At 67.4% G+C, this 57042-nt stretch carries 53 protein-coding genes, 1 tRNA gene, 1 other RNA gene and 2 pseudogenes (1 of these 57 only partly in view); 38 read left to right on the top strand and 19 right to left on the bottom strand.

The window, feature by feature from the left end; all coding sequences use genetic code 11:
* Positions 1–125 precede the first annotated feature (125 nt).
* Together A5759_RS07540 and A5759_RS07545 are read left to right on the top strand one after the other, a co-directional pair.
* Positions 126–1331 (top strand): saccharopine dehydrogenase family protein, encoded by a 1206-nt coding sequence (locus tag A5759_RS07540; protein ID WP_068195859.1) that lies wholly within the window; start codon positions 126–128, stop codon positions 1329–1331.
* Between the two features lie 78 nt (positions 1332–1409).
* Positions 1410–2726 (top strand): acetyl-CoA hydrolase/transferase family protein, encoded by a 1317-nt coding sequence (locus A5759_RS07545; RefSeq protein WP_068195862.1) that lies wholly within the window; start codon positions 1410–1412, stop codon positions 2724–2726.
* An 85-nt stretch (positions 2727–2811) separates the two neighbouring features.
* Here the strand turns inward: A5759_RS07545 and gluQRS are convergent, their stop codons facing one another.
* Positions 2812–3681, bottom strand: a complete 870-nt coding sequence (gluQRS, locus tag A5759_RS07550) for a tRNA glutamyl-Q(34) synthetase GluQRS (RefSeq protein ID WP_068195864.1) — start codon at positions 3679–3681, stop codon at positions 2812–2814.
* A gap of 269 nt (positions 3682–3950) precedes the next feature.
* Between gluQRS and A5759_RS07555 the strand changes: the two genes are divergently transcribed.
* Complete coding sequence (locus tag A5759_RS07555) at positions 3951–5273, top strand: MFS transporter (RefSeq protein WP_231984590.1); 1323 nt, start codon at positions 3951–3953, stop codon at positions 5271–5273.
* A gap of 2 nt (positions 5274–5275) precedes the next feature.
* Here A5759_RS07555 and A5759_RS07560 read toward each other — a convergent pair whose 3' ends face one another.
* Positions 5276–6556, bottom strand: coding sequence for an aspartate aminotransferase family protein (locus A5759_RS07560; RefSeq protein WP_068196089.1), 1281 nt, complete (start codon positions 6554–6556; stop codon positions 5276–5278).
* Positions 6557–6613: 57 nt separating this feature from the next.
* On the opposite strand from A5759_RS07560, the gene A5759_RS07565 reads away from it, so the two are divergent.
* Entirely contained in the window at positions 6614–8074 is a 1461-nt protein-coding gene (locus A5759_RS07565; protein WP_231984581.1) for an NAD-dependent succinate-semialdehyde dehydrogenase, read from the top strand.
* Positions 8075–8077: 3 nt separating this feature from the next.
* Here A5759_RS07565 and A5759_RS07570 read toward each other — a convergent pair whose 3' ends face one another.
* The 3 genes from A5759_RS07570 to A5759_RS07580 are packed head-to-tail and all read right to left on the bottom strand — an operon-like array spanning position 8078 to position 10246.
* Positions 8078–8737, bottom strand: coding sequence for a GntR family transcriptional regulator (locus A5759_RS07570; protein ID WP_068195871.1), 660 nt, complete (start codon positions 8735–8737; stop codon positions 8078–8080).
* A complete protein-coding gene (locus tag A5759_RS07575) occupies positions 8734–9453 on the bottom strand; it encodes an aspartate/glutamate racemase family protein (protein ID WP_197505991.1) in 720 nt (239 codons plus the stop codon). Before A5759_RS07575 ends, A5759_RS07570 begins: the two co-directional genes overlap by 4 nt.
* Positions 9454–9508: 55 nt before the next feature.
* Positions 9509–10246 (bottom strand): Asp/Glu racemase, encoded by a 738-nt coding sequence (locus A5759_RS07580; RefSeq protein ID WP_197505992.1) that lies wholly within the window; start codon positions 10244–10246, stop codon positions 9509–9511.
* Positions 10247–10344: 98 nt separating this feature from the next.
* Here A5759_RS07580 and A5759_RS07585 point away from each other — a divergent pair, with 98 nt between their 5' ends.
* Genes A5759_RS07585 through A5759_RS07595 form a run of 3 tightly spaced genes read left to right on the top strand, consistent with a single transcriptional unit; the run spans position 10345 to position 13291 of the window.
* Positions 10345–11376: a D-2-hydroxyacid dehydrogenase gene (locus tag A5759_RS07585; RefSeq protein WP_068196098.1), complete on the top strand. Its 1032-nt coding sequence runs from the start codon at positions 10345–10347 to the stop codon at positions 11374–11376.
* Positions 11373–12776, top strand: a complete 1404-nt coding sequence (locus A5759_RS07590) for an amidase (protein ID WP_068195873.1) — start codon at positions 11373–11375, stop codon at positions 12774–12776. Before A5759_RS07585 ends, A5759_RS07590 begins: the two co-directional genes overlap by 4 nt.
* Positions 12773–13291, top strand: coding sequence for a DUF3830 family protein (locus A5759_RS07595; protein ID WP_066846851.1), 519 nt, complete (start codon positions 12773–12775; stop codon positions 13289–13291). The genes A5759_RS07590 and A5759_RS07595 overlap by 4 nt, the downstream gene beginning before the upstream one ends.
* A gap of 12 nt (positions 13292–13303) precedes the next feature.
* On the opposite strand, the gene A5759_RS07600 is transcribed toward A5759_RS07595, so the two are convergent.
* Together A5759_RS07600 and A5759_RS07605 are read right to left on the bottom strand one after the other, a co-directional pair.
* Positions 13304–13729 carry a hypothetical protein gene (locus tag A5759_RS07600; protein WP_066846854.1) on the bottom strand — a complete coding sequence of 142 codons (426 nt, stop codon included), beginning with the start codon at positions 13727–13729 and terminating at the stop codon, positions 13304–13306.
* Positions 13730–13786: 57 nt separating this feature from the next.
* Positions 13787–14851: an ATP-dependent DNA ligase gene (locus A5759_RS07605; protein WP_068196101.1), complete on the bottom strand. Its 1065-nt coding sequence runs from the start codon at positions 14849–14851 to the stop codon at positions 13787–13789.
* Positions 14852–15013: 162 nt separating this feature from the next.
* On the opposite strand from A5759_RS07605, the gene A5759_RS07610 reads away from it, so the two are divergent.
* From A5759_RS07610 to A5759_RS07630, 5 genes are all read left to right on the top strand, one after another.
* Positions 15014–15676: a DUF899 family protein gene (locus A5759_RS07610; protein ID WP_231984582.1), complete on the top strand. Its 663-nt coding sequence runs from the start codon at positions 15014–15016 to the stop codon at positions 15674–15676.
* A gap of 37 nt (positions 15677–15713) precedes the next feature.
* A complete protein-coding gene (locus A5759_RS07615) occupies positions 15714–16766 on the top strand; it encodes an ATP-dependent DNA ligase (protein WP_068195876.1) in 1053 nt (350 codons plus the stop codon).
* 1 nt (position 16767) lies between these two features.
* Positions 16768–17817 (top strand): non-homologous end-joining DNA ligase, encoded by a 1050-nt coding sequence (gene ligD / locus A5759_RS07620; protein WP_068195880.1) that lies wholly within the window; start codon positions 16768–16770, stop codon positions 17815–17817.
* A 42-nt stretch (positions 17818–17859) separates the two neighbouring features.
* Positions 17860–18621 carry a superoxide dismutase family protein gene (locus A5759_RS07625; RefSeq protein ID WP_197505993.1) on the top strand — a complete coding sequence of 254 codons (762 nt, stop codon included), beginning with the start codon at positions 17860–17862 and terminating at the stop codon, positions 18619–18621.
* A gap of 62 nt (positions 18622–18683) precedes the next feature.
* Entirely contained in the window at positions 18684–19139 is a 456-nt protein-coding gene (locus A5759_RS07630; protein WP_068195883.1) for a hypothetical protein, read from the top strand.
* 4 nt (positions 19140–19143) lie between these two features.
* On the opposite strand, the gene A5759_RS07635 is transcribed toward A5759_RS07630, so the two are convergent.
* Positions 19144–20211: a dihydrodipicolinate reductase gene (locus A5759_RS07635; RefSeq protein WP_068196107.1), complete on the bottom strand. Its 1068-nt coding sequence runs from the start codon at positions 20209–20211 to the stop codon at positions 19144–19146.
* Between the two features lie 88 nt (positions 20212–20299).
* On the opposite strand from A5759_RS07635, the gene A5759_RS07640 reads away from it, so the two are divergent.
* Positions 20300–20953 (top strand): TetR/AcrR family transcriptional regulator C-terminal domain-containing protein, encoded by a 654-nt coding sequence (locus tag A5759_RS07640; protein WP_068195886.1) that lies wholly within the window; start codon positions 20300–20302, stop codon positions 20951–20953.
* Here the strand turns inward: A5759_RS07640 and A5759_RS07645 are convergent.
* The 3 genes from A5759_RS07645 to A5759_RS07655 form a co-directional block, all read right to left on the bottom strand.
* Positions 20950–21966 carry a S1C family serine protease gene (locus tag A5759_RS07645; protein ID WP_066846872.1) on the bottom strand — a complete coding sequence of 339 codons (1017 nt, stop codon included), beginning with the start codon at positions 21964–21966 and terminating at the stop codon, positions 20950–20952. The two genes, A5759_RS07640 and A5759_RS07645, sit on opposite strands and share 4 nt — an antisense overlap.
* A 28-nt stretch (positions 21967–21994) precedes the next feature.
* The gene (locus tag A5759_RS07650; protein ID WP_068195889.1) at positions 21995–22777 is read right to left on the bottom strand and encodes a hypothetical protein; all 783 of its coding nucleotides are present in this window, start codon (positions 22775–22777) and stop codon (positions 21995–21997) included.
* 85 nt (positions 22778–22862) lie between these two features.
* Positions 22863–22948, bottom strand: a tRNA-Ser gene (locus tag A5759_RS07655).
* Positions 22949–23015: 67 nt separating this feature from the next.
* On the opposite strand from A5759_RS07655, the gene ffs reads away from it, so the two are divergent.
* From ffs to A5759_RS07670, 3 genes are all read left to right on the top strand, one after another.
* An RNA gene (gene ffs, locus A5759_RS07660) (signal recognition particle sRNA small type) lies at positions 23016–23110 on the top strand.
* Between the two features lie 30 nt (positions 23111–23140).
* Entirely contained in the window at positions 23141–24421 is a 1281-nt protein-coding gene (locus A5759_RS07665) for an aminotransferase class I/II-fold pyridoxal phosphate-dependent enzyme (protein WP_068195893.1), read from the top strand.
* Positions 24422–24711: 290 nt separating this feature from the next.
* The gene (locus A5759_RS07670) at positions 24712–26592 is read left to right on the top strand and encodes a DNA polymerase III subunits gamma/tau (protein WP_068196110.1); all 1881 of its coding nucleotides are present in this window, start codon (positions 24712–24714) and stop codon (positions 26590–26592) included.
* Between the two features lie 14 nt (positions 26593–26606).
* Here A5759_RS07670 and A5759_RS07675 read toward each other — a convergent pair whose 3' ends face one another.
* Together A5759_RS07675 and A5759_RS07680 are read right to left on the bottom strand one after the other, a co-directional pair.
* The gene (locus tag A5759_RS07675) at positions 26607–27920 is read right to left on the bottom strand and encodes a class I SAM-dependent methyltransferase (RefSeq protein WP_068195897.1); all 1314 of its coding nucleotides are present in this window, start codon (positions 27918–27920) and stop codon (positions 26607–26609) included.
* Positions 27917–29308, bottom strand: coding sequence for an FAD-binding oxidoreductase (locus A5759_RS07680; RefSeq protein WP_068195900.1), 1392 nt, complete (start codon positions 29306–29308; stop codon positions 27917–27919). The genes A5759_RS07675 and A5759_RS07680 overlap by 4 nt, the downstream gene beginning before the upstream one ends.
* Positions 29309–29377: 69 nt before the next feature.
* Here A5759_RS07680 and A5759_RS07685 point away from each other — a divergent pair, with 69 nt between their 5' ends.
* Positions 29378–29815 carry an SRPBCC family protein gene (locus A5759_RS07685; protein ID WP_068195903.1) on the top strand — a complete coding sequence of 146 codons (438 nt, stop codon included), beginning with the start codon at positions 29378–29380 and terminating at the stop codon, positions 29813–29815.
* A 69-nt stretch (positions 29816–29884) separates the two neighbouring features.
* Here A5759_RS07685 and A5759_RS07690 read toward each other — a convergent pair whose 3' ends face one another.
* Complete coding sequence (locus tag A5759_RS07690) at positions 29885–30658, bottom strand: Rv3717 family N-acetylmuramoyl-L-alanine amidase (RefSeq protein WP_068196112.1); 774 nt, start codon at positions 30656–30658, stop codon at positions 29885–29887.
* A gap of 111 nt (positions 30659–30769) precedes the next feature.
* Between A5759_RS07690 and A5759_RS07695 the strand changes: the two genes are divergently transcribed.
* Genes A5759_RS07695 through A5759_RS07705 form a run of 3 tightly spaced genes read left to right on the top strand, consistent with a single transcriptional unit; the run spans position 30770 to position 32129 of the window.
* The gene (locus A5759_RS07695) at positions 30770–31102 is read left to right on the top strand and encodes a YbaB/EbfC family nucleoid-associated protein (protein WP_064419215.1); all 333 of its coding nucleotides are present in this window, start codon (positions 30770–30772) and stop codon (positions 31100–31102) included.
* Entirely contained in the window at positions 31103–31714 is a 612-nt protein-coding gene (recR, locus tag A5759_RS07700) for a recombination mediator RecR (protein WP_064397861.1), read from the top strand.
* Between the two features lie 16 nt (positions 31715–31730).
* Positions 31731–32129, top strand: a complete 399-nt coding sequence (locus A5759_RS07705; protein WP_068195906.1) for a hypothetical protein — start codon at positions 31731–31733, stop codon at positions 32127–32129.
* A 101-nt stretch (positions 32130–32230) separates the two neighbouring features.
* Here A5759_RS07705 and A5759_RS07710 read toward each other — a convergent pair whose 3' ends face one another.
* Both A5759_RS07710 and A5759_RS07715 read right to left on the bottom strand, forming a co-directional pair.
* Positions 32231–32947 carry a type 1 glutamine amidotransferase gene (locus tag A5759_RS07710; protein WP_068195910.1) on the bottom strand — a complete coding sequence of 239 codons (717 nt, stop codon included), beginning with the start codon at positions 32945–32947 and terminating at the stop codon, positions 32231–32233.
* Positions 32940–34211: a Mur ligase family protein gene (locus tag A5759_RS07715; RefSeq protein ID WP_068195913.1), complete on the bottom strand. Its 1272-nt coding sequence runs from the start codon at positions 34209–34211 to the stop codon at positions 32940–32942. The genes A5759_RS07710 and A5759_RS07715 overlap by 8 nt, the downstream gene beginning before the upstream one ends.
* An 83-nt stretch (positions 34212–34294) precedes the next feature.
* Between A5759_RS07715 and A5759_RS07720 the strand changes: the two genes are divergently transcribed.
* Positions 34295–35338 (top strand): DEDDh family exonuclease, encoded by a 1044-nt coding sequence (locus A5759_RS07720; RefSeq protein WP_068195916.1) that lies wholly within the window; start codon positions 34295–34297, stop codon positions 35336–35338.
* On the top strand, positions 35339–35644 hold the full coding sequence (locus A5759_RS07725) for a hypothetical protein (RefSeq protein WP_068195919.1): 306 nt from the start codon (positions 35339–35341) through the stop codon (positions 35642–35644). It begins immediately after the preceding gene.
* An 84-nt stretch (positions 35645–35728) separates the two neighbouring features.
* Here the strand turns inward: A5759_RS07725 and leuA are convergent, their stop codons facing one another.
* Positions 35729–37588, bottom strand: a complete 1860-nt coding sequence (gene leuA, locus A5759_RS07730; RefSeq protein WP_231984583.1) for a 2-isopropylmalate synthase — start codon at positions 37586–37588, stop codon at positions 35729–35731.
* Between the two features lie 176 nt (positions 37589–37764).
* Between leuA and A5759_RS07735 the strand changes: the two genes are divergently transcribed.
* The 5 genes from A5759_RS07735 to A5759_RS07755 all read left to right on the top strand — a co-directional run bounded on the left by A5759_RS07735 (position 37765) and on the right by A5759_RS07755 (position 42775).
* Entirely contained in the window at positions 37765–38214 is a 450-nt protein-coding gene (locus A5759_RS07735) for a hypothetical protein (RefSeq protein ID WP_068195925.1), read from the top strand.
* 21 nt (positions 38215–38235) lie between these two features.
* A complete protein-coding gene (locus A5759_RS07740) occupies positions 38236–39219 on the top strand; it encodes a linear amide C-N hydrolase (RefSeq protein WP_068195928.1) in 984 nt (327 codons plus the stop codon).
* A 102-nt stretch (positions 39220–39321) separates the two neighbouring features.
* The gene (locus A5759_RS07745; RefSeq protein WP_064416014.1) at positions 39322–40587 is read left to right on the top strand and encodes an aspartate kinase; all 1266 of its coding nucleotides are present in this window, start codon (positions 39322–39324) and stop codon (positions 40585–40587) included.
* Complete coding sequence (locus A5759_RS07750; protein WP_068195930.1) at positions 40587–41627, top strand: aspartate-semialdehyde dehydrogenase; 1041 nt, start codon at positions 40587–40589, stop codon at positions 41625–41627. Before A5759_RS07745 ends, A5759_RS07750 begins: the two co-directional genes overlap by 1 nt.
* 50 nt (positions 41628–41677) lie before the next feature.
* Positions 41678–42775: a DUF4185 domain-containing protein gene (locus A5759_RS07755; protein ID WP_068195932.1), complete on the top strand. Its 1098-nt coding sequence runs from the start codon at positions 41678–41680 to the stop codon at positions 42773–42775.
* Between the two features lie 401 nt (positions 42776–43176).
* Here A5759_RS07755 and A5759_RS26310 read toward each other — a convergent pair whose 3' ends face one another.
* Positions 43177–43515, bottom strand: a complete 339-nt coding sequence (locus A5759_RS26310; protein WP_231984584.1) for a hypothetical protein — start codon at positions 43513–43515, stop codon at positions 43177–43179.
* A gap of 424 nt (positions 43516–43939) precedes the next feature.
* Here A5759_RS26310 and A5759_RS07770 point away from each other — a divergent pair, with 424 nt between their 5' ends.
* From A5759_RS07770 to A5759_RS07785, 4 genes and pseudogenes are all read left to right on the top strand, one after another.
* On the top strand, positions 43940–47989 hold the full coding sequence (locus A5759_RS07770; RefSeq protein ID WP_082962042.1) for an Ig-like domain-containing protein: 4050 nt from the start codon (positions 43940–43942) through the stop codon (positions 47987–47989).
* Between the two features lie 431 nt (positions 47990–48420).
* Positions 48421–48938 (top strand): annotated as a pseudogene (locus A5759_RS07775) (YkgB family protein).
* Positions 48935–49511: pseudogene (locus A5759_RS07780) on the top strand (RNA polymerase sigma factor). Before A5759_RS07775 ends, A5759_RS07780 begins: the two co-directional pseudogenes overlap by 4 nt.
* Entirely contained in the window at positions 49508–49744 is a 237-nt protein-coding gene (locus A5759_RS07785; RefSeq protein ID WP_197505994.1) for an anti-sigma factor, read from the top strand. Before A5759_RS07780 ends, A5759_RS07785 begins: the two are co-directional and overlap by 4 nt.
* An 11-nt stretch (positions 49745–49755) precedes the next feature.
* On the opposite strand, the gene A5759_RS07790 is transcribed toward A5759_RS07785, so the two are convergent.
* Positions 49756–50973, bottom strand: coding sequence for an oxygenase MpaB family protein (locus A5759_RS07790; protein WP_068196116.1), 1218 nt, complete (start codon positions 50971–50973; stop codon positions 49756–49758).
* Between the two features lie 158 nt (positions 50974–51131).
* On the opposite strand from A5759_RS07790, the gene A5759_RS07795 reads away from it, so the two are divergent.
* The 7 genes from A5759_RS07795 to egtD all read left to right on the top strand — a co-directional run.
* Positions 51132–51527 (top strand): hypothetical protein, encoded by a 396-nt coding sequence (locus A5759_RS07795; RefSeq protein ID WP_369816177.1) that lies wholly within the window; start codon positions 51132–51134, stop codon positions 51525–51527.
* 233 nt (positions 51528–51760) lie between these two features.
* The gene (locus A5759_RS07800) at positions 51761–52189 is read left to right on the top strand and encodes an organic hydroperoxide resistance protein (protein WP_174523486.1); all 429 of its coding nucleotides are present in this window, start codon (positions 51761–51763) and stop codon (positions 52187–52189) included.
* Positions 52190–52243: 54 nt separating this feature from the next.
* Positions 52244–52843 (top strand): sensor domain-containing protein, encoded by a 600-nt coding sequence (locus tag A5759_RS07805; RefSeq protein ID WP_068196118.1) that lies wholly within the window; start codon positions 52244–52246, stop codon positions 52841–52843.
* Positions 52844–52964: 121 nt separating this feature from the next.
* On the top strand, positions 52965–54257 hold the full coding sequence (egtA, locus tag A5759_RS07810; RefSeq protein ID WP_068195953.1) for an ergothioneine biosynthesis glutamate--cysteine ligase EgtA: 1293 nt from the start codon (positions 52965–52967) through the stop codon (positions 54255–54257).
* Complete coding sequence (gene egtB, locus A5759_RS07815) at positions 54254–55561, top strand: ergothioneine biosynthesis protein EgtB (protein ID WP_068195956.1); 1308 nt, start codon at positions 54254–54256, stop codon at positions 55559–55561. Before egtA ends, egtB begins: the two co-directional genes overlap by 4 nt.
* Positions 55561–56250, top strand: coding sequence for an ergothioneine biosynthesis protein EgtC (gene egtC, locus A5759_RS07820; RefSeq protein WP_068195958.1), 690 nt, complete (start codon positions 55561–55563; stop codon positions 56248–56250). Before egtB ends, egtC begins: the two co-directional genes overlap by 1 nt.
* Positions 56250–57042 carry the 5' portion of an L-histidine N(alpha)-methyltransferase gene (gene egtD, locus A5759_RS07825; protein WP_068195960.1) on the top strand. 197 nt of this gene lie beyond the right edge of the window, so the window shows 793 of its 990 coding nt (coding positions 1–793); it begins with the start codon at positions 56250–56252; the stop codon falls past the right edge of the window. The genes egtC and egtD overlap by 1 nt, the downstream gene beginning before the upstream one ends.

Here is a 57042-nt window from a genome sequence, read left to right on the forward strand (position 1 = left end):
GCCGACCGACTCAACGCACTCATCACCCAAGCAGCAGCATGAACCCCGAATGTTGCACCAACCACTTGACTTCGAAGTGTCGGAGCGTGCATCAACGCCACACTCGGCGGGATAGCGTCTAGCGCATGCGCATTCTGCTGATCGGCGCCGGCGGTGTGGGCGCGGCGTTCTGCTCGATCGCGACGCGGCGCGACTTCTTCGACACGGTCGTGGTCGCCGACTTCGACGAGGACCGGGCCAAGCACGCCGCCGACGCGGCGGGCGATGCGAGGTTCGTCTCCGCGCGGGTCGACGCCACCTCCGCCGACGCCGTCGCCGACCTGGTCCGCACCCACGGGATCACCCATGTGATGAACGCGGTCGACCCGCGATTCGTGATGCCGATCTTCGACGGCGCGCTGACCGGCGGCGCCGATTACCTCGACATGGCGATGAGCCTGTCGCGGCGCCACCCCGAACAGCCCTATGCGCTCACCGGGGTCAAGCTGGGCGACGAGCAGTTCGCCGCCGAGGAGCGCTGGCGCGACGCAGGTCGGCTGGCATTGGTGGGCATCGGTGTCGAGCCCGGGCTGTCGGACGTGTTCGCGCGCTACGCCGCCGACCACCTGTTCACCGAGATCGACGAGCTCGGTACCCGCGACGGGTCGAACCTGACCGTCGAGGGTTACGACTTCGCGCCGTCGTTCTCGATCTGGACCACCATCGAGGAGTGTCTCAACCCCCCGGTGATCTGGGAGGCCGACCGGGGTTGGTTCACCACCGAACCCTTCAGCGAGCCAGAGGTTTTCGACTTTCCCGACGGTATCGGCCCGGTCGAGTGCGTGAACGTCGAACACGAAGAGGTGCTGCTGATGCCGCGCTGGGTCAAATGCAAACGCGCGACGTTCAAGTACGGGCTCGGAAACGAATTCATCGACGTCCTCAAGACGCTGCACAAGCTCGGGCTCGACCGCACCGAGAAGGTGACGGTCGGCGGCGTCGAGGTCAGCCCCCGCGACGTGGTGGCCGCATGCCTGCCCAATCCCGCCGCCCTTGGGCCGAAGATGCGTGGAAAGACCTGCGCCGGGCTGTGGGTGACGGGAACCGGCAAGGACGGTAACCCCCGCTCGACCTACCTGTACCACGTCGTCGACAACGAATGGTCGATGACCGAATACGGGCATCAGTGCGTGGTCTGGCAGACGGCGATCAATCCGGTTGTCGCGCTTGAACTTCTGGCCAACGGCACCTGGAGCGGCAGCGGTGTTCTCGGCCCCGAGGCCTTCGATGCGGCGCCGTTCCTGGATCTGTTGACGGCCTACGGCTCAGCGTGGGGCCAGCACGAGCTGTAGCGCGAACGTGGATTACCCGCACGCGTCGAGGCCGGTGGGCGTGTGCCGATCCCACACTCGGCGCGGTAGGTTCTCGCCATGCCGATCGAGCTGACCGCCGAGCAGGCCGCCGCGCGACTCGCCACCGACGACACATTGGGCATACCGCTCGGTCCGGGTCAACCGCCGGCGTTCCTGCGCGCGCTGGGCGAACGCGACGACTGGACGAACCTTCGCGTCTACGGGGCGCTGCTGGCGGTCGGCACCGAACTGTTCGCCCGCCCCGGCGTGCGCTATCTGTCGGGTTTCTACGGTCCGCTCGAACGAGCCCTGCGGGACTCAGACGCCGATGTCGAGTTCGCGCCGGCGGACTTTCGCCGCTTCGGCCCGCTGCTCGAACGCCAGTCTCCGCGTGTGATGACGACTGTCGCCACACCGCCGGACGCCGACGGCTGGTGCTCGCTGGCCCTGCACGCCGGTGGCACGGTCAACGAATTGCACCGCGCCGGAGCCGATCCCGATCGCATGCTGATCGTGGAGGCATCCGAGGCCTACCCGCGCACGTTCGGGCTCGGCGACGAGCACCGGCACGCGTTGCACGTCGACGAGATCGACATCTTCGTGCACTCGGCCGACGCGCCGCTCGCACTTCCGGGCGCGGCCCCCACCGAGGCCGATGTCGCGATCGCGCGGCACGCCGTCGCCTTCATCCGGCCCGGCGCGACGTTGCAGACCGGAATCGGTTCGATCCCCAGCCAGATCGCGGCGTTGCTGGCCGAAGGCGACGGCGGCGAATACGGTTTGCACAGCGAGATGTTCACCGACGGCTGTATGCAACTGCATCGTGCGGGCAAGGTCACCAACACCGGCAAGGGCATCTACGACGGTGTGAGCGTGACGACGTTCGCGTTCGGCTCGGCGGAGCTGTACACCTGGCTCGACGGCAACCACGACGTCGCATTCCTGCCGGTGGAGATCGTCAACGCACCCGAGGTGATCGCCGCCAACCACGAGATGGTGTCCATCAACGGCGCGCTCGCGATCGACATCGGCGGCCAGGTCGTCGCCGACACCATCGACGGTAACCAGTTCAGCGGCGTCGGCGGCGCGGAAGATTTCGTCGCAGGCGCCGGTCTCGAGTTGTCGGACCGCTCGCTGATCTGTCTGCCCTCGACGTATGAGAAGAACGGGCAACTGCATTCGCGGATTGTGCCGTGGTTCGGGCCTGGCGCGGTGATCACCACGCCGCGACACCATGTCGACGTGATCGTCACCGAGTACGGCGCCGCGGAGCTGGAGGGCGCGACCGTCCGCGAACGCGGTGAGGCGCTCGCCGCGATCGCGCATCCGCAATTCCGCGACGGCCTTCTCGCTGCTGCCGAACGTGCGTCCAAGGGACGCTCGCCAGTCGTTTGATGCCCTTCCCCCCTCCCGCGAGCGACCGTGTCTGCCCCCGAAACGCCGCGCAGCGGCGTACCAAAAGCGGTCGCTCACACAGGATCTAGTCGGGCCGATAGATCCACGGTGCGCGCGGAAGCGCGGCCGGATCGAACTCAGCGAGCATGCCCTCGACGTCGCGAGCCCGCCAGCCCAGTGACTCGCTGATCTGGGCGAGCGCGCGCGGTACGCCGATCTCGGCCAGCGTCACCGCCCCGTCGCGTTTGGCCAACCGGGCGCCGTCCTCGTTGAGCACCAGTGCAACGTGGGCGTACACCGGCTCGGCGTAACCGAGCATCCGCGCCAGATACGCCTGCCGAGGCGACGAGGGCAGCAGGTCGTCCCCCCGCACCACCTGGTCGACACCCTGGGCCGCGTCGTCGACCACGACCGCGAGGTTGTAGGCCGGCACCCCGTCACCGCGGCGCACCACGAAGTCGTCGACGATGCCGGTGTAGGCGCCGTGCAGCACATCGTGGACGGTGTGCACGATCGCGTCGGTGCGCAACCGGAGCGCGGGCGGGCGCCCTGTCTCGGCGCGTCGCGTCGCGCGCTCGGCGTCGGTGAGGTCGCGGCATGTGCCCGGGTAGGCCCCCTGCGGCGCGTGCGGCGCGCGCGGAGCTTGCGCGATATCCTTTCGGCTGCAATAGCATTCGTAGAGCAGGCCACCGCCTTCCAATCCTGCGATCGCGGCGTCGTAACGCGAGCGGTGTTCGGACTGCCACTCCAGGACATCCCACGTCAACCCGATCGCCGCCAAATCGGAAAGTTGGCGCCGCCCTACCTCGTCGAACGTGCGGTCGTCGAGGTCGTCGACGCGCATGACGAAGCGACGGCCGGTCGAGCGGGCGAACAACCACGCCAGGATCGCGGTGCGCAGGTTTCCGATGTGCAGGTCCGCCGAGGGGCTCGGGGCGAACCTGCCTGCGGTCATGATCGCAATCTAACCGGCGGGCGTCCGCCGCTGCGGTGTGCTCACCCTCGGACTCCCTTCACACCGGTCATCTTTCGTGCAAAGCGGGTATCCCCCGGCGTGCGCTGGTAGTTTGCCTGTGCACCGAGAAACACGGCCCCATCGCCGGCGCTCGCCGTGCAGGCGTTCCAGGGTCGTGCCCGACGGACGCTAGGAGGCCGCACGTGGACCCCGATGGTTCCGCCAGCCCGCAGGACGAAACCGACAAGGACGCACCCTCCTCGGGTGAAGTGAAGAAAGCGATCGCGGCCTCGGCCGTCGGCAACTACACCGAATGGTTCGACTACGGGCTCTACGCCTATGGGGTCTCCTACATCTCGACGGCCATCTTCCCGGGTGACGGGGCGACCGCGACGCTGTTGGCACTGATGACGTTCGCCGTGTCCTTCCTGGTCCGCCCGCTCGGCGGTTTCGTCTGGGGACCACTGGGCGACCGCCTCGGGCGGCGTCGCATCCTGGCCATCACGATCCTGGTGATGGCCGGCGCGACGCTGTGCGTGGGTCTTGTGCCGACCTACGCCACGATCGGGATCTGGGCGCCGGTGCTGATGGTGATCCTGCGGATGATCCAGGGCTTCTCGACGGGCGGAGAGTACGGCGGCGCCGCCACGTTCATGGCCGAATACGCTCCGGCCCGCCGTCGCGGCGTGATGGGCAGCTTCCTCGAGTTCGGCACCCTGGCCGGCTTCTCGACGGGCGCGCTGCTGATGCTCGGGTTCTCGCTGATCCTGTCCGACGACCAGATGAATGTGTGGGGGTGGCGGCTGCCGTTCCTGATCGCCGCTCCCCTCGGTCTGATCGGGTTGTACCTGCGCACCCGGCTCGACGAGACGCCGGTGTTCAAGGAACTGGAGCAAACCGGCAGACAGGAAAAAAACGTCGGCGCCGAATTCAAGGACCTCCTCGCCCAGTACGGGGGACCGATCCTGCGCCTCGGCGGTCTGGTCGTCGCGCTCAATGTCGTCAACTACACGCTGCTCACCTACATGCCCACCTATCTCGAGCAGTCGATCGGCCTGTCCACCGACATGTCGTTGGTCGTGCCGATCATCGGGATGCTGTCGATGATGATCTTCCTGCCTTTCGCGGGCCTGGCGTCGGACCGGTTCGGGCGCAAGCCCGTCTGGTGGATCTCCTTGATCGGGTTGTTCATCGCGGGCATTCCGATGTTCATGCTGATGTCGACCGGGGTGATCGGCGCCGTCATCGGCTTTGCCGTGTTGGGGTTGCTCTACGTCCCGCAGTTGGCGACCATCTCGGCGACGTTCCCGGCGATGTTCCCGACACAGGTGCGGTACGCCGGTTTCGCGATCGCCTACAACGTGTCGACGGCGCTCTTCGGCGGCACGGCCCCGGCGGTCAACGACTGGTTGATCGGTGTGACGGGCGACAACCTCGTGCCTGCGTACTACATGATGGGTGCCTGCATTGTCGGCGCGATCGCCCTGACAAAGCTTCCCGAGACGGCGCGATGCCCGATCAACGGCACCGAGATACCCGGCACGCCGGAAGCGCCGCCGCAACTGGACTACGAGCTCGAGCCCAGTCGCTGAGTTCACAGGACGGCGTTGACCGCGTCGGACCAGACGCCCGCCGCCTCGTCGATCTGCCCGGCGGTCACGACGAGCGCGGGGATGAACCTGACGACCTGTCCCCAGGCGCCGCAGGTCAACAGCAGCAGGCCGCGCCTAGCGGCCTCCTGCTGCACGGCCAGTGCCGTCGCACCGTCGGGTCTTCCTGCGGCGTCACGGAATTCGGCACCGAGCATCAGCCCGAGACCGCGCACGTCGGTGATCGCGTCGAACTTGTCGCCAACCGTTTGCAAGGCCTCGCGCAACTGCGCCCCGCGTTCGGCGGCGTTGTCGACCAGTCGCTCGTCGGCGATCACGTCGAGCGTGGCCACGGCCGCCGCGCACGCCACCGCGTTGGCGCCGTAGGTACCGCCTTGGGAACCCGGCCACGCCCGCTCCATCAACGCGGCCGGCGCCGCGATGCCCGACAGCGGGAAGCCCGACGCGAGGCCCTTCGCGGTGATCAGGATGTCCGCGCGCACTTCAGAATCGCCGAAGAAGTGCTGACTGCCCCAGAACCGGCCGGTGCGCCCGAAGCCGGTCTGCACCTCGTCGACGACCAGCAGGATGCCGTGAGCGTCGGCGCGCTCGCGCAACCCGGCGAAGAAGCGCTCATTGGCGGGCACGTAGCCGCCCTCGCCGAGCACGGGTTCGACGAAGAACGCGGCGGTATCGGCGGGTGCGCTGATCGTCTGCAGCAGGTAATCCAGTTGTGCCAGAGCGAAATCGGTGGCCTGCTCGACCGGCCAGCCGAAGTGGCCGGGGTCCGGAAACGGCGAGACATGAACTCCGGCCATCAACGGCGCGAAGCCGGAGCGGAACTTGGTGCCGGAGGTGGTCATCGAGGCCGCCGCGACGGTGCGACCGTGGAACCCGCCGTGGAAGACGATGACGTTCGGCCGGCCGGTGGCCTGACGGGACAGTCGCAGGGCGGCTTCCACCGCCTCGCTTCCGGAGTTGGCGAAGAACAACCGGTCGAGCCCGGGCGGCAGCACCTCTCCCAGCCGTTCCACCAAGGTGAGCAGCGGGCGGTGCATGACCGTCGTGTACTGACCGTGGATCAGCGTGGCGACCTGGCGCTGGGCGGCCTCCACCACCCGCGGATGACAATGTCCGGTGCTGGTCACCCCGATGCCGGCGGTGAAGTCGAGGTAGGAGCGGTCGTGTTCGTCGTAGAGCAGCACCCCTTCGCCGCGGGCGGCGACGACGCCGGTCGCCTGTCGAAGGATCGAGGAGAGCTGCGGGGCTTCGGAGGCCGATTTCATGCCATGATCGTCAGCGGTGCACTGTAGATTGTCAACAATCCGACGCAGGGAGGCGTGGTGGATCGCGAACGGCACGTGATCGAGACGGTGGACAAGCGACTTTTCGTCGACGGCAAGTGGATCGATTCGAGCGGAGGGCGCACCTTCGACGTCGTGGACCCGGCGACGGGACACCTGCTGTGCGCGGTCGCCGACGCCACGCCCGCCGATGCGCGTGCGGCACTCGATGCGGCCGTCGCGGCCCAGCGCGAGTTCGCCGCGACCCCGCCGCGGGCCCGCGCCGACATGTTGATGGCCGCCTTCGAGTTACTGCACACCCGCGTCGACGACCTGGCGTTGTTGATGACGCTGGAGATGGGCAAACCCCTCGCCGAGGCCCGAGGTGAAATCGCCTACGCCGCCGAGTTCTTCCGCCACTTCGCCGAAGAGGCCACCCGGATCGACGGCGGCTATCAGACCGCACCCGCGGGTGGTGCGCGTTTCCTCATCGCCCGTCAGCCCGTCGGGCCCTGCCTGCTGATCACCCCGTGGAACTTCCCGATGGCGATGGGCACCCGCAAGCTGGGACCGGCGATCGCCGCCGGTTGCACCAGCGTGATCAAGCCGGCACACCAGACGCCGCTGACGATGTTGGCCCTGATGGGCATCCTCGACGAAGCGGGTGTGCCTGCCGGCGCCGTCAACTGCATCACCGCGATGGACGCGAACGCGGTGACCGAACCGCTGATCCGCTCGGGGCTGGCGCGCAAGCTGTCGTTCACCGGGTCGACCCGGGTGGGCCGGATTCTGCTCGAGCAGTGCGCAGAGAAGGTGTTGCGGACCTCGATGGAACTCGGTGGCAACGCTCCGTTCATCGTGTTCGCCGACGCCGATCTCGACGAGGCGGTCGACGGGGCGATGGCGGCCAAGATGCGCAACATGGGAGAGGCGTGCACGGCGGCGAACCGAATGTTCGTGCACGCGTCGGTGATCGACGAGTTCGGGCGCCGGTTGGCTGAGCGGATGGCGGCATTGCGCGTGGGCCGGGGCACCGAGGAGGGGGTCAACGTCGGCCCGCTGGTCGACGACGCCGCACTGCACAAGGTGCAGGACCTGGTCGACGACGCGGTGGGTCGCGGTGCCCGTGTGTTGACCGGCGGCACAACGGTTTCGGGTGACGGCTACTTCTACTCGCCGACCGTGCTGACCGGCGTCCCGCGCGACGCGAGGATGTCCGGTGAGGAGATCTTCGGCCCGGTCGCGCCGTTGACGCCGTTCGAAACCGAGGACGACGTCGTCGCCGCCGCCAACGACACCGAATACGGCTTGGTGGCCTACGTTTTCACCAACGATCTGCGCCGGGCGCTGCGGGTCGCCGAGGCATTGGAGACCGGCATGGTCGGCCTGAATCAGGGCGTGGTGTCCAACCCCGCCGCTCCGTTCGGCGGCGTCAAGCAGTCCGGCCTGGGCCGCGAAGGCGGTTCGGTGGGCATCGACGAGTTCCTGGAGACCAAGTACGTCGGCATCGCCCTGGCGTGAGGCTCAGGCGCCGCGCGAGACCCGCACGACCAGCCGGTCGACCGCATCCTCCATGTGCGCGATCAGCAGCTTGTCGGACAGCTGCACGTCGCCGGCCCGGATAGCGCTGGCCAGCGCATGGTGCTCGGCAATCCGATCATTGGGGTTGTCGTAGGTGTCCGCCAGCGCGTGCACACACATCCGGGTCTCCACGAGATACGTCTGGTGCATCCGCGACAGCCGCTCGCTGCCCGCGAGTTCGACAAGGCGCTCGTGGAACCGGATGTCGGCCTCGCTGCCCTCCTCGACGTCGGCGGCCGCGGCCATCTCCTCGACGATCGCCAGCAGCTCGTCGCCGGCAGACGCGTAGTCGCCCTGCAGGATTCGGCGGGTCGCGGCGCGTTCGATGGCCTCGCGCGCGAGGTACATGTCGGAGGCCACCTCGGGCGTCATGTCGATCACGAACACCCCGCGGTTGCGGATGGCGATCAGCAGACCCTCCTGCGTCAGCCGCTGCATCCCCTCGCGCAGCGGTCCGCGGCTGACGCCGAGCCTGCGGGCCAGGTCGGCTTCGATCAGCTGGGTGCCCGGGGCGAGCTCACCGTGCGCGATGGCCTGCCGAAGCTTGTCGGCGACGATGCTCGGCGTCGATTCCTGCTCCACCGGCGCCAGGAACTCGGTCACAGCCGCTCCTCGAACAGCCGGCCCAGGCCCGCGATCGCAGGCACTGCGCCGGCGAGTTGCAGGCCCTTCCACACCGTCACCTGGTTGGCGGTCAGCACTGGTTTGCCGACCGCGGCCTCGAGGCGGTCGATGATCGCCAGCGTGTGCATCGCGGTGTCGGGAACCAACACCGCTTGCGCGTCCGGGTGATCGGCAGCGGTGACCATCTGCTCCACCCGCTGCGGCTCCAGGGTGCCGACTTCGGCGGCGGTGATGATGCCGTGGCTGCCCATCGCCACCACCTCGATGCCGTCGGCGGCCAGGAACCGCACGAAGTGCTCGGCGACGTCGTGCGGGTACGACGCGGCGATCGCGACGCGTTCGATGCCGAGGTGGCGCAGCGCGTCGACGAACGCGATCGAGGTGGACGACGCCGGAACACCCGCAGCCGCAGCGACTTTCGCGGCTTGTTGGCGGGCCCCATCGGGACCGAACACGAAGCTGCCCGACGTGCACGCCCACATCACCGCCTGCGGGTGTGCGTCGGCGAGCTGGCGCACACCATCGGCCAGGCGCTCGTCGCCTCCGAGATCCAGCAGCGCGTCGACGCGGTGGGCGTCCTCACCGACGGAGGTGATGACCACGGGCAGGCGCAGTGCACCGTCGACCCTGCCCTCGAGCGCGGGGAAGTCGTCCTCGGCGCTGTGCCCCGGATAGAGCAGTCCTACGGTCGCCATGACGCCCTTTCGATCGGCAGATTGTCGACAATGTTAACAACCGGCACATCGGCAACTACGCCTCGAACAGGCGCTGACCCGCTCCCACGCCTTTGCGTCCGGCCACGCGCAGCGCCGCCCACATCGTCACCTGGTTGGCCGTGACCACCGGTTTCTGCAATTCCGCCTCGAGATCGGCGATCAGGTCGTAGGTCGGCAGGTTCGTGCAACTGATGACGATGGCCTCGGCGTCCGCGACGTCTGTGGCGCGGACCAAGTCGGCGGTCCGCGCATACGGCACCGACCAGATCTGCGAGGTCAGACCCAGTCCCGAGGTGGCCACGACCTCGATACCGGCCTCCATGAGATAGCTCGTCAACCCGATCGTCAGGTCCGAGGTGTACGGGGTGACGGTCGCGACACGCCCGACGCCGAGGTGTCGCAGCGCCTCGAGCATCGAGCCGCTGGTGGTCACCGCGGCCGGGGCGCCGGCCGCCCGCATCGCCGCGACCAGCGCGGCTTCTCCGGCCATCCCCTTGACGAAGCTGCCAGCGGTACACGCGTACGCGGTGACGATCGGAGAGACCGCCAGCACGTTCGCCGCGCCCGCGATCACGTGTTCGGGGTCGGAGATGTGCACCGCCATGTCCACGGTCACCGGCAGGGGGGCGTATCTGAGCCGGGTCACGTACAGGCTGACGTCGTCGGGCACCCAACGCCAGAGCTCCCGGTCGAGCGCGAAGTCATATGGTGTTACGACGCCTATGCCTACCTGCTGCAATGGTGGGGGCGGCACCAATTCCCCGATCCTCATTTGCACAGTGTGAGGCCAGATGACCAAACCAGCAACAGATTGTTGACAATCCTACGGCGTGTCCCTAGCCTCGGGTCGTGCCAGGCCCCCGCGAGAGCGTGCAAAATGTGCCGTCGTCGCAGGTCAGAGGTGATTTCACCCGACCAGTCGTCGCTGTCCTGTGCAAGAAGCCCACTGACCGCCCACCGGGCCTCGACGGGCTCGATGTCGACTTGCGCTACTGCACCGCCGACGACCTCGCCGACGCGGTTCGCGGCGCCCGCGCGTTGCTGCTCTGGGACTTCTTCTCGACCGCGGTGCGCGACGTGTGGCACGACGCCGGCGAGTTGGAGTGGATCCACGTCACCGCGGCGGGCGTCGACACGCTGCTGTTCGACGAACTGCGCGACTCCGACGTGGTGGTGACCAACGCCCGCGGCGTGTTCGACCGCCCGATCGCCGAGTACGTGCTCGGCGCGGTGCTCGCCCACGCCAAGGACAGCCGCACCAGCTTCGCCCTGCAGAGCGAGCACCGGTGGCAACACCGCGAGACCCGTGCCATCGCGCGGGCCCGCGCGCTCGTCGTCGGCACCGGAAGCATCGGGCGCGAGATCGCGCGGCTCCTGCGCGCGGTGGGCATGCAGGTGCGCGGGGCGGGCCGCGTCGCAACGACGGACGACCCCGACTTCGGTGTCGTGGTGGCCAGTGCGAGCTTGGCCGACGAGGTCGGCTGGTGCGATCACCTGGTGCTCGCCGCGCCGCTGACGAACGCGACGCGCGGCATGGTGGACGCCTCGGTGCTGTCGGCGATGAAGCCCGACGCGCATCTTGTCAACATCGGCCGCGGTCCGTTGGTGGCGGAGTCGGCGTTGCTTTCGGCGTTGCGCGACAACCGGATTGGCGGTGCGACGCTGGACGTGTTCGACACCGAACCGCTGCCGCCCGACCATCCGCTGTGGGACGCTCCTAACGTGACGATCACCGCACACATGGCCGGGGATGTGGTGGGTTGGCGCGAAGCCCTGGCCGAGCAATTCGTGGACAACGCGCAGCGCTGGCTGGCCGGCGAGCCATTGGTGAACGTGGTGGACAAAAAACTCGGCTACGTACCGGGCGGAGCCGCAAGCGCGGCGACGCGGGGCCCGCGATGATCCCGACCGCCGCCGAACTGGTCCAGGGCTACCGCGCCAAAACCGTCTCCCCGGTCGAGGCCACGCAGGAGGCGCTGGCCGCGATCGACGCGTACGACGGCGCGGTCAACGCCTTCGTGCTCGTCGACCCCGAGGGGGCGTTGGCCGCGGCACGGGCCTCGGAGGCACGCTGGCACGCCGGGCAGCCGCTCGGGCCCGGGGACGGCGTGCCGACGTCGATCAAGGACGCGCTGTGGACCAGGGGATGGCCGACGCTTCGGGGTAGCTGGCTCATCGACGAGCCGGGACCGTGGAACGAGGACGCGCCCTGCACGGCGCGACTTCGGGAGACCGGAGCCGTCCTGCTCGGCAAGACCACGACCCCGGAGTACTCGTGGAAGGGCGTGACCGACTCGCCCCGATACGGTGTGACCGGCAATCCGTGGGATCCCACCAAGACGGCGGGCGGTTCGAGCGGCGGCAGCGCCGCGGCGGTCGGCCTCGGCATGGGGGTGTGGTCGGTCGGCACCGATGCGGGGGGATCGGTGCGGATTCCGGCGGCGTTCACCGGAACCGTCGCGCTCAAGCCGACCTACGGCCTGATACCCCACTATCCGCCGAGCCCGTTCGGCACGCTGGCGCACCCGGGCCCGATGACGCGGACGGTCGTCGACACCGCCGCGCTGATGGATGTGATCACCGGATTCGATGCCCGGGACTGGTCGGCGATGCCGACGCCACGTGAGTCGTTCCTGACCGGGCTCGACGACGGCGTCGCGGGCCTGCGGGTGGCGTTCTCGCCGCGGCTCGGCTACGTGCGCAACGATCCGGAGGTCGAAGCCGCCGTGCGGGCCGCGGCGGCGGTGCTGGCCGATGCGGGTGCCCGGGTCGAGGAGGTCGACCCCGGGTTCCGCGACCCGATCGAGGCCTTCCACGTGCTGTGGTTCGCCGGCGCGGCAAAGGTGTTGGAGGCGTACGGCGAAGCGGTCGACGACCGGGTGGATGCGGGGTTGCGCCGGATAGCTGCGGTGGGTGCGTCGTTCTCGGCGTCGGACTACCTCGACGCGACGGCCGTGCGCATGCAACTGGGACAGACGATGGGCCGGTTCCACGAAACCTACGACGTGCTGGTCACGCCGACGCTTCCGCTGCCTGCGTTCAGCGTCGGTCGCGACGTGCCCGATGGCTGGCGGTCTCACTACTGGGCGAGTTGGACGCCATACACCTACCCGTTCAACATGACTCAGCAACCGGCGTTGAGCGTGCCGTGCGGATTCACTGCGGCGGGCCTGCCGATCGGGTTGCAGATCGTCGGCCCCCGGCACGCGGATGCGTTGGTGCTGCGGGTGGGCCGCGCCCACGAGATGGCCACCGACTGGCACCGGCGCACGCCGGCGTTGACGACACAAGGAGTTCGATGAGCAGGCTGATCACCGTGTCCCTCGACAAGCGCGGCGTCAGCTGCGTTGCCCGCATGCTCGACGACGCGGCGCCACGCACCTGCGCGGCGGTGTGGGACGCCTTATCTGACGGGCGCGTGCTTTCGTCACAGGTGTTCCACGGCAAGTATGCCCGCAACGAGATCTACACGCTGCTACCGGGATTCGCGGCCAAGGACCCGGGCAGGGAGAACACCACAGTCACGCCGATCCCCGGTGACCTGTGCTGGTTCTCCTTCGACTCCGATCAACTGGGCAACCCCGCCTACGGCTACGAGAACACCACCGGCACCGGCACCACCGGCGCGATCGTCGACCTGGCGCTGTTCTACGGCCGCAACAACCTGCTGATCAACGGCGACCAGGGCTGGGTCCCGGGCAACGTGTTCGGGGCGGTCATCGAAGGGCTCGACGAGATGGCCGAGGCCTGCCAGGACCTGTGGATGGGTGGCGTGCGCGGCGAAACCCTCAGTTTCCAACGCGCGGCGCAGGATTGACGCGCCGACTGGCTAGATCGGTTGAAGGCTAATCGGTTGTTCGCTCTGACCGGGATTGGGGTCGTTGCACGTCCCGGATTTCCAGCTGTAGCGAAGGTTGCCCGCCAAGGTCGCCGGATCGAACTCATAGGTCACATCGGCCGGGCCGGTGCTGCCGTCGGCGCACGGACGTGCGTTGAAGACGTCGTGGCGTTCGACGGTCCACGGGCCGTCGCCCTGCCTGCTGATCTGCGCGATCAGCCCGGTCGAGCTCGAAATCGTTCCACCGCAGTAACCTTCGGAGTTGCACTGCGTGGTGATCGACCACGTATTCGAGGTCGCCCCGTTGACCAGTCGGTACTCACCTTCGAGCCGCCCGTCCGCCCATGCCGGTCCCGCCGATCCGATCGCGGCACCGATGAGCATCGCCGCCGCCGCCGTCGCGCGTGTGATCGCCATCCAGGCAGCATCACACGTCAGGCGCACGGGCATCGCCGAGATGGCGAAAGTTTCCGGTCAGTCGAGGCCGGGGACGATGTCGCCCAGCAAGAAGGTGACCGGCTGCTCGAGTTGGTCGTACGTGCACGACCGTGGATCGCGGTCGGGGCGCCAGCGGTTGAACTGCGCGGTGTGGCGGAACCGTTCACCTTCCATGTGGTCGTAGCGCACCTCGACCACCCGCTCGGGCCGCAGCGGTACGAACGAGAGGTCCTTGCCGGCATTCCAGCGTGATCCCTCGTTGCGGCGTGGGGTCCGCTCACCGACCATGTGCGCCGCCCAATTCCACGGATGGTTGTCGAACGTGGTTACCAGCGGCTGCAATTCGGTGAAGAGTTCGCGACGGCGGGCCATCGGGAACGCGCCGATCACGCCGACGGACGCCAACATGCCGTCGTCCTTGTACAGCCCGAGAAGCAGCGACCCGATGGCATCGTCACCGGACTTGTGGAGGCGGTAGCCGGCGACGACGCAGTCCGCGGTCCGTTGATGCTTGATCTTGAACATCACGCGCTTGTCCGGTTGATAGGTCAGCGACAACGGCTTCGCGATGACGCCGTCGAGGCCGGCACCCTCGAACTCGTCGAACCAGCGTTGCGCCGTCGCGAGGTCCGTCGTCACCGGAGTGACGTGGAATTTCGGACCGGCGTTGGCGAGAGCGCCCACGAGCGCGGCGCGGCGTTCGCCGAAAGGCCGCTGCGTGTAATCGATGTTGTCGAGTGCGAGCAGGTCGAAGGCGATGAAGGACGCAGGCGTCTTTTGCGCCAGCATCCGGACCCGTGAGTCGGCGGGGTGGATGCGCTGCTGCAGCGCTTCGAAGTCGAGCCCACCGTCGGAGGCGACGATGATCTCGCCGTCGATGACGCACCGTTCGGGTAGCTCAGCTGTGGCGGCCTTCACCAGTTCGGGAAAGTAGCGGGTCATCGGCCGCTCGTTACGGCTGCCGAGTTCCACCTCGTCGCCGTCGCGGAAGCAGATCGACCGGAAGCCGTCCCATTTCGGTTCGTACGACGCGTCCGGCGGGATCGACACCACCGATTTCGCCAGCATCGGCGACACCGGCGGTATCACGGGCAACTGCATGAGGCCATTGTCGCAGGCCATGACCTTGCGATGACATTGCCGAGTACGGGCGGTCTACATGGGTATGGACCCCGATATAGCGAAGCAGGAAGGCCCGGCTATCCCGGCACCATCGATGGAGCAGTCCGATATCGCGGTGCCCGACATCGTCTCGCACGACGAATGGCAGGCGGCCCGTCAAGTCTGCTGGCCGAAGAGAAGGCGTTGATGAAGGAGCGGGACCGGCTCGCCGCACAGCGCCGGCGGATGCCCATGACTGAGGTGCGCGCGGACTACCGCTTCGCGGGAACCGACGGCGAAGTCGACCTCTTGGGCTTGTTCGCCGGACGGCGGCAGCTGATCGTATACCGCTTCTTCTACGCCCCCGATGTCGAGAACTGGCCCGATGGCGCATGCTCGGGCTGCTCGCTGTTCGCAGACACCGTGGTGCACCCGGCGCACCTCGCCGCACGTGACACCACCCTGGTGTTTGTCACGGCCGCTCCGCTGGAGCGCATCGCCGAGCTCAAAGCGCGGATGGGCTGGCAACGGCTCTCGTTCTTCACTCTCGTCGGAGACGAATTCTCTCGGGACTTCGGCGTCGAGGAGATGTTCGGCCTCAACGTCTTCATCCGCGACGGCGACCGTGCCTACCGCACGTACTTCGTCAACGGACGCGGCATCGAGGAGATAGGGCCGGTCTGGTCGTTCCTGGACATCACGCCTCTTGGACGACAAGAACACTGGCAGGATGTCCCGCCCGGGCGACCGCAGGGTCCCCCGTACGACTGGTGGCGCCTCCACGATGCCTACGGTCGAATAGCAGCGCGGCGGCCCGCCAATTAATCCGCCACCACCCGTGGATCTTGCCGTGGACGCAATAATGGGCCAGGTGGACCTCCCCGTGCTGCCGCCGCTGGAGCCGATGCTTGCCAAGGCCCAGGCGAAGGTCCCGCCCGAAGCCGGGATGTGGTCGTACGAGCCGAAGTGGGACGGTTTCCGTGCCCTGGTCTTCCGCGACGGTGACAAGGTCGTATTGCTCTCCCGTAGCGGTAAGGACCTCGGCCGGTATTTCCCCGACGTCGTCGAGGCCGTCCGTGACGAGCTGGCACCGCGGTGTGTGCTGGACGGCGAGATCGTCGTCCCCCGCGAGTTCGGTGGCCGCACCCGCCTCGACTGGGAGTCGCTGAGCCAGCGCATCCACCCCGCCGCCAGCCGCATCAAAATGCTGTCGGAGCAGACGCCCGCCCACTTCATCGGCTTCGACGCGCTGGCCGCCGGTGGTGACTCGCTGATGAAGCAACCCTTCCGGGTTCGCCGCGAAGCACTGCGCGACGCGGTGAACGAGAAGCAGTGGTGTCACGTCACCCGCACCACCGAAGACCCCGAACTCGGCCTGCAGTGGCTCCAGGAGTTCGAGGGAGCCGGGCTCGACGGCGTGATCGCCAAACGGCTCGACGGGCCGTATCTACCGGGCAAGCGGGAGATGGTGAAGGTCAAACACGCCCGCGACGCCGATTGTGTGGCGATGGGTTATCGCATCCACAAAAGCGGCGAAGGTATCGGCTCCATCCTGCTCGGCTTGTACCGCGACGACGGAGAACTGCAGATGGTCGGTGGCGCTGCGGCTTTCACGGCCAAGGACCGGATCAAGCTGTTGGCGGAGCTGGAGCCACTCCGTGAGGGCGACGAGATGCGCGAAGGCGACCCAAGCCGCTGGAACTCGGCCGCCGACAAGCGCTGGGTCCCCATCCGGCCGGAGAAGGTCTGCGAGGTCGCCTACGACCAGATGGAAGGAAACGGCGGTGCCGCCCAACGCTTCCGGCACGCGGTGAAGTTCCGGCGCTGGAGGCCCGACCGCGACCCGAAGAGCTGCACCTTCGACCAGCTCGACGTTCCGCTCACCTTCGATCTCTACGACGTACTGGAGTCCTGAGATGCCCAAAACCGCGGAGGAAGTCGATGTCGACGGCACGAAGGTGCGGCTGACCAACCGCGACAAGGTGTACTTCCCGAAGCTGGGCAAGGACGGCACCAAGGGCAAGCTCTTCGACTACTACCTGTCGGTCGCCGAACCGATGGTGGCGCTGCTGCGTGACCGGCCGGTGCACCTGCAACGCTTTCCCGACGGCATCGACGGCGAGGAGATCTACCAGAAGCGGGTACCGCAAAAGCATCCCGACTACCTCGAAACCTGCACCGTCACCTTTCCATCCGGCCGCACCGCCGACGCGCTGAAGGTCACCCACGCGTCGGCGATCGCATGGGCGGCCCAGATGGGCTCGATCACCCTGCACCCGTGGCAGGTGAGGTGCCCCGACACCGAGCATCCCGACGAACTGCGCATCGACTTGGACCCGCAGCCGGGAACGGGGTTCGCCGACGCCAGCTCCGTCGCGGTCGATGTGCTCAAACCGTTGCTCGACGAGTTGGGTTTGATCGGTTATCCGAAGACGTCGGGCGGGCGCGGTGTGCATGTCTTCCTCCGGATCAAGACCGATTGGGACTTCATCGACGTCCGTCGTGCGGGAATCGCGCTGGCCCGCGAGGTCGAACGCCGGGCGCCCGACGCGGTGACCACCTCGTGGTGGAAGGAAGAGCGAGGTAAGCGCATCTTCATCGACTACAACCAGAATGCGAGGGACCGAACGTTCGCTTCGCCGTACTCGGCGCGCAAGACCCCCATCGCCACCGTGTCCACTCCATTGACCTGGGACGAGCTTCGCGACGCCGACCCCGACGACTACACGATCTCATCCGTGCCCGATTTCGTTGCGGGACGGCCGGATCCGTGGGCCGACATCGATCGCAAACCGCAGTCGATCAAGAAGCTGCTGGACATGGTCAAGGCCGACGAGGAGCGCGGGCTGGGCGATCTGCCGTACCCGCCGAGTTACCCGAAGATGCCGGGGGAACCGCCGCGCGTGCAGCCGAGCAAAATGGTCGCGGCCAACTGGGACGAAGACGGAAATCCGGTCAATAGCTGAGTGTGCGGTTTGTGTGGCGCGTCACACGGGTACGGGGTGTTCATGATCAAACAAGTCAGTGTTGCCTTGGGTGTCCTCGCGGTTGCGGTCGGCTGTGCCAATCAAGCGTCCGACGATTCCGCCACCACCACGACCACCACGACGACGGACTCGGCCAGCGCCCAGGGGTTGACCACCCAGATCAACACGGTTGACGGCAGGCATGTCGCCGATGCCACCATCGACTTCTCCGGCGGGTACGCCACGGTGACCGTCGAAACCGTCGAGGACGGCATCCTGTCGCCGGGCTTCCACAGCATGCACATTCACCAGATCGGTGTCTGCGAGGCCGGCGACGGCTTCGCATCCGCGGGCGAGCACTTCCAGGCGCCCGGCCACACGGGAATGCCCGCCAGTGGCGATCTGCCGCCCCTGCTGGTGCGGTCCAACGGCGCGGGCAAGCTGGTCGCGACCAGCGACGCGTTCACCGAGGAACAGCTCACGACCCCGCAAGGGTCCTCGATCGTGCTGCACGAGAGCGCAATCATGGAGGACCCGGCCGCCGCCGAGCGGCGGATTGCATGCGGTGTCCTCAGCCCGGGAACCGCGGGCACCACCTCCGTCGAGACGCAGACGACCGTCGTCACCACGACCGCGGTTGCGCCTCCACCGCCGACCACCACGGTCACGGAAACACCGGCCACGACCACGCCGCCGGCCGAGTCTCCGGCCACCACGACGCCGCCGACCGAGACGAACACCGTCACCGTGACCGAGACCCCCTCACCGACAACCACCACGGTGGCTCCACCGCCCGGGGGCTGACACGACTCGCTCGGCACGCCGAAATACCGCCGATCGGACTCTGAACCGGGTCTGCTGTTCGCATGCGCGTTTCGACGACCGTTCGTAGATGGCTGGCGGGCCTGGCGCTGTTCGCCCTCGTGGGCAGTGGTGTCGGAGTGGCAGCCGTGATGGTCCTCGGGTCGGTCAAGGAGGCCAAGCAGACACAAGCTGCCTCAGCGCAGCGTGCGACACAGGCTCCACCGCCGAAGGTCCCGACGCCGTTTGAGTTCACGATCAACGTCGTCATCACCGACCAGCACTGTGCACCCGGCGCTCCCGGATGCTTCTACAAGTATTCGATCGAGCCGAAATACATTGGCATGCATCCGCTCCCGAAGACCCCGTTCACCGTCTTCTATGAGGTGGTCGGCGGCGACGCACCGCAGAAGGGTGAGTTCACCGTGGAGAACGGCCAGGCCCAGATTCTGCAGGACGTCGTCCTGGAAGGTCCGCCGTCGGCCCAACTGAGGGCGAACGTCCTGCAGGTGGACGGCTGAGCCGTTACCGCCGTGGCCCGACGCCGCGCGCCTGCGGCAGCGGCAGGTCGTTGTATGTGGCGATACCGGGAGGCGCCGCCACCACCGCCGGGATCGCATGGATCGGGGGCATGGCGGTCATGATGTGGCCGAGGACGAAGAAGTCCTCGATCGACTTGGCGTTCTCGATCATGTCCTGTGGGGGCAGGAAACCGACCTGCATGGTGACCGTCGGCCGGCCGTCGATCGTGATCTTCCAGCCCTCGGCGTCCATCTGCCAGTCCGGGTCGAGCGTGGTGCCCTTCTTCCACCGGACGTTGATGTCGACCACCGTCTTGCCGTCGACGATCCCCTGCCAACTGGCGTACACGCCCGCCACATGCCCGGCCGGGATGGTCCATGACGCCATCACGAGATCCTCTGTGGTCTGGGCATATTCGGGTACGCACTTGATCTCGTCGAGCTCCACACCGATCGAGTCGGCGACCAGGCGGACCGCCTCGGCGAACACCGCGGTGCCCTTCGAGGCCATCGGCTGCAGGTTCGGATCGTCGATCGCGGTGCCGAACCCGACGGGCCGTTCGGTGTCGGGGGAGTCGTAGAGCGTGGTGTCGGCGGACTCGGCGATGGTGATCTTGTCGACCCGGTCGCAGCCCGTTGCGGCCACGATGGCGAGCAGTTCCGCGAAGCCGGGGCTGATCCCGGACCCGAAGAGTGTCGAACCGCCGCGCTTGCATGCCTCTTCGAGCCTGTCGCGGTCGTCACCGAGGTTATGTCCGGTGATGAAGGATGCCGACGCCACGACGTTGACGCCGGCTTCGAGGATGCGGACCAGTTCGTCGACGTCGATCCACATCGGGTTGTAGACCACGACGTCGGGCTTCAAGGCGAGCAGGGCGTCAACGTCGTTGGTGGCCTTCACGCCGAGGGGCGCGATGCCGGCGAGTTCTCCGGCATCCTGGCCGGCCTTGTCCTGCGACCACGCATAGAGACCGACGAGTTCGTAGTTCGGGTTCGTGGCGATCGCCTGGACCGAGCTCTTACCGACGTTGCCGGTGGTCCACTGCACGACGCGATAGGGAGTGTTTGGCACCCGCACAGCATAGGAAAGCCCGGCGCTTCGCGCGGGTGTTTTTACCGCGCGGCGAAAAATTGCCTCGTGAGGCCCTAGTCTGATCGTGATGAGCGACCGGACGAGGGGTCGCCCACCCCGGATCAGCCGCGACCAGATCGTCGCGGCGGCCAGGGACGTGGCGAGCGCGGACCTGACAATGCAGGCGGTCGCTGATGCGCTCGGGGTCAGCCGCAAGGCCCTGCACTACTACGTCGGCGACCGGGAGGGCCTGCTGACGCTGGTGGTGACCGACCTGTTCGAACGCGAGCTCACCAGCGTCGAGTTGCCGGACGGCGACGACTGGCGTGCGGTTCTGCGCGCCTACACCGTCGCGTTTCGCAACGGGCTGACGCAGGTCGGCGCGGCCACGGACTTCACCCGGTTACGGGGTATCGGCGCGGTCGCGGCGTTGGCGCTCGCCGACCGAGTGCTCGACGCCTTGCTCACCGCCGGCTTCGCACCCGACACCGCCCGGTACGGGTTGACCGCGGCGTCGAACATCGCGCAGTCGGCGGCCCACAGCAGCGCGGCGCAGACGCCGTCGGGGATGCACCGGCACCGTGCCGAGACGTCGGCGGCCCTGGAGTGGGAACCGGAAGACACCTATCCGGCGCTGCGCGCCGTGCTCGCCTCGGCCGAATCCCAGCGCCACGACGCCGAGCACCAGTTCGACTTCGAGCTCGAGGTGCTCATCGCCGGCTTGGAACGACTCCTCGATTAGAGGGGCGTCAGGGTGGCCTTGGCGGTCCGTTCCAGCCCGCCGCGATCGACCCAGGTCAGGTCGACCACGTCGCCGGGATAGTGGCGGTCCAGCACGTAGGTCAGTGTCGTCGCCGAATCCAACGGGACGCCGTCGAGCACGACGAGCACGTCGCCGGGGGCGAGACCCGCCCGGTCGGCGGGCCCGCCGCGCAGCACGTCGGCGATCTGCACGCCCGGGCCGCGTTGCGCCGAGCGCACCCCGACCCCGAGCAGCACCGGCGGGCCGATGTGCACGTCGGCAGATGGTGCGCGGGACCGGATCTGGTTGGCGATCGGCAACGCGTCGTTGATCGGAATCGCGAAGCCCTCGCCGCCCGGACCGAACCGGAAGTTCACCGAAGCCGCGGTGGTGATGCCGACGACCTGACCGGCGCCGTTGACCACCGGGCCGCCCGAGTCGCCCGCGACGACCGGTGCGGCGAACTCGAATAGACCCGCGAGTTCGTCCTTGCTGCCGGTCAGTGAGTCCTCGGCGTTCACGGTCCGGCCGAATGCGGTGATCGTGCCGACCTCGCGGGTCAGCGGTCCGTTCGTCCCGTTGGCGTTGCCGAGCGCGACGACGGGCTCACCGGCCGCCAGGAGCGCGGAATCACCGATCGGGGCGACCGGCAGGCCGATCCCGCCGATCAGCTGCAACACCGCGATGTCACGCTTGCGGTTGTAGCCGAGCAGCTCAGCCGGGTAGGACCGGCCTCCGACGCTCGCGGTGATCCGGTCCGCGCCGGACACGACGTGGAAGTTGGTCAGGACCAGGCCGTTGGGATCGATCACGAATCCGGCGCCGTTTCCGTATGCGCCCTGATAGTCGATCTCGGTGTCGATTCGGACCACGGACGGTTCGACTTGAGCGGCGGCCGCGACGGGGTCACCGGGGGCGGCCGCAGCCGGAAACACCGGCGCCACCACGGCCAACGCCATGGCCAATGCGATCAGCAGCGTCGTGAATGGACGCCGAAAGGGGATTTTGCCCATAGGCCCATATTGCCCGATGCCGAGACGACTAATCGTCTAGCGCGACGCCCCCGCGCAAGCGCCGACGGCGACGACGTGCGGGTTCGGGTCTGCGATTACGCAGTTTGCCGTCATCGGATTCGGCTTCTTCGGCGGTCTCGGCCCCAGATTCCTCGGCAGCGGACTCGGATTCGTCGGCCTTCGCCTCGACCTCGGCGTCTTCGGTGGCCTCGGCCTCCTCAGCGTCGTCCTTCTCGGGGGACTCGTCGGCCACCTCGGCGTCGTCTCCCGCGTCGTCGACGGCCTCGGGCCGGTCTTCGGCCTGGTCCTCTGGCTCGTCCTTCGCGCCCTTGCGGCGAGAGCGGCGCTGCTTCGGCTCCTTGACCTTCAGCGGTTTCGGCGGAGGCGGCGGCATCTCGGCGACTGAAGCGAGGTAGAAGGCGAACACGCCGAGCAGCCCGATTGCCGCGGCGGCGCCGTAGATGCCGAACAGCCACCTACCTGCGCTGTCGAGCGACAGCCAGATCTCGCTGACGGCCGCGCCGATGATCAACACGCCGGCCAGCACATGCAGCGCGATCGACACGGTCCGCAGCCTCAGTGCCATCTGGGGTGTGCCGAATTCCGGCCGCCGAGTCCGCAGCAGGGTGAACACCACCGGCAGCGCGGCGAGCCCGATCAACGCGCCGCACACAATGCGCATCACGGTGCCGAAAGTGTGCGGAATCTCACCGGAGAGCTCATACCAGCGGGGCAGGACGAAGAAGAAGTACAGAACACCGGCTACGACGCTGAACAACGCGTGCCAGGTCACCGCGACAGTGCGGCTCATTCTCCTCCTAGACGATTGTTTGGCCCCGGGGTGCGACCGGGCCTGACCGTCGAAACCGCCGACACGCCGCACCCCGGGCCGAGTGCGGAGGATGCGGGATTTGAACCCGCGAGGGCTATTAACCCAACCCGCGTTCCAGGCGAGCGCCATAGGCCACTAGGCGAATCCTCCGCGGGCCATGGTAGCCGACTCAGACCAGAGCCGATCCGGATGCGACCGGCTCGGGTATTAGACTCGCCGTGGACCCCGCGCGGCGTCCATCCTGTGAACTCCCCCAGGGCCGGAAGGCAGCAAGGGTCAATGGGCTCTGGCGGGTGCGCGGGGTCCCCATTCTTTTCCCGCACTTCAGTCGAAAGGCCTTCGGTGTCATTTCTGTCGCTCGGCCGGGACGAACTCGCCGCAGAACACGAGCAGCAGAAGCGCAACTACGCCGAACTGCAGGCCAAGGGGCTCAAACTCGACCTGACCCGGGGTAAGCCTTCCGCGGCACAGCTGGACCTGTCCAACGAACTGCTCGAGCTGCCTGGTTCCGACGACTTCCGCGACGGCGACGGCACCGACGTCCGCAACTACGGGGGTGTGCACGGGCTGCCCGAACTGCGCGCGATCTTCGGCGAACTGCTCGGCATCCCGGTGCAGAACCTGATCGCCGGCAACAACGCCAGCCTCGAGCTGATGCACGACGTCGTCGTGTTCTCGATGCTGCACGGCGGCCCGGACTCGGCGCGGCCGTGGTCCCAGGAGCCCGTCCTGAAGTTTCTGTGCCCGGCGCCCGGCTACGACCGGCACTTCGCGATCACGGAAAGCCTTGGCATCGAGATGATCACCGTGCCGATGCTCGAGGACGGACCCGACGTCGACCTCATCGAGGAACTCGTCGCGGCCGATCCCGCCATCAAGGGAATGTGGTGCGTGCCGGTGTACTCGAACCCCACCGGGGTGTCCTTCTCCTGGGAGACGGTGCGTCGGTTGGTCCAGATGCGAACGGCGGCAAACGATTTCCGCTTGATGTGGGACAACGCCTACGCGGTGCACACCTTGACCCACGACTTCGTCCGCAACGTCGACGTGCTCGGGTTGGCCGAGGCCGCGGGCAACGGGAATCGCCCGCTGGTGTTCGCGTCGACGTCGAAGATCACCTTCGCGGGCGCAGGGGTCAGCTTTCTGGGCGCCTCGCTGGGCAACATCACCTGGTACCTCCAGCACGCAGGCAAGAAGTCGATCGGGCCGGACAAGGTCAACCAGCTGCGCCATCTGCGATTCTTCCGCGATGCCGACGGAGTGCGCCTGCAGATGCAGCGCCACCGGGAGCTGCTGGCCCCGAAGTTCGCCGCGGTGTTGGAGATTCTGTCCGAGCGGTTCGGCGATTCGAAGATCGCTTCGTGGACCGAACCCAAGGGCGGGTACTTCATCAGCCTCGACGTCCTGCCGGGCACGGCCAAGCGCACCGTGGCGCTCGCCAAGGATGCGGGCATCGCGGTGACGGAGGCGGGCGCCACGTTCCCGTATCGAAAAGACCCGGAAGACAAGAACATCCGCATCGCGCCGACGATGCCGCCCGAGCCCGAGCTGCGGGCTGCGATCGACGGTCTGGCGACCTGCGCACTGCTCTCGGCGACCGAGTCGTTGCTGAACGGCTCTTAGTCGGCCTCCGGGGCTCGTTTGTGCATCTGACGACGGAATTCGCCGAAAGCGTCGTCAGATTCACAACCGACACCCACGCGAGCGACGAAGGGCCACGGCAGCTCGGTCATGCTCGTACGGTGCAGGCGCGCACCGACGGATCACCGCTGCGGTCGCGAGTCATCCACAGGGTCGCCACCGTATGTGAACCTGACGACCCTTTGAGCGTCCAAACCGTCGCCAGATGCACAATCCAGCGAGCACAGTGGTGGCCCGTCGAGCCGTCACACCGCGCCGGTAGCCTGCTGATCGTGGCGCTCTACCGCAAGTACCGGCCCGCGACCTTCGCCGAAGTCGTCGGCCAGGAACATGTCACCGAGCCGCTGTCGACGGCACTGACGTCGGGCCGGATCAACCACGCGTATCTGTTCTCCGGTCCGCGCGGGTGCGGCAAGACTTCGTCGGCGCGCATCCTGGCGCGGTCGCTGAACTGTGAGCAGGGCCCGACGGCCACCCCGTGCGGAGTGTGCGATTCGTGCGTGGCCCTCGCACCGAACGGGCCCGGCAGCGTCGACGTCGTCGAACTCGATGCCGCCAGCCACGGCGGCGTGGACGACACCCGTGAGTTGCGTGACCGCGCGTTCTACGCCCCCGCGCAGTCGCGGTACCGGATCTTCATCGTCGACGAAGCGCACATGGTCACCACGGCGGGCTTCAACGCGCTGCTGAAGATCGTCGAGGAACCGCCCGAACATCTGATCTTCGTGTTCGCGACCACCGAGCCGGAGAAGGTGCTGCCGACCATCCGCTCGCGCACACACCACTACCCGTTCCGGCTGCTGGCCCCGCGCACCATGCGCACGCTGCTTGAAGGCATCTGCGAACAGGAGAACGTCACCGTCGACGACGCGGTGTACCCGCTGGTGATCCGCGCCGGCGGCGGCTCACCCCGCGACACCCTGTCGGTACTCGACCAATTGCTCGCCGGTGCCGAGGGCAACCACGTCAACTACACGCGGGCGTTGGCACTGCTGGGTGCGACGGACGTCGCGCTCATCGACGACGCGATCGACGCGCTCGCCGCCGGCGACGGCGCGGCGCTCTTCGGGGTCGTCGAGGCGGTGATCGACGCCGGTCACGACCCGCGCCGGTTCGCGACCGACCTGTTGGAGCGGTTCCGCGACCTGATCATCCTGCAGTCGGTACCCGACGCCGCGGCGCGTGGAGTCGTCGACGGACCGGAGGATGTGCTCGACCGGATGCGCGAGCAGGCCACCCGCATCGGCATCGCGACGCTGACCCGTTACGCCGAAGTGGTACACGCCGGCCTCGGTGAGATGCGCGGCGCCACCGCGCCCCGGCTGCTGTTGGAGGTGGTGTGCGCGCGGCTGCTGCTCCCGTCCGCTAGTGACACGGAATCGGCGCTGCTGCAACGGATCGAGCGCATCGAGACCAGGCTGGACATGTCGATACCGGCCGGGGAGGGCCAGTCGGTTCAGGCGGGTGGGCCGCCGCGGCAGTACGCCCGCAGGAGTAAGGCCGAGGCGCAGCCCGCCGATTCGCCGCCGCCGCCCCGCAGCGAGCCGCGGCCCGAACCCAAACCCGAACCCAAACCCGAACCCGAACCCAAGGCCGAACCCAAGCCTGAATCCGCGCCGACAGCGCCGGCTGCCGAGAGCAAACCGCCGTCGCCGCCGCCGGTGCGGCCGCCGTCCGATCCGGTCGTGGCGGCGCCGCCGCCTGCCGCGGTGACCGGTGAGCCGAACGCCGCCGCCGTGCGCAGCATGTGGTCGACGGTGCGGGACAAGGTGCGCGAGCGCAGCCGCACCACCGAAGTGATGTTGTCGGGTGCGATCGTCCGCGCGGTCGAGGGCGACACGCTGGTACTCAGCCACGACTCGGCGCCGCTGGCCAAGCGGTTGACCGAACAACGCAACGCCGACGTCATCCGCGAAGCGCTGAAGGACGCCCTCGGGGTGAACTGGAAGATCCGCTGCGAGGCGGGTTCGGCCGCCGCGCCACCGCCGACGGAACCGGTCCCGGCCGGCCCGCCGCCCCGCAGCGACGACGACGAGGAAGCCATGCTGGCCGAGGCCGGCAGCGACACCTCGGACACACCGCGCCGCGATCCGGAGGAAGCCGCGCTCGAGCTACTGCAGAACGAGTTGGGCGCCCGGCGTATCGACGGCTGAAGCTATGGCCTCGACTATGGCGTCCACCACGGCCGCAGCGGCAGTCCGCCGTCATAGCCGTCGCGATCCAGCTTGACCGCCAGGACCTGGTGCAGCTGAACGACATTCGTCTCGAAGCCCAGGCGCGAGCCGGCCATGTACAGACCCCACACCTTGGCCGTCGCCAGCCCGACCTCGGCCACGGCCTCGTCCCAGTGCTCGACCAGGTTGCGGCACCAGTCGCGCAGCGTCAGCGCGTAGTGGTGACGCAGGTTCTCCTCGTGGACCACCTCCAGGCCGACGTCCTGCGCCTCGGTGATGATGCGTCCGGAACCGGTGAGCTCCCCGTCGGGAAAGACGTAGCGGTCGATGAAACCGCCTGCGGTGGAGCCGGTTCGGTTGTCCGGTCGGGTGATGCAGTGGTTGAGCAGCAGCGCGCCGTGACGCATCTTCGACTGGAGGAACTCGAAGTAGGCGGGATAGTTGTGCACGCCGATGTGCTCGGTCAGCCCGATCGAGGACACCGCGTCGAAATCGGATTCACGCACATCGCGGTAGTCGGCGTGACGGACTTCGGCCAGATCCTCGAGCCCGTCGCGAGCGATCGCCTCTCGTGCCCAGGACGCCTGCTCCTTCGACAGCGTGACCCCGAGCGCCTTGACCCCGTGCCGCGCGGCGTAGCGAACCATGCCACCCCACCCGCAGCCCACGTCGAGTAGGCGGTCGCCCGGCTTGAGGCGCAGTTTCTCGAACACCACTCGGTACTTGTTCTCCTGGGCCTCTTCCAGCGTCGACCCGCTGTGCGGATAGCACGCGCACGTGTAGGTCATCGACGGGCCGAGCACCCACTCGTAGAACATGTTGGAGACGTCGTAGTGGTGATGGATCGCCTCGGCATCACGAGTCTTGCTGTGGCGCAGACCTTCTGCGATTCGACGCCACCGCGGCAGCGCCTCCTGCGGCGGCGGCGCGATCGGCTTGAGATGCTCGATGCCGATGGAGCGCACGATCTGGGCGAGCACCCGTGCCGGCGGACGTCTGAAGTCCATCTTGTCGGCGAGCGCCCTGAGCAACTCGTAGGGATCGCCGGGATGCACACCGTGTGTGGCCAGATCGCCCGACACGTAAGCCCGGGCCAGTCCCAGATCCCCAGACGCAGTAGCCAGATACGTCGTACCGCGCGGCGTCAACAGCTCCAGGCCGAGCGGGGCGTCCTCGGGTCCGGCCGTGCTTCCGTCGTAGGCGCTGAAGCGCAGCGGCAGGTTTCCACCGGCGAAGATTTCCAGAATCTCGGCCAGCGTGAGCTTTCCGGCCGGCGCCTGTGCCGCGTGTTCCTTGAAAGTCGTCATCGTCTCTGCACCGCCTTTGCATAAAGATCGAGCAGCCGTGAATCTGGATCGTATGCCTTCTTCACGATCTTGTAGGTTTCACCGCCGTACAGATCGTCGAACTCTTCGCGGCTGTAATACGAATCCGAGTACAACGATTTGTGACCGTCGAGTTGGCCGACCTTGTTTTCGATCAACCTGTTGGTATGCCCCTCGCCGGGGCCGACCGGCACCGACGACCAGAACCCGACGTTGACGTAGGTGTGGTTCGGCCGAAGCGGGTACAGCGGCCACGCACCGTCTGACCCGGCGTCATCGCGAAGCCGCAACGGGCACAGCCAGATCGGTTCGATCGGAACATTGTCGAGGAACCAGTGCAGGAACTCCGCGACCCGTCCGACCGGCACCTCGACGTCTTGTACGACGCGTTCGCGCGGCGGTCGCCCGTTGCGCTGCTCGATCCGGTCGGCGATGTCGAACCGCTGGTCGAGCGCGATCAGCTTCCAGTAGAAGCTGCTGCGCCGGTACCGACGTGGCCACCACCGGCGGATCCGCGGATCCTGGACGCCGAACGCCCGTGAGCACCAGAACCAGTCGGTGTCCCAGCGCCACAGGTAGTCGTGGACCGTCAACCGGTCGTGCTTCTCGGCGCCGTCGTGCTGTATCGAGCGGTAGTAGATCTGCTGACCGGTGTAGTCGCTGACGGGCCCGGGTGTGGTGGTCTTGAATCCGAGTGTCAGGTAAGCCTCGTCGGCGGAGAACACCACACCGTCGAGGTAGTCGACGGGAATACCGTCGTAGCCGCGCGTCTCGACGATGCGATCCATCGCGGCGACGAGGTCCTCGATGGTGTTGAACCGCAGGTGGCGCAGCGCGACGAACGGTTGCACGGATTCCAGCTCGATCTTCAATCGAACCGAATAGCCCAACGTGCCATAAGAATTCGGAAACGCACGGTACAGGTCGGTGTTCTGCTCCGGTGACGCGGTGACGACATCGCCGGTGCCGGTGAGGATGTCCATCTCCAGCACCGACTCATGTGGCAAGCCGTTGCGGAACGACGTGGACTCGATGCCGAGCCCGGTGACGGCTCCGCCGAGCGTGATCGTCTTCAGCTGCGGTACCACCAGCGGCGACAAGCCGTATGGCAGCGTCGCGGCGACCAGATCTTCATAGGTGCACATACCGGCCACGTCGGCGGTGCACGCATCGGGGTCCACAGCGATGACACCGGTCAACCCCGAGACGTCCAAGCCCTTCGCGGTGGTCTTGGCCCGCGCGCGGAACAGGTTCGACGTGGGTTTGGCCAGGCGAACGGTGGCATCGGGCGGAATCGCACGGTAGCTGTTCAGCAGCCGCTGCACGCCCGCGGCATGAACAGCCCGTGCGTCGGTTCGGGCAACAGACACGGATATACGCTAGTCCGCGGTCGCGGGCGATGCGACCGCATGGAACTTCTACCAAGGAGCGTGCACCCGATGGGACAGGTCAGCGCATCGAGCACCGTCTTGATCGACGCGGCACCGGAGGCGGTGCTCTCGGCCGTCGCGGACTACGCGAACGTGCGTCCGAAGATCCTGTCGCCGCAGTACAGCGACTACAAGGTGGTCGAGGGCGGACAGGGCGCGGGCACGGTGGCCAGCTGGAAGCTGCAGGCGACCAAGTCGCGGGTGCGCGACGTCAAGGCCGAGGTCGACGTGGCCGGTCACACGGTCATCGAGAAGGACGCCAACTCCTCGATGATCACCAACTGGACCGTCGCGCCCGCCGGTAACGGGTCCTCGGTGACGGTCAAGACGTCCTGGCAGGGCGCGGGCGGGATCGGCGGCTTCTTCGAGAAGACGTTCGCGCCGCTGGGGCTGCGCAAGATCCAGTCCGAGGTGTTGGAGAACCTGAAGAAGCACCTCGAGGGATGACGCCTTGACGGGTGGATTCCACGCACCTGACTGATGCGTGCGATCAACCCGTTAGAGGCCGCTGGAGGCTTAGGTCGACCCCAGGAACCCCGCGATGCCGCGTACGACGGCCTCTGCGTACTTCTGCCGCCCTTCTGGGGTCTTCATCAGCGCCGAGTCGACCGGGTTCTTCATGTTGCCCAGCTCGACCAGGATCGACGGGTACTGGGCCAGGTTCAGCCCCGCGATGTCAGAGCGCGGGTTGAGCCCGTTGGAGCCGATGTAGGTCGACGGCACGAACCCGGAGGCCTGCAACTGGTCGCGCATGATGCCCGCGAACCGGGGAGACGGCCCCGCCTGCGCGTCGTTGAGCGGCGGGGACGAGTACAAGACGTGGAATCCGCGCCCTGTCGGCGGGCCGCCGTCGGCGTGGATGCTCACGATCGCGTTGGGTTTGATCGAGTTCGCGAGCGCCGCGCGTTCGTCGACGCACGGACCCAGCCCGGTGTCGTCGCCGCGCGACATGGCGGTGCGCACACCCAGCGCGTGCAGGGCTTGCCGGACCCGCAGCGTGGTCTCCCAGGCGAACGTGTGCTCGGCGTAGCCGTCCTCGGTGGACGTGCCGCTGGCCTGGCAGTCCTTGGTGCCCCCGCGGCCGGTCGGCACCTGCTTGCTGATCGAGGCGTCGTTGGCGCCGTTGTGACCGGGGTCGAGGAACACGATCTTGCCCGCGATGTTGGCGGGCGCGGCCGCGGCCTCGAAGGCGGGGCTGACGAGCGTCGATGCGGCGACGAGTAGTCCGGTCGCCACCGCGGCGCAGCCGCGCAATGCTCCAGTGGCGCCGACACGCAGGCGGGCAGGCACGGCCGCCACCGTAACCGCAACGACGACTACGCTGAAAGCTCAAACGGCCGCGAGCCGAGGACAGAAACCAAGTCGAGACCGGACCGCAACTAAGACGCAAGGGGACCACTCATGCAACCGCAAGGCCAACCCGATATGTCCGCGCTGCTCGCGCAGGCCCAGCAGGTCCAGCAGCAGCTGATGGAGGCGCAGGAGGCGCTGGCCAACGCCGAGGTTCACGGTCAGGCCGGCGGCGGCCTGGTGCAGGTCACGATGAGGGGCAGCGGCGAGGTGATCGCCGTGTCGATCGACCCGAAGGTCGTGGATCCCGAAGACATCGAGACCCTGCAGGATCTCGTGGTCGGCGCCATCTCCGACGCCTCCAAGCAGGTCACCATCCTTGCGCACGACCGGCTCGGGCCGCTCGCGGGCGGGATGGGCAACCTCGGTATCCCGGGAATGTAATTGTTCGAGGGACCCGTCCAGGATCTGATCGACGAGCTCGGCAAGCTGCCCGGCATCGGGCCGAAGAGCGCTCAGCGGATCGCCTTTCACCTGTTGTCGGTGGAGCCGCCCGACATCGACCGGTTGACCGCCGTGCTGAACAAGGTGCGCGACGGGGTGAAGTTCTGCGCGGTGTGCGGCAACGTCTCCGACGACGACCGCTGCCGCATCTGCAGCGATTCTCGGCGCGACGCATCCCTGGTCTGCGTGGTCGAGGAACCGAAAGACGTGCAGGCCGTCGAGCGCACCCGCGAGTTCCGCGGGCGCTACCACGTGCTGGGCGGCGCCCTGGATCCGCTCTCCGGGGTGGGGCCCGAACAGCTGCGAATCCGCGAGCTGCTCAACAGGATCGGTGAGCGCGTCGATGGGGTGGACGTCACCGAGGTGATCATCGCGACCGACCCCAACACTGAGGGTGAGGCGACGGCGACGTATCTCGTGCGCATGCTGCGCGACATCCCGGGGCTCACCGTCACGCGGATCGCGTCCGGTCTGCCGATGGGCGGTGACCTGGAGTTCGCCGATGAGCTGACGCTCGGCCGCGCGCTGGCCGGCCGACGCGCGATGGCATAGCCGAGGAAGGAAGTTCATGCCGGACGACGAATTCAAGGTCGAGGTCGAACTCGGCAGCGCCGAACACCAGCTGTCGTTCTGGGACAAGCTGCGAACGTTGGACCTGGACGACGACGCGCGCAAGCGGCTCGGATCGCGAGTCACCGTCACCCGCGACGGCGATCGCATTCAGCTGTACACCACGACCTTGGCCGACGCGCAGGAGGCCGAGCGCACGGTGCGCACGTTGGTGGCCGACGACGGCCTGGACGCGAAGTACGCCCTGAGCCGGTGGGACGCCGCGAGTCAGGAGTGGGTGGACCCGGTCAGCGGGCAGGAGGTGCCCGACGACGCGCCGGAGGTGCCGCCCCCGGATCCGGGCTACGTGATCCTCGAGGCGTACAAGCCCGAGTTCCTGCGCGATCTCGGGCTGTAACTTTCCGAGCCGCGAAATTGCATTCCCGCAGGCCTCTTCTCGCACTTTCGCTGCTGGAATGCCATTTCGCGGAACGTTGTCGACGGCCGCGGGCGGCCGACTCAGACTCGCCGGGGTGCGGCGAGTCGTTCGCGTCGTAGCTGTTCGACCTCGTCGATCTTCAGGGGCGCCAGCTCACCGACCACCCGGCTCAGCAGGTGGTCGGCCAGCTCCGGATTGCGGGCCAGGCACGGACCGTGCATGTACGTTGCGACGACGCTGCCCTGCACCGCACCGTCGAAACCGTCACCGTTGCGGTTGCCCGCACCCTTGACGACCTTGCCGAGCGGGCGTGCCTCGGCACCGAGAACGGTTCCGCCGCGGTGGTTTTCGAAGCCGGTCAGCCGCTGTGAGAGCCCAGCGAGCAGCGGTTCGGACAATACCTCGCCGATCGTGCGCGTGTCCTGCGGTGAGGTCGTGACATCGAGCAGGCCGACGCCGTCGACGCGTTCACCCGACGAAGTCTCATACCAGTGCCCCAGCACCTGGATGGCCGCGCAGATCGCCAGCACCGGCGCACCCCGCGCGGCCGCCTGTTGCAGTCCGGGATACCGCAGCAGGTGCTTGGTCGCCAGGCGCTGCGCGTAGTCCTCCGCGCCGCCGAGCGTGTACAGGTCCAGCTCCGAAGGCACCGGGTCGTCCAGCGTGATCTCGACGATCTCGGCGTCAAACCCGCGCAGCCGCAGGCGTTGTCGCAACACGACGGAATTGCCGCCGTCACCGTAGGTTCCCATCACATCGGGCAGCACCAACCCGATGCGCACCGCCGACTCACCCACCGCGACGCTCCAACGCCCGGTTCAACTGCAGGAACGCGGTGTAGTTGGCGATCACCTCGACGTGTCCGGGCGGGCACGACGCGATCGCCGCGAGGGTGTCGTGCACCAGCGTGTGCCCGACACCCGCGTAACCCAACCGCACCGCGAGGTCGGTGCCCCGCTCGCCTGCGGCCACCACGTGGGTGTCCTCGAAGTGCTCGAAGCGGACGTCCCACAGCCATGACAGGTCCTCACCGTCGGGCACCTGGCCGTTGACCGAGATCACCACGCCTGCACCGTGTTTGTCGACCATCGACAGCGCTTCCTGCCAGCCCGCCGGGTTCTTCGCCAACAGCACCCGCGCGGTGTGCTCGCCGAGGCGCACGGTGCGGTAGCGTCCGGCGACCTCGTCGACCTCCGATACCGCGGCCACCGCAGCCGCCGGATCGGCGCCCATCGCGACCGCCGCCGCCACGGCCTGTGCGGCGTTGCCGCGGTTGACCGAACCGGGCAACGACAGCGTCATCGGCAGCGAAAACCCGTCCGGCCCATAGATGTTGGTGTTATCGAACCACCAGTGCGGACTGGGCCGCTTGAAATCGGTTCCGGTGGAACGCCAGTCGCGGCTCTTACCGCCGTCGCGCAGGATGATCTCGCCGGACCGCGGGCAGCTGACCGAATCGTTCGCCCAGCTTCCGCCGGCGGCGACCCACACCACGTTCGGGCTGTCGTATGCGGCCGAGGTCATCAGCACGTCGTCACAGTTGGCGACCACGACGGCCGACGGGTGACGGGACAGTCCGGCGCGCAGGGTGCGTTCGATGTGGTTGATCTCGCCGACGCGGTCCAGCTGATCGCGGGACAGGTTCAGCAGCACGATCACCTTCGGATCGACCGCCTCGGCCACATGCGGGACGTGCATCTCGTCGACCTCGAGGGCAGCAAGGGGTGCCTCCCGTGCGGCTGCCAGCGCGGCCACCAGCCCGGCGTCCATGTTCGCGCCGGTGTCGTTGGTGGCGACGTTCGAGTGTCCCCGGCCTCCCGGCTCGGCGGGGGCGATGGTGCGCAGCGCCGCGGCGATCATCCGGGTGGTCGTCGACTTACCGTTGGTCCCGGTGACCACCACGGTGCGACGGCCCGCGCCGAGCTGGCGCAGCAGCGACTTGTCGAGCGCCAGCGCGACCAGCCCGCCGATCATCGCGCCCGCACCGCGCCCGGTGACCCGCGACGCCCAGCGGGCGCCCGCGCCGGCCCCGAGGGCGAGCCGTCCACGTGTCGTGACCACCCCGGCAGTTTAGGTAGCCGACACGCTGACGGGCGATTCGGCGAGGTCCCGGCTTTGTCACACCACCGTGCGATCCTGACGACGTGGGCCTAACGGACGCCGGAGATCACCGGCCGAGCGGCTCTGACGCCGAGAATCGGCCGGGCTGGGGCCGGCCGGCGGAACACGCCGGACCAGGCTGGGCGGTCGTCGACGTGGAGACCTCCGGGTTCCGACCGGGGCAGGCCCGCATCGTCAGCATCGCCGCGCTCGCCCTCGGCGACGACGGCAACGTCGAACAGAGCCTGTACAGCCTGCTCAACCCGGGTGTCGACCCGGGCCCGACCCACGTACACGGTCTGACGGCCGACATGTTGGAGGGCCAGCCGACGTTCGGCGACATCGTCGACCACCTCGTCGAGCTGCTCGACGGCCGCACGCTGGTCGCGCACAACGTCGGCTTCGACTACTCGTTCCTGGCCGCTGAGGCCGAGTTGGTCAACCGCGAGCTGCCCACCGACACCGTGATGTGCACGGTCGAGCTGGCGCGCAGGTTGGACCTGGGCACCGAGAACCTGCGGCTCGAGACGCTGGCCGCGCACTGGGGGATCAGCCAGATCCGGCCGCACGACGCCCTCGACGACGCCCTGGTGCTCGCTCAAATCCTCAAACCGGTGCTCGTGCGGGCGCGGGAACGCAAGGTCTGGCTGCCGGTGCACCCGGTATCCCGCAGGCGCTGGCCCAACGGCGTCGTCACGCACGACGAGCTGCGCCCGCTCAAGGCGGTCGCATCCCGCCTTCCGTGCCCCTACCTCAACCCCGGCCGGTACGTCGCCGGGCGACCGCTGGTGCAGGGCATGCGGATCGCGCTGTCGGCCGAGGTCGAACGCACCCACGAAGAGCTCATCGAACGGATCCTGCATGCCGGGCTCGCCTACACCGACACCGTCGACACCGAGACCTCGCTGGTGCTGTGCAACGAGACCCAACCCGCTCAGGGCAAGGGCTACCACGCCAGGGAGTTGGGTGTCCCGCTGGCCTCCGACGCCGAATTCATGCGCGGGATGATCGACGGCGTCGTCGGCGGTACCGGGATCGACGACTTCTACGACGCCACCCTCGCAGGCGACCAGTTCGCGCTGTTCTGAATGGCAGACCATCGCATCGTCCTGGTGGACGTCGCCACCGCCTCGGCCCTCGCGCAGGTGCTGCCCGTGCTGCTGCTCACGCTCACCGTCGAGCTGAGGCGGACCCAGCTGCACCGGACCCAGCCCCGACTCCTGCTCGGCGGCCTGTTCGTGGTCTTCGCCGTCGTCGAGACGGTCCTGGTGCTCTCGATCGACGGTTCGCTGATCCCGTTCCAGTGGTTCGACCTGGTGTCGGCGCTGGCGATCCTGGGTCTTCTCGCGGTCATCTTCTGGATGTCGCTCGTCGACTCACCTCGACGCGAGTGACCCAGAAGCGCGCCGTGACGCCGGTTGACCGTTAGGCGTATCGGTGTTGTGAACCGGAGGCTGATTGCCTTCCTCAGCTTGGGGTCAGCGTGCGGCCCTGTTGACCGCCGAGACCACCGCCCGCAGCGATGCGGTGGTGATCGACGTCGCGATGCCGACACCCCAGACGGTCGTTCCGCCGATCGACGCCTCGACATAGGCCGCGGCTTGCGCTTCTTCACCCGCCGACAGCGCGTGCTCGGAGTAGTCGAGCACCGACACGTCGAACCCGATGGCGCCCAACGCATCAACGAACGCGGCCAGCGGACCGTTGCCCGCGCCGACGATTTCACGCTCGACGCCGTCGACCATCACCACCGCCTCGATGGTGTCGGTGCCGCCATCCACCTCCGCTGCCGTCACCTTCTGGCGGATGCGTTCGAGTGGACGGATCGGCGCCAGGTACTCCTCGGCGAAGACGTCCCACATTTCCTTCGGGGACACCTCGCCGCCCTCGCCGTCGGTGATCTTCTGGATCGCCTGGCTGAACTCGATCTGCAGCCGCCGCGGAAGGGCCAGACCGTGATCGGCCTTCATGATGTAGGCGACGCCGCCCTTGCCGGACTGCGAGTTCACCCGGATGACGGCCTCGTAGGTGCGACCGACGTCTTTCGGGTCGATCGGCAGATACGGCACCTGCCACAGGATGTCGTCGACATCCTTGTCCGCGGCGTCGGCGTCGACCTTCATCTGGTCCAGGCCCTTGTTGATGGCGTCCTGGTGGCTGCCCGAGAACGCGGTGTAGACCAGATCGCCGCCGTACGGGTGGCGTTCGTGCACCGGCAGTTGGTTGCAGTACTCGACGGTGCGACGGATCTCGTCGATGTTGGAGAAGTCGATCTGCGGGTCGACGCCGCGCGAGAACATGTTGAGCCCCAGTGTCACCAGGCATACGTTCCCGGTGCGCTCGCCGTTGCCGAACAGGCACCCCTCGATCCGGTCGGCGCCGGCTTGATAGCCCAATTCGGCTGCGGCAACGGCGGTTCCGCGATCATTGTGCGGATGCAGGCTCAAGATGATGCTGTCGCGGGGGGCCAGGTGCCGGTGCATCCACTCGATCGAGTCGGCGTACACGTTCGGGGTCGCCATCTCTACCGTCGCGGGCAGGTTGACGATCAGCGGCGCGTCGGGCGTCGGCTCGATGATCTCGGCGACGGCGTTGCACACGTCGACCGCATACTCCAGTTCGGTGCCCGTGTAGGACTCCGGCGAGTACTCGAACCGCCACTGGGTGCCCGGATACTTCTTGGCTTCCTCGACGCACATCCGCGCGCCGTCGGTGGCGATCGCCTTGACCGCGTCGCGCTCGGCGCGGAAAACCACGCGCCGCTGCAGGATCGACGTCGAGTTGTAGAAATGCACGATCGCGCGGGGCGCGCCTTCGCAGGCCTGGAACGTCCGCTCGATCAGTTCCGGGCGGCACTGCGTCAGAACCTGGATGGTGACGTCGTCGGGGATGACGCCTTCGGTGATGATCTCGCGGACGAAGTCGAAGTCGGTCTGGCTGGCCGACGGGAAGCCGACCTCGATCTCCTTGTAGCCCATGCGCACCAGCAGGTCGAACATGCGGCGCTTGCGTTGCGGGCTCATCGGGTCGATCAGCGCCTGGTTGCCGTCGCGCAGGTCGACCGCACACCACATCGGCGCGGAGTCGATGACCTTGTCCGGCCAGGTGCGGTCGGCCAGCGTGACCGCCTCGACCTCTTCGGCGAAGCTGCGATACCGGTTGATCGGCATCGCCGAACCGCGCTGGGTGTTCCACGGCGGCTGGCCGGGATTGGGCGGGCCGGACGGCTTGGTGATCTGGCGGACCGACGAGAACGCGTCAGGTGAGTCCGGTGATGGTTTCGAGAACGTGGTCACGGTATTGCTCCGGGAGTTTGAAGGGGGACTCGACCGGCGCATCGCGAACACCCGCGACGGGAAGCCGGTCTGATCAGACCCCGTCGCGGCTGCCGAGAAGGAGCACCCGCTGCACGTCGCACACTGTACTCCGCACCCGCGAGCGCACCAAAATGCGAATCCGCTAGACCTGCGTGACCTCTGTGACGAATCCGGCGCTGGCTAGAGTTGCGGCGGTGATGACTCTTGATCGGCGATGGTGGGTGGCGATCGCCGTCGTCGTGATCGCGATCGTGGCCCTGGTCTACAGCCAACTGCAGCAACCGCCCGAAGAATGCCGTCCGGTGCTCGATTTCCTCGAATACAACAAGCAGCAGAACGACCTGATCAGCTCGAAGAGCGAAGGGGCCGAGGGGCCGCCGACCGCGGCCGAGGAGCTGGCCTACCGGGAGTGGGCCAACGGGCTCTCCGAGCGCGCACGCAAGATTGACACCCCCGAGCTGCGGTTCACCGCGGTGGAAATCGCCGATCTCGCCGGCCTGTTCGTCCAGAAGATGCCTCAGGCGCGCGCGGAGACGGAGTCCCCGGCGCCCGGTGCGCCCGCGCCGCAGATCTACTACGAGATGTCGGCGCTCGACAACCAGTTGCGGCGCAAGCTTGCCGAGCTGTCCGAGGCCTGCACCAACTGAGCACCTCCTACGATGCGGGGCATGTGCACCCGCGTCGTCTACCTCGGAACCGATAACCGCAACATCACCGGTCGCTCCATGGACTGGAAGTCGGAGATCCAGACCAATCTGTGGGCGTTGCCGCGCGGCGTCCGCCGAACCGGCCAGGCCGGCCCCGACTCCGCCGAGTGGACGTCGAAGTACGGCAGCGTGGTCGCGACCGGCTACGACATCAGCACGACCGACGGTGTGAACGAGGCCGGACTCGTGGTGAACCTGCTGTGGTTGGCCGAATCGGTCTATCCCGCCCAGACCGCTCCGGGTCCCGCGGTCTCGTTGGCGCTGTGGGGTCAGTACGTGCTCGACAACTTCGCGACGGTGGCCGAGGCCGTGCAGGCGTTGAGCGCGACGCCGCTGCGGGTGGCCACCGCGCAGGTGCCCGGCGAGGAGCGGATGGCGACGCTGCACCTGGCGATGTCGGATGCCGGCGGCGACAGCGCGATCGTCGAGTACATCGACGGCGAGCAGGTCATCCACCACGGCAGCCAGTACCGGGTGATGACGAATTCGCCGACCTTCGACAAGCAGCTCGCGATCAGCGAGTACTGGAAGCAGATCGGCGGCACCGTGATGCTGCCGGGGACCAACCGCGCCGCGGACCGGTTCGTGCGGGCGTCGTTCTACATCGACGCGGTGCCCAAGACCGACGACCCCCTGCTGGCCGCCGCGACGGTGCTCAGCGTCGTCCGCAACGCGTCGGTGCCGTACGGAATCTCCACACCCGACGAGCCGAACATCTCGACCACCCGCTGGCGCACGGTCGTCGACCACAATGCGCTGCGGTACTTCTTCGAGTCCGCGCTCTCGCCGAACACGTTCTGGGTCGAGCTGGGCAACCTCGACTTCTCACCCGGCGCCCCGACGCTGCGGCTGCCGCTCGGCGAAGGTGAGAAGACGATCTATGCCGGCGATGCCAGCGCGAACTTCGAGGAAGCCGACCCGTTCCCGTTCCTCGGAGTGCCCTGATCGCCGACGGTTCCTGTCGGGCCCACCACGGGCGAAAGAAATCCGGTGCGCACAGCCCTTATCCTTGTTGGGATCCTTCCCAGCACTTGAAAGGCTTGATCAGTGGCGCTCGTCGTGCAGAAGTACGGCGGATCCTCGGTTGCCGACGCCGAGCGGATCCGACGCGTGGCCGAGCGGATCGTCGAGACGAGGAAGCAGGGCAACGACGTCGTCGTGGTGGTCTCGGCGATGGGCGACACCACCGACGAACTGCTCGACCTCGCCAACCAGGTGTGCCCCGCGCCGCCGCCACGCGAGATGGACATGCTGCTGACGGCCGGTGAGCGCATCTCCAACGCGCTGGTCGCGATGGCCATCCACTCGCTTGGCGCGCAGGCCCGCTCGTTCACCGGTTCGCAGGCCGGCGTGATCACCACCGGCATCCACGGCAACGCGAAGATCATCGACGTCACCCCCGGCCGGCTGCGTGACGCGCTGGACGAGGGTGTGATCGTCCTGGTCGCCGGCTTCCAGGGCGTGAGTCAGGACAGCAAGGACGTCACGACGCTGGGGCGCGGCGGCTCCGACACCACCGCCGTGGCGCTGGCCGCGGCGCTGAAAGCCGACGTCTGCGAGATCTATACCGACGTCGACGGCATCTTCACCGCGGACCCGAGGATCGTGCCCAACGCCCACCACCTCGACCAGGTCAGCTTCGAAGAGATGCTGGAGATGGCCGCCTGCGGCGCCAAGGTGCTGATGCTGCGCTGCGTGGAGTACGCCCGTCGGTACAACGTGCCGATACGCGTGCGCTCGTCATACTCGGACAACCCCGGCACCCTGGTGACCGGATCAATGGAGGACATTCCCGTGGAAGACGCCATTCTGACCGGAGTCGCACACGACCGCAGTGAGGCCAAGGTCACCGTGGTCGGTATCCCCGACGTGCCGGGTTATGCCGCCAAGGTGTTCCGCGCCGTCGCCGACGCCGACATCAACATCGACATGGTGTTGCAGAACATCTCCAAGGTCGAGGACGGCAAGACCGACATCACGTTCACCTGCCCGCGGGACAACGGCCCGGCCGCGGTGCAGAAGCTCAGCTCGCTGCAGAGCGAGATCGGTTTCACCGGCGTGCTCTACGACGACCTCATCGGCAAGGTGTCGCTGGTGGGCGCCGGCATGAAGAGCCATCCCGGGGTGACCGCCAAGTTCTGCGAGACGTTGGCCGAAGTCGGGGTGAACATCGACCTGATCTCCACCTCGGAGATCCGGATCTCGGTCCTGGTCAAGGACACCGACCTGGACAAGGCCGTCGCCGCGCTGCACGAGGCGTTCGGCCTGGGCGGCGACGAGCAGGCCATGGTGTACGCGGGGACGGGACGATAATGGTCAATCTAGGTGTTGTCGGCGCGACCGGTCAGGTCGGCCAGGTGATGCGAACGCTGTTGGAAGAAAGGGACTTTCCGGCGACCAGTGTGCGGTTCTTCGCTTCGGCGCGGTCGCAGGGCAAGAAGCTCTCCTTCCGCGGTCAGGAGATCGAGGTCGAGGACGCCGCGACCGCCGATCCCGCGGGACTGGACATCGCGTTGTTCTCCGCAGGGGCGACGATGTCGCGCGTGCAGGCGCCGCGGTTCGCGGAAGCCGGTGCGATCGTGGTCGACAACTCCTCGGCATGGCGCAAAGACCCCGACGTTCCGCTGGTGGTCAGCGAGGTGAACTTCGCGCGCGACGTGCGGGGCGTCACCCTCAAGAAGGGCATCATCGCGAACCCGAACTGCACCACCATGGCCGCGATGCCGGTGCTCAAGCCGCTGCACGACGAGGCGGGTCTGGTGCGGATGATCGCCTCGACATATCAGGCGGTTTCGGGCAGCGGCGTGGCCGGTGTCGAGGAGTTGTTCGATCAGGCCAGCGCGGTGGTGAACAGCAGCCGGGACCTGGTCGCCGACGGGTCCGCGGTGGATTTCCCCGCGCCGTCGAAGTACGTGGCACCGATCGCGTTCAACGTCGTTCCGCTGGCCGGGTCGTACGTCGACGACGACTCCGGTGAAACCGACGAGGACCAGAAGCTGCGCAACGAGACCCGCAAGATCCTGGACATCCCGGACCTGGCGGTCAGCGGTACGTGCGTGCGGGTCCCGGTGTACACGGGCCATTCGCTGTCGCTGAACGTCGAATTCTCGCAACCGCTTTCAGTGCAGCGGGCGACCGAGTTGTTGGGTGCGGCGCCCGGCGTGACGCTCGTCGACGTCCCGACGCCGCTGGCCGCGGCCGGTGCGGACGACTCGCTGGTCGGACGCATCCGGCAGGATCCCGGCGTGCCCGACGGGCGCGGGCTGGCACTGTTCGTGTCCGGGGACAACCTTCGCAAGGGCGCGGCACTCAACACGATTCAGATCGCCGAACTGCTGGCCGCCGAACTCTGACGCCGCGGCGAGATTGCAACCACGCAGACAAAGTGCGAGTAACCGTCTGCATGAGTGCAATCTCGGTGGTGCTGGGCGTCCTGTCCGCAACGCCGGCCGCCGCTCAGCCCGCCCCGGTGCCCGATCCAGTGCTGCCGGCGCTGGCGCCCGGCCAGGTGATCAGGATCGGTCCGACGGCCGGAACCGGCACCCCGACACGCGATTACGGTATCGGCGCCACCGATCTGTGCGAGTTCATGGAGTTTCCCAGCGGCATCCTGCAGGTGTGCGGCGACAGTTTCGCCGGACAGGGGGTCGGCTACGGAGGGTGGTTCTCACCGATCGCGTTGCACGTCGAGACGGAGTCGATCGATGACCCGGGTGGTGTGCGCTACGACGGCGTGACCGGCACCGACCGTCCGCTGCTGGCCGATCCGACCCCTGCGGGCATGTCCCAACTGCCTGCGGGTATCGTCCAGATCAACCGGCAGAACTACCTGATGGTCACCACTGTGCGGGAACTTGACCCGGAGACGTCGCGGCTGGTGAAAGCCGACCCGGCACAGGGGAACTGGCCGACGCTGCCAGACTCCGAGCGCGCCGCGTCCTACGCCGAGGGCAGGCAGTCGCAGATCAGCGGCTACTACGACCCGATTCCGCGCACCGACTCCGAAACCGGGTGGGTGTACATCGTGGCCAACAACTTCGACCGCAGTGCGCCGCTGGTGCTGTACCGGGCCACTCCCCAGGACTTCGAGGACCGGTCGAGTTGGCAGGGCTGGTCGGCTGATTCCGGTTGGGGCAACCCGCCGACGCCGCTGTGGCCGGACGCGGTCGGCGAGATGAGCATCCGCCAGATCGACGGCAAAGCCGTGCTGTCGTACTTCAACGCCACCACCGGGAACATGGAGATGCGGGTGGCCAACGACCCCACCGGGCTGGGCACCGCGCCGGTGACGACCGTCGTCGTGGCGTCCGAATGGCCGGATCCCGCTGACCATCTCGGCCCTCCGGAGAGCAACCGGCTGGCCCAGCCGTACGGCGGCTACATCTCACCGGGTTCGACGCTCGACGAGGTGCGGGTGTTCGTCAGTCAGTGGAACACCGGACCGCGCGGCGGGGCGCCGTACCGGGTGATCCAGTTCGCGGTCAACCCGTTCAAGCCCTAGTCAGAGGGATCTTCTCAGCACTCCGTCCGCAGTGCGTCCGCAGTACGCTGACCCCGTGGGGCGGGTGCTCTTGGGGGCGGGGACAAAGAACTACGCCCACCCCCGGCAGCCAGCCGCCGATGATGAAGGAACTCCTGTGTGGTGGGGTTTTCATCCAAGCGCGTGACCGCGGCCCCGGCGTGTACGGGTGTCGAGGTGTTTGCATACGATGCCTTCCAAACCGAGTTGCACGATGCGGCGAGCACCGTTGCCGGGTCCGTATTGGTCCACGTCGTGGAAAGCAGATTGTGCGGCCAGTTCCGCTCGAAGCGATATCCCGAATCGGGCGGCATATGCCTGGCGGGTGAGATCCTTGCTGCTGAACGAAGGACGTCGAACACAAAGAACGGGCCGGCGCCTTCTCAGGAGTTCGACAGAAGGTCGGCGGTTCTGCGGCACCTCCGCTGCAATCGACGAAACGAGGGAACGCCCGCCTCGTCAAGTGCCACGATCTCGCCGTCGAGGACTAACCGTTGGCCGCAGTCTGCGGGCGCGGCGCCGATATCGGGGAAGGTGCGGGTGATGTCCGCACCGTTGCGGCTCAGGATCTTGACTGAACCTCCATCGACTACGGCGATGCCGCGCTGGCCGTCGAACTTAGCTTCCACTGCCCACCCGTCGAACGGAGTGGGCGGGTTGCCGTGCGTGACAAGCGTCGGCTTCAGGAGATCGGCATTCGGTCTGGTTGCAGCCTGGGTCACCCCTGCGTTGATCGCGGGTAGGTTTGTGTTCGCTCAAGCTTTTGATCGAGTTCTCGAACTGATTCGGTGAGGGGGTGACTCCCCTCGGCGAGGGTTTGGGTGGATGGATTGGTGGAGTCTCGAGCGACTTGGCGGAACTTGCTGCCCGCAGAAGTCGCCCAAGGGCTGCGTTACTCACGGGCCGACTGTATGAGCCCGCCCCGACAGCACGGGGTAGGCATTTGCCCACGGCTCCTTAGGCGATAGTCGAGGCGTTGATCATGATTTATTGTTGAATGCAAAGTCACTACGGCATATCGCCTGGTCAGGATCTAATTTGCTTTTTGACGTATAGGGAAATCCCTGATTCCTCACAGCTTTTTCTCAGCGAGACTGGAGCGGTTAGCTGCATTCGCAGCGCTTCGGTCGTGGTGGAGGGTCTGGCATGGGGTATGGGCGGTATGTCGGGCGGGTCGGCACATTGGCTGTGGCGTTGGGGGTAGGGTTCGCCATCGCGTCCTCACCGGGGCCGGCGTGGGCCGAGGAGGGCAGCACCACCGGCGCTTCGGGCGGCGGGGGTGAGGACACCTCGTCGGTGGACACCAATCCCGCGACCATCGAGACCGGCAGCGAGCCTGAAACTCAGGCCGGTAGCGGCGGTGGTGATCCGGGTGACCCGGGCGGGGCCGGTTCGGGCACCACCACAACGACGACGACGGATAGTTCGAGCACCACAGTGATCGGGGGCGGCGGGTCACCGCAGGTGACGATCAGCGCCTCGACAGTCACCTCCTCAGGCAACTCGACCCAGCAGACCGCCAAGTCGAACACCGCGACAGCGACTGCGCAAGCTACCCCGACCGCTGAAGTGGAACCGACTGGTGCGCCCGAGATCCCGAGCTACACACCGCCAGTAGTAGAGCCGACGCCTACGGTGGCACCGACGCTGAGTGTGGAGCCGGCACCGTTGTCGTCAAGCGTGCCTGGCCCCAACCCGCTGCCATCGACAGCACCCGACGGCAATGAGCTACTCGAGAGTCCCGGTGACGGTGATCGGCAGCTGGCGGGGACGCGGAAGGGCGCGGTCGAGGATACCGCGGGGTTGAACGCTTTCGACGGCGCTGCCTCAGGCGTCGAGGAGTTCGGGTTGCGGATGTCAGACCCGAACGAGGCCAACGGAGTTGATGGGAACCAGCCTCTGATGGCAGCCAACTTCTCGACCGGGCTGACGGCGTTGGATGCCCCGGCACCCGCGCCGGCACCCGCGCCGGACCCGATCGAGGCGATTATGGTGTTCACCGGTTCGATCATCAGCCAGGCAATTGAGGCGGTCACCGCGGCGTTGGCGCCGATCTTCGGTCCCGGCGCGCCGCTATACAACTCGGTGGTGTGGGGGGCGATCGAGGCGGTGCGCCGCCAAACCAACCAAGCCTGGAACAACTCCACCCCCGTGCTGGATTTGCAGACCACCGGCCAACAAGACCCAGATGACCGCGAAATTCACGGCACCCTCGGCGGATCCGACGCCGACGGGGACCCCCTGACCTACAGCGTGCCCACCACCGGCGCGGGCGCGCCCACCAACGGCGCCGTGACGATCGATGCCGCGGCAGGCAAGTGGACCTATAAACCCAATGACGGGTACAGCGGCGCCGACAGCTTCACCATCACCGCCTCCGACGCCGCAGCGGGCTACCACATCCACGGTGTGGGTCAATCGCATACAGGCAGTGACACCATCACCGTCACCGTCGCTCCGCCCGCCGCCCCGAACCGGCCGCCGGCGGCCAATGACGATGCGGTCAGCGTCGCCGAAGGTGGCACGTTGGCGGCGATCGCGGTGCTAGCCAATGACACCGACCCCGACGGCAACACCACGATCAAAGCTTCCACGGTGACGGTGCTCGACGGGCCGCACTACGGCAGCGCCACAGCCAACGCCGACGGCACCATCAAATACGTGTCCAATGGTGCTGAGGTGCTTGCCGATTCGTTCACCTACACCGTCCAAGACGCCAGCGGCGCCATCAGCAACACCGCCACGGTGAACGTAAACATCACCCCGGTCAACGACGGAGGCCCGGTCGCCGTCGACGACGAAGGAGCCACCCTGCGTGAAGACACCGAGGGCACCGTCCTGGCCGCGCTGTTGACGATCAATGACACCGACCCCGACCGCGACCGGCTGAGCGTGACCGCGGTCAGCAACGCCCACGGCGGCACCGTCAAGTTGGAAAACGGAACCATCACTTTCACCCCAACTCTCGACTACACCGGCCCGGCCAGCTTCGACTACACGGTCACGGACGGCGTGCTGTCAGATGTCGGCACAGTCACCTTCACCATCACCCCGGTCGACGACGCCCCTGTCATCCAATCGGTGACGGCTAGTGCGCCCGTAAGCTCCTCGGGCGCAATCACGTACACCGTGACCATCACCGACGCCGACACCGACCTGGCAGCCCTCGACGTGACCACCACCCAACCACTCGACGGCACCGGCACGGTTTCCACACCCGTGTATGACCCCACCACTCACACCTGGACATTCACATACACACCTGACCCACAAGAACGCCTCGACGCCTACACCACCGCCGCGGTCGAACGGGACCACTTCGCGATCAACGTGATCAGTGGCGGACAGGCGCAGGACGTCGAACCGGTCGTCGCGGCAGTTGCGCCCGCGCGCGCCGCCGTCACCAACACCGCCACATCCCCAGCAGTCGTCGGCCTCTATTACACAGGAGTGGTGCTCGGCGCGGACGGCACCGCCGCCCAAACCACATACACCAGCGACCCCAGCTCAGCGAGCTACCAGACAACGGTCACGGTGGTCCATCCCGACGGCACCACGAGCATCATCGGACCCGTCAACGGTGCGCCAAGCTACTTGGCGGTCGCCGCGGACGGCACCGTCTATCAAATCCTGCGCACTGGCGACGGCAGCACCGCGAATCCTCACCGGACGACGGTGATGGTGGTCCATCCCGACGGCACCACGACTACGACCGATCCCGTAGACGGCTGGTCGACCAACTCCGTGGTGGTCGGCGCTAACGGCATGGCCTACCTAACCACGTTCACCGACGGCGGCAGCGCCGCGAACCCCTTCCAGACGAGGGTGACGGTGGTCCATCCGGACGGCACCACGACCACCACCGAGCCCGTTGACGGCTATCCGAGCGGCGGTGTGATGGTCGCCGCGGACGGCACCGTCTACCAAACCTTCTACACCGGCGACGGCAGCGCCGCGACTCTCGACGAAACGACGGTCATGGTGATCCATCCTGACGGCACCACAACCGCCACCGAACCCGTCGACGGCCTGCCGTCCGGCAGTCTAGTTGCCGGCATGGGCGGCACTGCCTACCAGACCGTGACGGCCTACCCCTACCAGACGACGGTCGTGGTGATCCATCCCGACGCCACTACGAGCAACGTTGGACCCGTAGACGGCTGGTCGAACGGACGGGTGGTGGTCGGCGTGGACGGCACGGCGTACCAATCCATTGTCATCGGCACCGGCAGCGTCGCGAACCACCGGACGAAGGTCGTGGTGATCCATCCCGACGGCACCACAACCATTACCGAACCCGTCGAAGGCTTTCCAATCGGCAATCTGGTGGTCGGCGCGGACGGCACCGCCGCCCAAACAACGCGCACTGGCGACGGCAGCGCCGCGAACCCCTACCAGACGACGGTCACGGTGATCCATCCCGGCGGCACCACAACCACCACCGAACCCGTCGAAGGCTTTCCAATCGGCAATCTGGTGGTCGGCGCGGACGGCACCGCCGCCCAAACCACATACACCGGCGACGGCAGCCCCGCGAACCCCCTCTGGACGACGGTCATGGTGGTCCACCCCGATGGCTCCACGAGCGTCATCGGACCCCTCGACGATTCGCCGGGCGCCAGTCTGGTGGTCGGTGCAGACGGCACCGTCTATCAAACCTTGCGCACTGGCGACGGCAGCGCCGCGAACCCCTTTCAGACGAGGGTGATGGTGGTCCATGCCGACGGCACCACGACCACCACCGAACCTGTCGACGGCTTGCCCCGCAGCAATACAATGGTCGGCCCCGACGGCAGCGCCTACCAGACCATCTACACAGGCGACGGCAGCGCCGGGGATCCTCGCCAGACGACGTTGACGGTGGTCCATCCCGACGGCACCACGACCACCACAGAGCCCGTTTTCGGCTTGCCGGGAAGCCTGGTCTTCGGCGCCGACGGCACCGCCTACCAAACCTTCCTCACCTACAGCAGCAACGCCGGGGTTCTCGATACAACGACGGTCATGGTGATCCATCCAGACGGCACCACGACCACCACCGAACCCATCGACGGCTTGCCGCACGGGGGTGTGGTTGTCGGCGCAGACGACACCGCCTACCAAACCACCATCACCGGCAGTGGGAGCGTGACCGAGCCCTTCGTCATTTCCGTCTCGCGCATTTCGGTAGCCCGACCTCACGCAGTTTCGGTGTAACGGCGAATCCCGACCGGCCAGCACACAGTGGGATGGCCACAGGTTAACCACCCAGAAAATGCGAACCAACGCACGACCCCGGGTGACGCGGATGCGTACGACAAACCGTTTCGGGCATAGGACTCACGCTTTCCTCGGCAGAAACGTGGCCGGCCCCTAGAGCAGAGGCGCGGCTATCCGAAAGACGCCGCTGGGTCGCGTAGCTACTTCCCGTCCGCAGAGGGTCCGCAGTGTATTCGCGAACCACTGATTGCCACCCTCGCGGCCAACACGGCTGACCTGCAACGGCTTCTACTGTCAACAGCACCAAGCTAACCAAATACCCAGAAACGGGTTCGCGGTCAACCCCTTCAAGACGCTTCGGCGCTGTCCGACCACTCACTTCCATACGCGGCAGCGAAGTCGCTGTCGCCCGAGTCGAAGGAAGTGCCATGAACGCCATCAGAGATGCGCTCACCGTCGCGACGGGTGTGTCGAACGAATCGAAGGTCAACACCATCGCGGGCCTGGTCCTGCGGTACGGCCTGGTGCTCGTCATCGGCTGGATCAGCCTGATGAAGTTCACCTCGTACGAGGCGTACTCCATCGAGCCGCTGGTCGCCAACAGCCCCTTCATGGGCTGGCTCTACGAGATCTCTCCGTGACCGCGTTCTCCGCGCTGCTCGGTGTCGTCGAGGTCGGCGCGGCCGTGCTAATCGCCGTGAAACCATGGTGGCCGAGGATCTCGGCGCTCGGCAGCGTGGCCGCCGTGGGCTTGTTCATCGCCACGATCAGCTTCTTGTTCACCACACCCGGTATCGGTGAGGAATCGGCCGGCGGGTTCCCGATGTTGTCGACCAGCGGGCAGTTCCTGATCGAAGATGTGGTGCTGCTGGGCGCGGCACTGTGGACGCTGGCCGATTCCGTACGCGCGGCACGGTTGAGCGGGGTTACCCTCTCGGCACGATGACGGCCTTCGCCTTGCTCGTCGAACGTCACAGCGCCGCAATGCTGCGGGTCGCCCGCGGTTATGTCGCGAGCCAGGAAGTCGCCGAGGATGTCGTACAGGAGACCTGGATCGCGCTGCTCAAGGGAATCGACGGATTCGAGGGCAGATCGAGTTTGCGCACATGGCTTTTCGCGATCCTGATCAACACCGCGAAGAAGCGAGGGCTCCATGAGCGGCACACCAGTGACGCCGAGTTCGCGGCGTTCACCGGCGGCACGGTGGATGCGGCGCTTCCGCGGCGCAGACGACCGATGGCCGGGCCACTGGAATGCCGACGCCGCGCCGGCGCCCTTTCCGGAAACCCCGGAAGGGTCGGTGCTGGCCGACGAGATGCTCGGCGTCGCCTGCCGCGAACTCGAAAAGCTTCCCGATCGCCAACGCACCGTCGTGGCCCTGCGCGACATGTACGGATTCGACTCGAAAGGAGTGACCGAACTGCTCGATATCACCATCGCCAATCAACGGGTGCTTCTGCATCGCGGCCGCGCCGCCGTACGGCAGGCGCTGGAGACCTATCTGTCGGAGGAATCATGAGCGTCGACTCCATGGACTGCAACGAACTCGTCGAACTCGTCACCGCGTACCTCGACGGGTCGTTGGATGCCGACACCCGGGCTCGCTTGGACATGCACCTACTGGACTGCGAGGGGTGCGTGAACTACCTGCAACAGTTCCGGACGACGATCACGACGCTGAACAACGTCGAGGACGAACTCGATCCCGCGTTCCGTGACAAGCTGATGGCCGCATTCCGCAACTGGCGGTGAGGATTTCCGCCTCAGGCGACGGTGCTGACGTGCTCGGCCGACTCGCCGATGGTGGCGCCGGCGTCGCCGACGATCGTCCGCATCAACGCCTGGTGCTCGCGGTCGCCGCGGGCGATCGCCCTGGCGATACCGCCGGGCAGGGCGACCGCAGCCGCGCTGCGCGTCAGGTTCACGGGTAGCCGCAGCACCGGGTACCACGGCACATGGGGGCGTAGGCCTAGTGCGCGCATCGTGCGGGGGCCCAGGAAGCCACTGGTGACCGAAAGATGCTGCGCGCGTGCGACACGACGCCTGATCGCGGGCATGGTGTCGTAATGCCAGATCATCGGGTCGTCGGCCATCGGAACCGCAAGCTGCCTCGACGACTCGTCGGGCTCGGCGAGCGCGCCCAGGGTGTGATAGAGCACCCGGATGCTGTCGCGGAACCCGCGCGGCAGCCACTCGTCCTCCACACCCATCAACCATCCGACATAGCGGGTCAAGTGGGCGACGGCGTCGTAATCTTTGGGCCGCAGCACGATTCCCATCCCCACGACACCGACGGCAGGTGCGACGAGTGCACCGATCAGCGTCGCCGCCATATCGGTCTGGTTGATCGGGACACCCCAGTCGTCGGCGCGCCAGTCGGGCATCGCGGACACATGCCTGCGCACCAGTCCGTGAATCAGCCGAACCCGGAGAGTGGACCGGTAGCCGGCGCCCAGGTGTTCGAGACCACCGTCGGAGATGACGTCCATTGCCCACTGCATCGTCTCGGCGAAGCGCTTGTTCGAACCCTTCTCCAGGGCGCCGGTGCGCAACAGTGTCTTGTTGAAACCCGAGAACTGGTAGCCGCCGAGAAGCGATACATCACGCGCGACGTACATGCCGTCGGCGCCGCCGCGACGCAGTGCTTCTGCACCGCGGCGCAGTCTTACCGGGTCCACCCAGTCGGGCAGAGTCTCCACGGCTGTGAAGAACTCGCGCAACGGTTCCGGGGCATCGGGAACCGCATCGATGCCGTAGGTGAGCGCCCGGTCGAACAACGGCCGCGCCTGCTTCACGCCGACGCCTGACATCCACTCGACGAGGCGATCCATCGGTTCGTCTCCGACGGTCAGCCGCTCACCGAGCCTGCGCCACTGCGCTGGTGTGGGTTCACCGATGGCCAGCGCCTTGGCGATGACGCGGATGCCGGCGGGCACGGCGCCAGGCCGCTCGGGGTGTCGCGTCGGGATCGGACGCTGCATGGTCTCGGTTCCCTTCCAGCCCAAACTGACAACGCGTGTAGTCGAAACTATTCGGCGGCGTTACCGGTGTCAATCGACCGGTGTCAATCGTGGCTTTCACAGCCTGCTCATAGGTGCCACATGACGGGCTCATCGAAACAGCTCGCATGATGGCAGCCATGACCGAAACACCATCCGAACCCGCCGCCACTCCAGTGGTCGCGACACCTCACCACGACCACGTCGCCCCCCGACGTTCCAAGCTCGGCGTCGCTGCCGCCTGGGTGGGCATCGCCGCCGGCGTCGTGTTCATCGTCGCGGTGATCTTCTTCTCCGGTTTCATCCTCGGTTCGCACTCGGGAGGCCATCACCGCGGCGGCCATCACGGCGGCCACGACCGTGACGTCTCGATCTTCCATCGCGGGGCGCCGCCGGGCGCCCCGATGGGTCCGGGCGGGTCGTTCGGCCGCCCGCCGTTCGGCGGACCAGGAAACTCGCAGGGGCCGCGCTTCGCACCACCCGAACCGCCGCAGTCACCTGAGGCTCCGACCACCACGGCACCGTCGCGCCCGTAGCGGCGGCCGCTCGACGGATACCGCGTCTGGTGTGCACTCAGATCGCCGTTTCGGCCGTTAAGCGGCTTTTCATCGATCTGAGTGCACACCAGTGCCGAGTATGTGACGGCGAGCGGGACTGCTTGGCCCACAACGCTTTCGGGCACGCGCCGCAACCGTGTTAGAGCCGTGCCGGGGACGGCAACTGAGACGGGTGTCTTGCCGAATATGAGCAGACTGGCATGATCGAGCCCATGAGCATTGAGGTCAAGTACACCGCAGAGTCCACCGCGTCCGGAGGCGGCCGTGACGGCCACGTCCGATCCTCCGACGGCAAGATCGATCTCGACACCCGTCCGCCCAAGGAGCTCGGCGGCAGCGGCGAGGGTGTCAACCCCGAGCTGCTGTTCTCGTCGGGTTACGCGGCATGCTTCCTCGGCGCGCTGCGGCTGCAGGCCAAGAACAACAAGATCGACATCGACGAAGCCACCTCGATCACCGCGCAGGTCGGCTTCGGACCGGACTCCGATGGCGGCTTCGGGCTCACCGCTCACCTGATCGGCTACCTCCCGGGCCTCGAGCAGAGCGTCGCCGACGACCTGATGGCCAAGGCACACGACTTCTGCCCGTACTCGAAGGCCACTCGCGGCAACATCGAAGTCAAGTTGTCCGCGAAGGTCTGACCGGTGCGGGCGGTCGCCGCGGCGAGCGTCGGCGTGGCCATCGGGCTGTCGGTCATGGCACCCGCCGGCCCCGCCGCAGCGCGCCCTTCCGATCCGGGCGTCGTCAACTACGCCGTGCTGCCGAAGGGCTCGGTGGGCAATATCGTCGGCGCCACAATGCGATTCGAGTCGTTGTTCACCGAGCCGGTACAGACCTTCTCGGTCGACCTCCCCGCGTGCAACAACTGGGCGGACATCGGCCTGCCCGACGTCTACGCCGACCCGGATCTGGCGTCGTTCAACGGCGCGGTGACCCAGGAGTCGCCGACGGACGCCACGCACCTGGTCAAACAGGCGGTCGGTGTGTTCGCGACGACCGACGCTGCGGACCGCGCCTTCCGTCGCGTGGTCGACCGCACCGTCGGTTGCAACGGGCAGACCACCGCGATGCACCTGGACAACTTCGCGACCCAGGTGTGGACATTCACCGGCGGGCCGACCACGGCGACGGACGCCGACTGGGTCAAACAGGAGGCGGGCACGGACCGGCGCTGTTTCACCACCACGCGCAAGCGCGAGAACGTCCTGCTGCAGGCAAAGGTCTGCCAGTCCGGTAACGGCGGCCCGGCGGTCAATGCGCTGGCCGGGGCCATGCAGAACACCCTCGGCCAGTAACTCGGGGCTGGGTGAAGGTTGTCGTAACGAAGGCGTCATCCAAAAAGCGCTGGATTTGTCGGTCCCGTCTGGAAGATGGTTGAAGGGACGAACGGTCCACTCCCGGAAGGGGATGGTTGGAATGACCTTCACCATCACGTCCGAGGTAAAGGACGCGCATCCGACACCCAGCCTCTGCACCGAGCTGACCAGTGCCGACGCCGCTGCTCGCCAGGTCGGCGCCGGTTGTCTGCGCGACGGCCCGGTGGGCCGGGTCGGACTCGAGATCGAGGCGCACTGCTTCGATCTGACCGATCCCACTCGCAGGCCCGGCTGGAGTGAGCTCACCGCCACCATCGCCGGCCTGCCACCACTACCGGGCGGCAGCCGGGTCACCGTCGAACCAGGCGGGGCCGTGGAATTGTCTGGTCCGCCGCTCGCGGGCCCGCTCGCCGCGATCGACGCGATGGTCGCCGATCGCACCGTGCTGTGCGCTGCGTTCGCAGGCGCTGGGTTCGGGTTGGTGTCGCTGGGCGCCGATCCGCTGCGGCCACCACAGCGCGTCAACCCGGGCGCGCGCTACCGGGCGATGGAAGCGTTCTTCGCCGCCAGCGGCACCCCCGCTGCGGGTGCGGCGATGATGACCTCGACGGCTTCGGTGCAGGTCAACCTCGATGCGGGTTCACGTAACGGCTGGGCGGACCGGGTGCGGCTCGCGCATGCGCTCGGGCCCACGATGATCGCGATCACCGCGAACTCACCGCTGCTGAGCGGGGAAAACCCCGGCTGGCAGTCAACGCGGCAGCGCGTGTGGAGCCAACTGGATTCGGCCCGCTGCGGCCCGGTCCTCGGCGAGAACGGCGAAGACCCGGCCAGCGACTGGGCCAGGTACGCGCTGAAAGCTCCGGTGATGCTCGTCAACCACGCCGACGCCGACGCCGAACCGGTCCCCGACTGGGTGCCGTTCGCCGACTGGGCCGACGGGCGGGTCGCGCTCGGCGGCCGCCGTCCCACCGCCGCCGACCTCGACTATCACCTGACCACATTGTTCCCTCCGGTTCGCCCGCGGCAGTGGCTGGAGATCCGCTATCTCGACAGCGTGCCGGACACCATCTGGCCTGCGGTCGCGTTCACGCTGGTCACCCTGCTCGACGACCCGACGGCCGCCGAGCTGGCCGCCGAAGCCACCGAACCCGTTGCCACCGCCTGGGACCAGGCGGCCCATATCGGCCTGGCCGACCCCCGGTTGCAGGCGGCCGCGCAGCGGTGCGTGCGGGCGGTCGCCGAACGCGCGCCTGCCGAGCTCGCGGAATCGATGCACCGGTTGGTGCGTTCGGTCGAACAGGGATGCTGTCCGGCCGACGACTTCCGCGACCGCGCCGCACGACACGGGATCGCGTCCGCGGTCACGCAACTGGCACGAGGGGAACTGTGACACCTCGCGAAACGATCGCGCGCGAACTCACCAGGGCACGTCAGCGCACACTGCGCCTCGTCGACTTCGACGACGCGGAGCTGGGCCGTCAGTACAGCCCGCTGATGAGCCCGTTGGTGTGGGACCTCGCGCACATCGGGCAGCAGGAGGAGCTGTGGCTGCTGCGCGACGGAAACCCGGAGCGGCCCGGCATGCTGAGCCCCGACGTCGAACGTCTCTACGATGCGTTCGTCAACTCCCGCGCCAGCCGGGTGAACCTGCCGCTGCTCCCGCCCTCGGATGCCAGGGCGTATTGCGCGAACGTGCGCGACAAGGTGCTCGACACGCTGGACGTCCTACCCGACGACGATCCCGGCTTTGCCTTCGGCCTGGTGATCAGCCACGAGAACCAGCACGACGAAACCATGCTGCAGGCGCTGAACCTGCGAACCGGGCCACCGTTGCTCGACACCGGAGCTGCGCTTCCCGAAGGCCGCCAGGACGTCGCGGGCACATCGGTGTCGGTGCCCGGGGGCGAGTTCGTGCTCGGCGTCGACGCGACCACCGAGCCGTACTCACTGGACAACGAACGCCCGGCACACGTCGTCGACGTACCCGCCTTCCGCATCGGGCGCGTCCCGGTCACCAACGGCGAATGGCGCGGGTTCATCGACGACGGCGGATACGACGAACCCCGCTGGTGGTCGGAGCGTGGTTGGAAGCACCGGACCGAAGCCGGTCTGACCGCGCCGCAGTTCTGGAATCCGGACGGAACCCGCACCCGGTTCGGCCACGTCGAGCAGATTCCCGAAGCCGAGCCGGTCCAGCACGTCACGTTCTTCGAATCCGAGGCCTATGCAGCGTGGGCGGGCGCCCGGCTGCCCACCGAGGTGGAATGGGAGAAAGCCTGCGCGTGGGATCCGGCCGTCGGCGGGCGACGCCGTTATCCGTGGGGCGCAACCGAACCCACCGCCGCCCTGGCCAACCTCGGCGGAGACGCGCTGCGTCCAGCGCCCGTCGGCGCCTACCCGGCCGGCGCGTCGGCCTACGGCGCCGAACAGATGCTGGGCGACGTGTGGGAGTGGACGACGTCGCCGCTGCGCCCATGGCCCGGATTCACGCCGATGATCTACGACCGCTACTCTCAGCCCTTCTTCGGCGGTGACTACAGAGTGCTGCGTGGTGGATCGTGGGCGGTCGCGTCGGGGATCCTGCGGCCGAGTTTCCGCAACTGGGACCACCCGATCCGACGTCAGATCTTCTCGGGCGTCCGGCTGGCCTGGGACGCCGGCGATGAGCCGCTTGCGCGAAGAGAGAATGCCTGATGTGCAGGCATCTCGGGTGGCTCGGCGAACCGGCCTCGGTGGCGTCGCTGACCCTTGAGCCCGCCAACGGCCTTCTGGTGCAGTCGTATTCACCGCGCAGGCAGAAGCACGGGCTGATGAACGCCGACGGGTGGGGTGTGGGTTTCTTCGACGGCGCGACACCGCGGCGCTGGCGCAGCGCGATGCCGATGTGGGGGGACACCTCGCTCGCCTCGGTCGCGCCCGCGCTACGCAGCGGTTGTATCGTCGCCGCGGTGCGATCTGCGAGCATCGGCATGCCGATCGAGGCGACCGCGGCCGCACCGTTCACCGACGGGCATTGGCTGCTCTCCCACAACGGACTCGTCGACCGCGAGGTGCTCCCGCTGTCGGCCTCCGCCGAATCCACCAACGACAGCGCCCTGCTCGCCGCGCTCATCTTCGACCGCGGGCTGGACGCGCTGGGCGACACCATCGTCGAGGTCGCCGCGGCCGACCCGAACGCGAGGCTGAACATCCTGGCGGGCAACGGATCACGACTGGTCGCCACGACATGGGGCGACACGCTGTCCGTACTGCGACGTCCCGACGGCGTGGTCCTGGCCAGTGAGCCGTACGACGACGACCCCGCCTGGGAGGAGATCCCGGACCGGCACCTCGTCGAGGTCACACCGTCAGGTGTGCAACTCGTCGCACTGAAAGGAGCCTGATGGCGCGGGGAGCGGATCACGCGGGCACGCTGTCGTTGTCGAACCACCTGTCGGCGGACTCGGCAGCTAACGCGCTGCGCCGCGACGTTCTCGACGGCTTGACGTCGAGACCGAAGTCATTGCCGCCCAAGTGGTTCTACGATACGATCGGCAGTGACCTGTTCGACCAGATCACGCGGCTGCCCGAGTACTACCCGACGCGTGCCGAGGCCGAGATCCTCACAAACCGATCCGCCGACATCGCTGCGGCTTCCGGCGCCGACACACTGGTCGAACTGGGCAGCGGCACGTCGGAGAAGACCCGGATGCTGCTCGACGCGCTACGTCGCCGCGGGTCGTTGCGCCGGTTCATCCCGTTCGACGTCGACGCGAGCGTGCTGGCCGCCGCGGGCTCGGCGTTACAGGCCGAGTATCCCGGCCTCGAGATCGAAGCCGTCTGTGGGGATTTCGAGAAGCACCTGGACAAGATCCCCCATGTCGGGCGCCGCCTGGTCGCATTCCTCGGCTCGACGATCGGCAACCTCACCCCAGGGCCGCGCGGCGACTTCCTCGCCGCTCTTTCCGACACCCTGCAACCTGGCGACAGCCTGCTGCTGGGCACTGATCTGGTGAAGGACGCCGATCGTCTGGTGCGCGCGTACGACGACAGCGCGGGTGTGACCGCGCGCTTCAACCGCAACGTGCTCGCCGTCGTCAACCGTGAGCTGGACGCCGATTTCGACCTCGAGAAGTTCGCACACGTCGCGGTGTGGAACGCCGGTGACGAGCGCATCGAAATGTGGCTGCGCGCCA

Origin of the sequence: Mycobacterium sp. 852014-52144_SCH5372336 (genome assembly GCF_001665615.1) — a bacterium.
Taxonomy (GTDB): Bacteria; Actinomycetota; Actinomycetes; order Mycobacteriales; family Mycobacteriaceae; genus Mycobacterium; species Mycobacterium neumannii_A.

Bases quoted from the DNA above. Each gene is read 5' to 3' on its own strand.
- A5759_RS07540 (WP_068195859.1), top strand. From the start codon at position 126: ATGCGCATTCTGCTGATCGGCGCCGGCGGTGTGGGCGCGGCGTTCTGC.
- A5759_RS07545 (WP_068195862.1), top strand. From the start codon at position 1,410: ATGCCGATCGAGCTGACCGCCGAGCAGGCCGCCGCGCGACTCGCCACC.
- gluQRS (WP_068195864.1), bottom strand. From the start codon at position 3,681: ATGACCGCAGGCAGGTTCGCCCCGAGCCCCTCGGCGGACCTGCACATC.
- A5759_RS07560 (WP_068196089.1), bottom strand. From the start codon at position 6,556: ATGAAATCGGCCTCCGAAGCCCCGCAGCTCTCCTCGATCCTTCGACAG.
- A5759_RS07575 (WP_197505991.1), bottom strand. From the start codon at position 9,453: ATGGCGACCGTAGGACTGCTCTATCCGGGGCACAGCGCCGAGGACGAC.
- A5759_RS07580 (WP_197505992.1), bottom strand. From the start codon at position 10,246: ATGAGGATCGGGGAATTGGTGCCGCCCCCACCATTGCAGCAGGTAGGC.
- A5759_RS07590 (WP_068195873.1), top strand. From the start codon at position 11,373: ATGATCCCGACCGCCGCCGAACTGGTCCAGGGCTACCGCGCCAAAACC.
- A5759_RS07595 (WP_066846851.1), top strand. From the start codon at position 12,773: ATGAGCAGGCTGATCACCGTGTCCCTCGACAAGCGCGGCGTCAGCTGC.
- A5759_RS07600 (WP_066846854.1), bottom strand. From the start codon at position 13,729: ATGGCGATCACACGCGCGACGGCGGCGGCGGCGATGCTCATCGGTGCC.
- A5759_RS07605 (WP_068196101.1), bottom strand. From the start codon at position 14,851: ATGCAGTTGCCCGTGATACCGCCGGTGTCGCCGATGCTGGCGAAATCG.
- A5759_RS07610 (WP_231984582.1), top strand. From the start codon at position 15,014: ATGGCAGGCGGCCCGTCAAGTCTGCTGGCCGAAGAGAAGGCGTTGATG.
- A5759_RS07615 (WP_068195876.1), top strand. From the start codon at position 15,714: ATGGGCCAGGTGGACCTCCCCGTGCTGCCGCCGCTGGAGCCGATGCTT.
- ligD (WP_068195880.1), top strand. From the start codon at position 16,768: ATGCCCAAAACCGCGGAGGAAGTCGATGTCGACGGCACGAAGGTGCGG.
- A5759_RS07625 (WP_197505993.1), top strand. From the start codon at position 17,860: ATGATCAAACAAGTCAGTGTTGCCTTGGGTGTCCTCGCGGTTGCGGTC.
- A5759_RS07630 (WP_068195883.1), top strand. From the start codon at position 18,684: ATGCGCGTTTCGACGACCGTTCGTAGATGGCTGGCGGGCCTGGCGCTG.
- A5759_RS07640 (WP_068195886.1), top strand. From the start codon at position 20,300: ATGAGCGACCGGACGAGGGGTCGCCCACCCCGGATCAGCCGCGACCAG.
- A5759_RS07645 (WP_066846872.1), bottom strand. From the start codon at position 21,966: ATGGGCAAAATCCCCTTTCGGCGTCCATTCACGACGCTGCTGATCGCA.
- A5759_RS07650 (WP_068195889.1), bottom strand. From the start codon at position 22,777: ATGAGCCGCACTGTCGCGGTGACCTGGCACGCGTTGTTCAGCGTCGTA.
- A5759_RS07675 (WP_068195897.1), bottom strand. From the start codon at position 27,920: ATGACGACTTTCAAGGAACACGCGGCACAGGCGCCGGCCGGAAAGCTC.
- A5759_RS07685 (WP_068195903.1), top strand. From the start codon at position 29,378: ATGGGACAGGTCAGCGCATCGAGCACCGTCTTGATCGACGCGGCACCG.
- A5759_RS07695 (WP_064419215.1), top strand. From the start codon at position 30,770: ATGCAACCGCAAGGCCAACCCGATATGTCCGCGCTGCTCGCGCAGGCC.
- A5759_RS07705 (WP_068195906.1), top strand. From the start codon at position 31,731: ATGCCGGACGACGAATTCAAGGTCGAGGTCGAACTCGGCAGCGCCGAA.
- A5759_RS07725 (WP_068195919.1), top strand. From the start codon at position 35,339: ATGGCAGACCATCGCATCGTCCTGGTGGACGTCGCCACCGCCTCGGCC.
- leuA (WP_231984583.1), bottom strand. From the start codon at position 37,588: ATGCGCCGGTCGAGTCCCCCTTCAAACTCCCGGAGCAATACCGTGACC.
- A5759_RS07735 (WP_068195925.1), top strand. From the start codon at position 37,765: ATGACTCTTGATCGGCGATGGTGGGTGGCGATCGCCGTCGTCGTGATC.
- A5759_RS07740 (WP_068195928.1), top strand. From the start codon at position 38,236: ATGTGCACCCGCGTCGTCTACCTCGGAACCGATAACCGCAACATCACC.
- A5759_RS07750 (WP_068195930.1), top strand. From the start codon at position 40,587: ATGGTCAATCTAGGTGTTGTCGGCGCGACCGGTCAGGTCGGCCAGGTG.
- A5759_RS07755 (WP_068195932.1), top strand. From the start codon at position 41,678: ATGAGTGCAATCTCGGTGGTGCTGGGCGTCCTGTCCGCAACGCCGGCC.
- A5759_RS07770 (WP_082962042.1), top strand. From the start codon at position 43,940: ATGGGGTATGGGCGGTATGTCGGGCGGGTCGGCACATTGGCTGTGGCG.
- A5759_RS07785 (WP_197505994.1), top strand. From the start codon at position 49,508: ATGAGCGTCGACTCCATGGACTGCAACGAACTCGTCGAACTCGTCACC.
- A5759_RS07790 (WP_068196116.1), bottom strand. From the start codon at position 50,973: ATGCAGCGTCCGATCCCGACGCGACACCCCGAGCGGCCTGGCGCCGTG.
- A5759_RS07795 (WP_369816177.1), top strand. From the start codon at position 51,132: ATGACCGAAACACCATCCGAACCCGCCGCCACTCCAGTGGTCGCGACA.
- A5759_RS07800 (WP_174523486.1), top strand. From the start codon at position 51,761: ATGAGCATTGAGGTCAAGTACACCGCAGAGTCCACCGCGTCCGGAGGC.
- A5759_RS07805 (WP_068196118.1), top strand. From the start codon at position 52,244: ATGGCACCCGCCGGCCCCGCCGCAGCGCGCCCTTCCGATCCGGGCGTC.
- egtA (WP_068195953.1), top strand. From the start codon at position 52,965: ATGACCTTCACCATCACGTCCGAGGTAAAGGACGCGCATCCGACACCC.
- egtC (WP_068195958.1), top strand. From the start codon at position 55,561: ATGTGCAGGCATCTCGGGTGGCTCGGCGAACCGGCCTCGGTGGCGTCG.